Raw genomic sequence first — 57,671 nt, 5'->3', positions numbered from 1 at the left:
TATTTTCCAAATTAGTTTCCTCAATTTCATTTGTTACTCTTTTATTCGTTTTAATTAATTTCTTAATTTTATATAATTCTCCACAATAGAGGTTTTCAATAAATTCAAATTCGTATCCCATCCAGAAGGTTCCTTTATTTGAATATTTTCCCCAATAAGCTTGAGATTCTTTGTTTTTTACGATTATTACTTTCGGTTTTATTATTCTTTCAATAACACGTTGGCTTAAACTTATTTGTTTAGCAATAAATTCAATTCCAACTTTAGTTTTAAGAAATTCATTTTTTAAAGTTGATTGTATTCTTTCTCTATAATATAATATGTCCAAATATGCACTATTTTTTCTTAAATCTATATTTTCATTTAAGAGCATCTTTTTTATGGGATCCCAATAATTGTCATATTTTTCATTAAAAAGTGTCTTTTGAAAATCAAAGCCAAAACCCTTTTTCGGGTCTCCTTCACGAAAAGAAGGATTAATTCCAGTTATTAGAATATCTTTTTGTTTTTCGTTTTCCGCAAATACAAACCCTCTTTCTTTTACAAATTCAGGTAGTTCATTTGAATTATCATTATTCCAGATTTTTTCTAATTCCGATTTAATATTCATTAGCCTCAAATTTGTATTTGGTTGGGTTACTTGCACACAACGTGATTCAAGTAGACAGCTTCTCGGCACATTATGATTAGTTACATAATTTAAGCACCTAATTTAGCAAATAATTACTGAATAGAAAATCCGCTAGGATTTTCGTAAGTAAGCGAGAACTAGCAATTAATTATACACGTTGGAAAATTTTTTATGGTAATGCACTAAAAGTGAACATCACATTTTGGTCATATGCATTACTTTCGCGATGCCATTCATTTTTAGAAGTCAGAATACAATTTACAATAGATCTAATTCCTATTAATTCATTTGATATAGTAATATTCACCTTTTTACCATTATTTAAAACTTCAACACCATTTATGTTTTTCCATTTTAGAGTAAATTCTGAATCTTCAAATGAAGGGTCTGTTGTAATTTCAATACTGAATTTTTCTCCTAAACTAAATTTTTTCATGCTGTTGTCACTCACTCCTAAAATAGTGATATGTTGAACTACAGTTTCTTTTGATAAGATATATTCATTGCCAAGTGAATCGATAGCTTTAATTATAGTTGGTACGTTAAAGGTTTTGTTTTTATTTGTCATTTTGAAGTATTCTTTCACACATTCTATAAAATCATTGCAATAACAAACACATTGTTCAGATTCTCTAATTGATAAGTTATTGGAATGAGATAATTTATTTCTTATTGGAATTAATCTTGATAAAAATGTTCTAACCTCTTCTTTCCCATTTGGATACATAGATATTAAAAAAGGAGAAAAATATTTTTTATACAATTCAGGTTTACATAAAATATATATGATATCATCAAGCAAAAGAGCATCTACTGGTTTTTTGTAACGTAAAGAATCTTTAGATCTTCTTTTTTCAACATTTTCAATCAGTTCTTTTTTAAATAGATTTACTCCATTATTACTATGATAGAAATAGTTAGAACCAATGTTATCAGTCAATATTTCATGAATTACTAAACGAGCCCATTTTTCAAATGATTCTAAATAAGTTTTACAAATTGATCTTAATTCATTTTCACTAAAATTATAATACATAATATTGCTAAAATTTTTTCCAACTCCTTATATACAAAGCTTTTAACCTCTTACAAAGCCATCACGATCGGATATACGAGAGTTTTGTTGATGTATTAATTACCACGCTATCTTTGTATTGAAAAAAGATAAAAATTCTTATCACCTGCAATATAAATAGATTTATTGTAAACTCTTCTGTAAGTATCATAGCAATAGAAGTGCCTAAACTTAACAAATGCACACAAAATAGAAAAGAGTATACGCAGTACTTCTTCTGATCAGTAACACCCAAAACCTCGATTCCCCCCTTATCTAAAAACTTCCCGGATCAGTCAACAGAATATATAGCGTTGGCCTATCGGCACGCCATATACTTAGTTATTATTACCTGTAGTTTTTTTTAACTCACTTATAATTTCTGTACTCACCCAGTATATGTCCTGATTACTTGTGTAAAAGAGATATTTCCCATCTTTAGAAACGAATGGGCAGTATTCATAATGTTCGGTATTGATTTTTTTACCCATATTAACTGCTTTTGACCAAGTTCCATTAGAATCTTTGAAACTTATGTATAAATCACCGCGTCCAAATCCGTTATTGCGGGTTGAACAAAATATAATATAGGATTCGTCTGGTGATACAAAAACATCTGCTTCATAGTTTTCAGTATTTACTGCTTGACTCAGTAACACAGGTTTTTGAAATTCACCTTTCGAGAATTTAGAATAGTAAATATCGTGGTCTGTTCTTGCGGTATCTTTTCGTTGATGACCATTAGAAGCAAAGTACATGGTGCCATCATCTGTAAAAGAAACATAATATTCATCCCCACTTGTATTAATATTCGAACCTGCATTTATCGGTTCTGACCACCCGTCATCAAGCCTATTAACATACCATATGTCAACATCTTTAATTTCTCCTTTTCCATCTAAAGCTCTTTTGGATATGAAATACAATCTATTTTCATCGTTTGAAAGAAATGGGTCATTGTAGCTATATCTTTCGTGCGAAATAATGGTTTTTGGCTTAGTCCATCTACCTTCTTGTATCTTGGAATATCGAATTTCGTTTCTTTTTCCTACATCAACACCAAAATAAAACTCAGTTCCATTTTTGTTAAATACCGAACCGAACTCTTGCTCCTCGGTAGAAATGAAGTTAGGTGCAAATATTTTGGGATTTGTTTCAGGTTTTTCCAACCCCATATATTTTCCTTTCAGATTGAATTTACGAACAAGACTTTCATCTGCGCCACTAGAAATTAGAAATTCAGAAATATCTTTTGTACCTATTCTTTGTGAAATTTCCAAGGCTGTACTACCTCTTTGATTTTTAATGTTTATGTCAATTCCGTTTGTGATTAATTTTTCTGTAAGAGTCTTATTTCTGCTTAGTACTGATAGTTCAAGAAGTGATGCTCCATAGATAGACTGCCAATCAACATCTGTTTGTAATTTAATTAGATAATCAAAGTATTCTAAATTGTTGAATTGAACAGCAACGTGCAATGGTGTTTTTTCTTGATTATCGACTTCATTAATTTTTATCCCTTTTTGTATTAGAAAATCAAATATTTCTTTCTTTTTGCAGGCAACTGCCCAATGCAATAGAGATCTACCACGATTATCTTGTACATCAATTTCAGTATTTTTGAGCAAACTATCCAATCTCATCAAATTTCCTTGACAAACTGTCCTGTGAATATTTTGAGATGATATACTAGGATGAAAGATTATACAAAATATAATTATTAATAATATTCTCATTTTTTCAAAATTGCAGGTAACTCGTTATATGCGGAACTTTTATCCTCTTATACTGCCATTATGATTGGATATACAGAAGTTTTGTTAAATTATTACCACGCTAGCTTTTATTGTAAAAGAATAAAAAATCTTACCACCTGCAATATAGATAGATTTATTGTAAACGCTTCTGTAAGCATCGTAGCAATAGAAGAGTTTAAACTTAACAAATGGACACAAAAGCAAAAAGAGTATACACAGTACTTCTTCTTAAAGTAACACCCAAACCCTCGATTCCCCCTTATCTAAAAACTTCCCGGATCAGTCAACAGAATATATAGCGTTGGCCTATCGGCACGCCATATATTTAGTTATTGCCAGTAGTTTTTATTCAATTAGTTTAGTTAAATCCACACTCGTAATTTCTTCAAATATTTGAGCTGCTAATTCTGTGTCAATTTTTCCCATTCCAAAGCTTACAATTTTTCCAATAAGCATCATTTTCAAATCTTTTTTACTGATTTTTTTGCTTTTCCCTTTTAATTGCTCAATTTCCTCAAATATTATTTCTTGTCCAAAACCAAGTTTCTCAAGCTTTTCCAAAACAGAGTTAATTCGGTCGTGAAGTTCTGTAAGTTCTTTTAGAGAATAGTCAACATCGTCATCTGCTAATTCACTTTCTGGAACTTGGTAGTTGTCAAATATATTTTGTTGACGTTGAATTTCAGAGTTTAGATTCCGAATATTGCTCAATTCTGAACGATTAATTCTCTCTTTTTCCTTTAAAAAACTCAATTCCTGACTTTGTCTCTTTTTGGTTTCATTATCAACAGCTTTTGTCAAATAATCTTGATTTCGAGACAATTCTTTTCGTTTATCAGCTAGCTTTTTTTCAAAGTCAGCAACTTTAGCACTTACACGTATTAACTCTTTTGACTTACTGTCTATTTGTCTTTGATAGCTCTTAACTGTGGAAAGGTTTTTTGATGAAAAAGCTCTTTTAGATAAATCATTGATTTTAGAATTCAAATCAACTTCTTTTTTTCTTTCAACAACCTGCTTTTTCATTAAATCCGCAATTTGAGAATTTAGTTGGCTGACTTTATTTCTATAGCTACTTACTGACATTATTGGTTGGTTTTCAAATTACTGGCAACTTGTTTATATACTTAACTTTTATCACTTTATACAGCTAATATGGCCGGCTATACAGAAGTTTTATTAGCTAATAGCTACGCAAACTTTTACTATAAAAGGATAAAAATTCTTATTACCTGCAATATAGATAGATTTATTGTAAACTCTTCTGTAAGTATCTTAGCAATAGAAGTGCCTAGGCTTAACAAATGGACACAAAAGCGAAAAGATAACACCCAAAACCTCGATTTCCCCCTTATCTAAAAACTTCCCGGATCAGTCAACAGAATATATAGCGTTGGCCTATCGGCACGCCATATACTTAGTTATTGGGTATAGTGCTTTTTTAATTATATGTATATTTCTTTCCATCAATTGGTGGAATTGATTTTTTTGATAAAGTCAGTAAGCTATTTTTACTAAATTCAATCCATTTCTCTTTTTTATACTCACATTTAAATGAACTTGTAAATATTCCATTTCTCTGTTCAATCCGAATCGGATATTTCAAAAGAACATCTAATGTGTTTATAATTTCAGTCTGAGAATCTTTAATCCACTTTTCGTCGACATCATCCGAAGACGGTTTAAACATTATTTCATTATACCAAAAATAACTATCTGGATGCAAATTAGGAATTGCAAGGACCTGAGATATAGTCCATAAAGACTCTACCCAAATTTTAAATTTAAAAGATTTACAATATGGAGATTCAAACTCTAACTCTAACTCATTCAAAGTTGGTATTACATTAAAATCAATTTTTTTAAATCGATTCTGGAGAGTCTTTATAAAATCTTCATTTTTAACCTTCATCTTTTTGAGGGATTATACCCAACTCGTTATATGTGGAACTTTTATCCTCTTAAACAGCCATTACCATTGGATATACGGAAGCTCTGTTGGTTTATTACTACAATAGAATTTATTTTAGAATGATAAAATTCTTACAAAATGCAATATAGATAGATTTATTGTAAACGCTTCTGTAAATATCGTAGCAATAGAAATATCTTAACAAATGAACACAAAATCGAAAAGAGTATACGCAGTACTTCTTCTGATCAGTAACACCCAAAACCTCGATTTCCCCCTTATCTAAAAACTTCCAGAATCAGTCAACAAAATAGATAGCGTTGGCCTATCGGCACACCATATACTTAGTTATTACCTGTAGTGCTTTCATTTTTCCACAATTTTATTCAATTTTGGTTGTAAAACCCAAATTCCGACTATCATATACAAAATCAAGAAAAATTCCTTTGCATAATTACTAAAAGTCAATTCTTTATTTTCCTCTTTTTGTTTTAAAGATTTAGAAGATATTAATACGACTTTTACTATTGAAATAATAGCGATTATTCCGGCAGGAACTGAAATCAGTTTATTCATTTCTCCATAATTTCCAATTTCCATATTGTGGAAGTTAATAACAAATGGAATCATTGATATTATATAAATTACTGACCAAATATTCAGCATTTTTAATATTTCAGCATTTTTTTCATTCAACACTTTTCCGATTGAATACATCCAACCAAAAATTAGTCCGAAATAGATTATAAAAGAAATAATCCAAATATCAGATTTCATAAAAATTTGCATCTGAATACTTCCTAAAATCCAGATTAAAAACATTTTCCAATGTTTCAATTTCAAAAATATTTTCATTAATTGACGATGTTTTTTTGCATTACAGGTAACTTATTTATATACGTAACTTTTATCATTTTATACAGCTAATATCGCTGGCTATAAAAAAGTTTCGTTGGCTTATAGCTATACTAGCTTTTACTGTAAAATGATAAAAACTCTTATCTCCTGCAATATAAATAGATTTATTGTAAACGCTTCTTTAAGTATCGCAGCGATAGAAGTGCTTAAACTTAACAAATGGACACAAAATAGAAAAGAGTATACGCAGTACTTCTTCCCATAAGTATTACCCAAAACCTCGATCTTCCCCTTATCTAAAAACTTCCCGGAGCAGTCAACAAGATATATAGCGTTGGCTTATCGGCACGCCATATACTTAGTTATTAGCTGCTTTACTTTTTTCTATGATAGTATTCTTCAGAGTATTCAGAAGACAATGAATTAATATCTAAATTATGAGCCAATAAAAAGTCATTTATTTTGTCATCAGTCAAATCATTGATTTCATAATTTTTGAATTCCCTGAAAAAACCTTGAAAATTTAGTCTCAATTTTTTTAGCCTATTTTTTCTCATAATTTCAACTGAATGAGTGAAATTAGCATGATAGGGTAAATTCTTGGTAGGTATGATTAATATCCTTTTAACTTTTTTATCTTGGTATGATTCTTCAAACCAACCACAATGGGAATTCATTTGACTGGCTTCATGTTTATTTATTTCAGAACGAGTATCTAAAACTTCACTCTTACATTCAAACATAATATAGTTGTCATTAATACACCATAAATTATCTGGACCCTTTTTGAATTCTTTATCAGGTCTTTGGCTTAATAATCCTAATGCAAGACCAAGTTCTTGAAGAGATGATTCAAATTTTTCTGAAGGCATACCAAAAACTAATTCATCTGTTATATTGTTTACAGAAAGCATTAATTCCTCATATTTTGAATGCTTGTTAACCCATTCTTTTATTCTTGAAATACGATTTTGATTGATAAAACTAAGTTTCTTATAAACGATACCTCCTTTAGGATGTAAAAGTTGATAATTTTTTTTGAAAGCACTTTTTTGAGCTGTTGTCGACTCAATTTTACTTAGAGAGTATAAATACCTTGCTAAAGATTGTAAATACCAACCTTTTTCTGATTCATCCGAACAGTTGTTGTCGATTACTTTTTGAATTATTTGGCTTGCTTTTTCTGAATCTCCATTATAATGATAATTTTCAGCCTCATGCTCTAGTTTAAATAATTCTAATAGATGATTTTCTTTAGCTTCTGGAATTATTTCATCCATTTGTTCTTTATAGTATTCTTTCCAGCCTTCATCTCTAGTTAATGATTGTTTTAACAATGATGTAATAACTTTATATGGTTTATCTTCTTTTTCTAAATCTTCTTTGGCTGCTTCAGCAATTTCTAATCCAATTGCTATTTGTTGTCTTGTTTGAGACGAAAAGTATTTATTAGTAGCAGTGCTTTTTATAAATTTAACTAAGTCTCCTCCAATCAATACAACGGTACTATAGTCTTTTTCTCCTCTAACACTTCTTCCCAATCCTTGCTCAATTTTTTGAGCGATTTTTGTATTTATTACATCACTTGATTTTCTACAATTTTCTTCATATCTATCAGACAAAGACATAAAAAATGGTTTAGAATCAATGATTAATAATCTACAACTGTTATCAGGTAAATCAATTCCATCATATCTATTTACTATAACCACAGTATGTTCATGTTCACCTGATTTTAAGTGTTGTACAACTTCAAAAATATTACTACTATCACTTATTATTGAGCCAGCTTCTTCGTATTCTTTAGATAGCCTAAAACTAGGAACAAGAGAAACAAAACCAACTTTCTTCTTAGATGGAACAGCTAGCTTTTCGATAATAGCATCCCTATGCAGTGATTCATCTATTAATGAAGGAAGTAATAACATTTTTTCACCTGACCATTTTTGATTAGGGTCAATTAAAGGGTTTTTAATTGAATTAATATCAAAACCCAATCCCTTGATGAAAAATGAATCATCTTGAGTAGTTGCTGACATCAAGATTCTTTGTTTGGCATTATTAAAAGTTCCAAAATGATGCATTGGAATGTAATATGGTGTTAATTCTATATGATTTCCAGAAACAATGGCTCTATAATTATTAAGATTATTTTTCATTAATGGCCAAGCGAATTGTATGGATGTATTATCCTCATCACTAGAAAGAAGATTTAAAACTTCAGACTTTTTTTCTACCCAACTCCAATATGGTATTGGTAATATTGATTCATATTTTGCATTTTTTATATCTAAGAAACTTCCTTCACCTTGCTCTGATAAATCTTCGGAAAATAAATTGATAAATTCAGAATATAAGTTTTCCTCTTTTTTAATAGTAATTGTGAATGTAGATTTTAAAGAATCTATGCAAGCATGTGAATCGTCTAGAATTACATGGTCAACATTTATTGATTTGTTGTCTAGACCAAATATTGTTTTTCCATTAAAAACTTTCTGAACATGGGTAATCAATATTTTTTCTCCGTTCAAGAATGATTCTGGAATATCTCGTGACGAATCAAAAGTGCAATAAGGAATTCCGAATTTTTTAGCTTCTAAAATAGTTTGTTTAACAAGATAAATATTTGGACAGATATACAAACATGGTGAATTATTAGAGTTTAGGCGAGAATGAAGCATTAACAAACCTATTAATGTTTTTCCTTGTCCAGTATGTAATTTAATAATTAAGTTATTATCATTTTGCCTGTTTGCATACCATTCTTTTAATATGAATTCTTGAGCAGGTCTTAATGGTCCGGTTTCACTTTTTCTATCTAAAGAGTCGTAAATTTCAAGAGGATTTATCTTTTTTAAGATTACTTTTTTTCCTAATTTTTTTTTAAAATCTACCATTCTTTAATTTCTTTCAATTTTTTGTTTGTATTGTAGCTAACTCGTTATATGCGGAACTTTTATCCTCTTATACAGCCATTACGATTGGATATATATAAGTTTTGTTAATGTATTACTACGCTAGCTTTTATTGTAAAAGGATAAAAATTCTTATCCCCTGCAATATAGATAGATTTATTGTAAACGCTTCTGTAAATATCGTAGCAATAGAGGTGCCTAAATCTTAACAAATGGACACAAAAGCGAAAAGAGTGCACGCAGTACTTCTTCTCAAAGTAACACCCAAAACCTCGATTTCCCCCTTATCTAAAAACTCCCCGGATCAGTCAACAGAATATATAGCGTTGGCCTATCGGCACGCCATATACTTAGTTATTACCTGCTGGCTTTATTTTTTTTCTGGTAATTTCAAAATCGATTCTCCGCCTGTATCTAAAAACTCAATTTTTCTTGCACTTTCTTGAATGGATTTTATCAATTCTGAATTTTGTTCGTATTCAGGTGTTGTGGCTTCTTCCTCTTCAGGTTCGGGAAGTGGTTCAACTCTTATCTCTACGTTAAATCCTTTGTCAATTCTATTTGCAAGTTTGTTCAAAGAAATGGTTAATCCATTTTGCAACTCGTTTTTACGTCCATTGTCTCCATCATAATGTTCGTCCATTACCTCTTTTACTATTGCTTTAATTTCGTCTTTCATCATTCCGTTGGCGTGAGTATCAATAGATTTTGTTTTAGATGCCGGAATACCTTGTTCTTTTAATTGATTTCTTAAAAGTTTAATTTCTAAAATTCCTTTATAAATATTCAAAATTCTTTCTGTTGCATTTGAGAGAACATCTGCAACTTGTAAGGCTATAATTACATAAAGTAAAAAGTCGCTTGAAGAGATTGTTTTTACTTCGTATTCTTGTTTTTCTCCTGTTACAGCTTCTGAAATATTGTTCAGTATGAAATTCAATTCAGAAATTTCATCTTTAAGCTCTGAAAGTTTGTTGTCAACATATTCTCTCGGAATAGTATATCCAAGTTCACATTGTCCAGCTTCTAAATCTTCTTCTTCTATTCCAAGAGCCTTCAATCCAGTTAAAGTGTTTTTAATTGCAGTTTGGAAGGTTTGCAGATTATCAAAGATTTTCTTTATCTCTTCTAATGCATTTGCTGGTGTAATAGAATTTGAAGCAAGAATAGTCTCTATTCGATTTTTTAAAGGTATTCCAAGTTCAATTTCTCCACTTATTTCTGAAATAATTTCTTTCCAACTTGGTGAGTAATCATTGAATTTAGAATTTTCTAATGCTTTATAAAGATTATTTAAACTATTAACCAAATTGGTTTGATGAGTTGGCTGATTTGGTTGATTTACTTGATTTTGCAAATGGTCTCTAATTTGCTGAACAAGTGTAATAATTTTGTCCGTTTTTAAATCTAGGTCAAGGTCTATTAGAATTCTGTGTAATCTTTCTACATTCATTTTTTATTGGTTATTGTGTGTTCAGCTTGCAGGTAACTCGTTATATGCGGAACTTTTACCCTATTATACAGCCATCACAATCGACTATACAAAAGTTTTGTTGATGTATTACCACGCCAGCTTTTACTGTAAAAAGATAAAAATTCCTACCACCTGCAATAGAGATAGATTTATTGTAAACCCTTCTGTAATTGTTGTACCAATATAAGTGCCTAAACTTAACAAATGCACACAAAATCGAAAAGATAACACGCAGTACTTCTTCTCAAAGTAACACCCAAAACCTCGATTTCCCCCTTATCTAAAAACTTCCAGGAGCAGTCAACAGAATAGATAGCGTTGGCCTATCGGCACGCCATATACTTAGTTATTGTAAGCAGTTTTTATTTTAGAGTACTTTCATCAATCCAAGTTATACCAAACCTTTCACAAATTGCATTAAACATTTCTTTATCTAATGGTTTTGTTTTTCTTAAGGTTGAACTACCTATTTTCGCAATTCCTTTTCCAGAAAAAACAATTGGGTTTGAATATTTATGTTGCTCTAAATAATAAACGCATTTCGCATAAAAAAATAATACATCTTGTATTTTATAATCTTTACTAATGATTGAATTGTAATCTTCAATAATTCCAGAAGCTTCTTTTTTCATTAATTGTCCATCTGTAACAAATACAATATATAAGACTTTACCCAGACAAATATAAATTGAGCTGGATTGTAATATGTGTATGAAATTAAAAGATTGTTCCTCCTCAAATTCAAATTTGAAAACTGAACCAAAAGGGTCAGGATAGCAAGAGAATTCTCCAGTTATACAATGCAGATAATGCCTACTTTGTTCCAATGCATCATTTAATTCATAAATGTCTGATATCTTTTTTCCAGGGTTTTTTCTGTCAGCTTCTAAAAATGTGTCTTTTAGTCTTAATCCAAAATGCAGTTTATTAGCCCATCTCCAAATATCTTTTTCATCTGCTTTGTTGGATTTTATTTTCTGCTCTAATTGCCCATAAGTAACGTTATTACATTTTTTACAAGCAGGAATAATAAGTTGCCTATATTTTACATTCGTTTGATTGGATACTGTAATATCTTGATCCCAAAGATTAAATTTATTTTGAAGCCATTTTGGAAAAAGATGTTCAACTGTATCAGCTGGTTTTCCACAAACAAAGCAGTTTTCTTTTGTTAAATCAAATTCAATAAGTTCAGATTTTATTCCACCCACAGTTTATTATTATAAATTAATGCTAAATCTAATCCAAATCCAATTTAGAAAGACTATTAGAATAGTAGTTATTAAAACCCAAAACAGGTATTTTCCCCATAATGTATAAACATTGTGTTTTCGTTTATAATCTCCTTTTATATAGTGAGATATTAGTTCGAAAATGAATATTGGCCAAACGAATATTCTTAATAGAATCATTAGAGCAATTCTCCATCTTTGTTTTCCAAAACAGAGCATTATAAAAGAACTTGAACTAAATCCACCACAAATTTTCTTATATGAAAAATTAAAAGTGCTTAAGAAAAGAAATCCAATAAATAAGTAACTTTTATACCATTCCAATAATTCAAGGTCAAATAGTTTATCAATTGGAAATGTAATTGGAAAAAGAAAAAAATCTCTTATTTTTTTTACTAATTCCAGTCCAAATTTTATGAAATCAGCCCATTTAACCATAGCTGGAAATATATCGTCTCCAAAGTTTATTAGTCCGATAGCAGTCATTAAGACATTGAAAGGAAATAGAATTTTGTTAAGTGTTTTTTTCAATGTTTTTCGGTTTTCTCAAATTGCTTACAACTCGTTATATGTGGAACTTTTATCCTCTTATACAGCCATTACCATTGGATATACGGAAGTTTTATTAGCTTATAGCTACACTAACTTTTATTGTAAAAGTATAAAAAAACTTACCATCTGCAATATAGATAGATTTATTGTAAACGCTTCTTTAAGTATCGCAGCGATAGAAGTGCTTAAACTTAACAAATGGACACAAAATAGAAAAGAGTATACGCAGTACTTCTTCCCATAAGTATTACCCAAAACCTCGATTTCCCCCTTATCTAAAAACTTCCCGGATCAGTCAACAGAATATATAGCGTTGGCCTATCGGCACGCCATATACTTAGTTATTGCCACCAGTTTTTTTGTCAGAATGGTAAATCATCGAATAAACTTTCGTTTGTATCTTCAAAATAACTTGTTCTTGGTGACCATTTGGGCTTTTCGTTTCTAAATTGAATTCCAATAGTTTTATCTTCTTGGTTTAAAAAGTAATCTTGATTAAAAGAATAAATATCTATAGAATTATCAAGAATGACGTGTAAATGATTTTCATAATTCATAGACCTTGGGTAAACTCTCCATCGAGTAATTGGTCCTGGAATCGTAATAACTTGATTGTCACTTAATATAACAATTAGTGCATTTTCACATTCAACTATATTTCCAAAGTAAGCACTTCCTCCATTTGTGACTTTACCTTTCCAAGCTTGCAGATTAAAGGAAGTTAATTTTTCAAATTTCTCTTCTCCTTTTTCTTTGTCAGCATAGTTGTTATATTTAATTATTTCAAAACCACCATTTCTAGCTTTATATATTTTGTCTGCAATTCCCCAACTCACGAAATGTTGTTTTGATTTTGTATTAAATATTGTTTTATCTGTGAGCTTTGATTCAAAATTTCGTGCAATATCTAATTTACCAATTATTGGTTCTATATTATCCCATTTAAATGTTGCTAAAAATGACCCTTTTACAAGTGATGTATTATAAATGTTCAGATATGAATAATTTGAAAAAGAGGAATGCTCATTACTTATTTGATAAATTGGTTTTTTACTCTCTACTTTCTTTAAGTTTTTTGGTTGGGCTCTTGATGTATTTAATTCAAATAATCCTTCATCTCCACCAGATAAAGCAAGTTGAGGATATTTATTAGCTTTTATCGAAAGTAAATTACAATCCCAAAGTTTAGTTGGTCTTGAACTTACAGGATATTTTTCTGATTTCGCTCGATGAGCAGAACCTGAAAAAAGTCCTTTTTCGTGTATGAAATATAATTGATTACTGTAAATTTCAGTATCAGTAGGTAAAATTCCAGTTGGTGTTTCTTGTTCTCCAATAAGAAATTTCGCTAATTTTTTTTCTGTTATTTCATAAGTTTTACTTTCTACACGTTTGAACTTTTTTAACAATAAACGCTTAAAATCAATATCTTTAAATAACTCAATTAGTGAAGTCTTATAAAGATAATTACCATCTAAAAAACTAAAAGTTAAAGCTATCTTGTCTGTTTCTTTTTTTATTAAGCTTTGAACAATAGCAGACCAATCGTAAACTTTAAGTCCTCCATTAAAATCCCATAGGTATAATCTGCCACGATACATTTGGCAGTCATAATAATCTCCTTTTATACTTATTTTTAAAGGCTGCATATTTGTCCTCTTCTTATTTTATTCATTTTAGCTTTAGTTAAGTATCCTTGGTCTACCCAACTTTTAAGTACAAATGTTGGTGGTCTATCCTGTGACCTTCTTAAATAATCGGCTGGATAACCGTGCCATTTATCATTTTTATTTCCATCAACGAATTTCGCTAATTTAAGTGTTTCATTTTCAAAATTATGACCAATGTACTGTATAATTGAATCTATTACTTTTATTCCCCAACCATAGTTATCTTGAATCCATTCTGAAGTTTTTGATATTTTAAAACATTCAACTTCATCATTAAAGTCTATTGTCCAAACTGTTTTGTTCGGATTTCCAGTTGCTCTATGTTGTGAAGAAATAATATAAGTGGAAGTCAATTCCTCTTTTAATTCAATTTCAATTTCTGTATCTGTTGTATATGGCATTCTTAATGTTTCTTCAAATTGGTGGCAACTCGTTATATGTGGAACTTTTATCCTCTTATACAGCCATTACCATTGGATATACGGAAGCTCTGTTGATTTATTACTACAATAGAATTTATTTTAGAATGATAAAATTCTTACAAAATGCAATATAGATAGATTTATTATAAACTCTTATATCAGTGCCGTATCAATAGAAGTATCTAAAATTTCAAAGTGTTTGGACTAAAACAGAAGTCAGGATCTAAAGAAGTCAGGATCTAAAGAAGTCAGGATCTAAAAAAATTATTCAAACATTTCGTCTTTCCACTCATGTTTGAAATTAAAAAGCTCCGAAGGATGAACTTTAAGTCCACCAGATAGCTCAATAATTGTCCCAAATTGTATATTAATTTTACCCATTTCTACCTTACTAATGTAACTATTATCTAAATCACACTCTTTTGCTAAATCTCTTAAACTTAATTTTCTCTGTAAACGTAATTCTTTAAGACGCTTTCCAAATAGAATTAAAATTTTTTGCTTATATATTTTTTTCATATGCTCAAACGAGTAATGAAGTTGCTATAAATATTTTAAAAAATTGCGGTGTTTTGTTACCGCATTTAAATATTTATTCTATATTTGTATTTCATTACATATATTTGCGATTCTTCGTATAGAAAATATTTGAAGCTTTCGCTTTGATTCTCTCACTAGAAAACTGGTAATTTTTGCACTTGAGATGATAAGTAGATAGGCTCACGTACCCGGGCGTGGGCTCTCTTATCGGTGCATGGTATACCAGTACCTCTAGTGTGATAAGTTGAGTTCCGCGCCTTTTTGTATCCATACATTTTGGCTTTAATGAGGTGTTCGTCTCATTTTCTAAAGCAACTTCAACTAGGTAGAACATGCTAAACAGCTAAGCGAGGTATACTCCAAAACCAGCTATACACCATTTTTAAGGAAAAGAAAACGTCTAAAAACCCATTTGCCTATGGTAAAACCCTTATAAAAAAACCTCCTAACCAACTTTTGCAGGGTCATTAGTAGGCAAATTCCAATCAAACAACTTATTGTTCAACCTAACTCAAAATTATGAAAAATAATGCAATGTGTACAGGTAAGAATCTCTTATGCTGTATTTTTTATGGATTTCTTTCCCTTTTTTTTACAAATACATTCGCAAATACTGCCAATTTGCACCATACAACTGATACGCTTTTTAAAATCCAACAAACGGAGATCAAAGGCGTGATTACAGATACTCATGGAGTGCCCATCGTAGGAGCCAGCATTCAAATTAAAAACACCCACAAAGGCAGTATTTCCGATTTTGAGGGTCGCTATAGTATCCTTGCGAAGTCTACAGATATTCTGGTGTTTTCCGCACTTGGCTATGCAACACAAACCATTCCGGTTCACCAACGTACAACCATACACATGCAACTTCAAGAAAATGTTACGCTATTAGATGAAGTCATCTTAAATGCAGGCTATTATAAAGTAACCGAAAAAGAACGTACAGGAAGTATTGCAAAGGTGACACAAGCTGTGATGGAGCAACAACCGCTTTCCAATCCTTTGGGAGCATTGCAAGGGCGAGTAGCAGGGGTTGAAATTACCCAAACCTCTGGCATTCCAGGAGCAGGTTTTGACATCAAAATTAGAGGTCAAAATAGCATCCGAAGTACAGGAAATGACCCTTTGTATGTTGTAGATGGTGTGCCCTTTTCGTCCACAACTTTAGGCAATGTTCAAGTGTCGGGTACAATCATCCCAGGATTAGGAGTGAGTCCATTAAATAATATTCATCCCTCAGACATTCGTAGTATAGAAATTTTAAAAGATGCCGATGCCACTGCTATTTATGGATCTCGTGGTGCCAATGGCGTGGTACTCATTACTACTAAAAAAGGAAAAGCTGGGGACACAACCTTTCGCTTGAATGTATCGAGTGGATTCGGCAAAGTGACCCATACAATCCCACTTCTAAGTACCTCAGAACATATAGCATTGCGAAAAGAAGCCTATGCAAATGATGGTATTACCACGATACCTTCCAATGCCTACGACATTAATGGTACTTGGGACACCTCTAAAGAAACCGATTGGCAAAAAGAATTGATTGGAAACGTAGCACTTTTCACAAATATCCAAGGAGCTTTGTCTGGTGGAAATGACCAAACCACCTTTTTAGTAAGTGGAAACTACCAAAAACAAACGACTGTTTTTCCCGGAGACTTTCACAACAATACTGCCTCCTTTTTAACAAACTTCAACCATCGTTCAAAAAACGAGAAGTTACAGGTACAGTTATCGCTAAACTATGCTGTAGGAAACAACAACCTTGTAAGCTCAGACTTTATAAGGGAGGTTTATAAACTGACGCCCAACGCCCCTGAGCTTTATACCGATGATGGAACGTTGAATTGGGAAAATGGAACCTGGAATAATCCTTTAAGACAGCGGGAAGGCAAATACTTGTCCCATACCAAAAACTTAATAGGAAACCTTCTTGTTGGTTACAACTTGACGGAGAATCTGAAGTTTTCTACGAGTTTAGGCTATACACAAACCTACCAAAATGAAAAGAAAACAACTCCTTCTACGATATTTAATCCAGCCTATGGCAGAGGAAGTGAGTTTTCATCCATACGCCACAACGATACGCACAGAACCTCATGGATTGCGGAACCTCAATTACAATGGAATCTAAAACTAAAAGACACAGAGCTAAAAGCTTTGGTGGGGATTACCTTTCGAGAAGATCAAAGCAATCAATTGGTGCAATATGCCAGAGGATTTACGAGCAATAGCCTCATTGAAAACATCGCTGCTGCCAATACGGTTACTATTTTAAATAACTCTTTGAGTGATTATAAGTACCATGCTTTGTTTGCAAGAGTCCATATCAACCATAAAAGAAAATATTTAGTAAACCTAACAGGAAGGCGTGATGGTTCAAGCCGTTTTGGCCCTCATAAAAGATTCGCAAATTTTGGTGCTATAGGAGCGGCATGGATTTTTTCTAAAGAAAAATATATAAAAGACCATTTTCCAATACTAAGTTTTGGAAAACTAAGAGGGAGTTATGGAACTACGGGAAATGACCAAATTGGAGATTATGGCTATTTAAATACGTATACGATAAACCCTTCTACCTATCAAAATACCAATGGTTTGGAACCCAGTAGGCTTTTCAATCCTGATTTTAGTTGGGAAGTCAATAAAAAATTTGAAATAGCGCTAGAACTGGGGCTATTCAATGACCGTATATTTATAACTTCAAGTTATTATTCCAATCGATCGTCCAATCAACTCGTGGGTATACCGCTTCCTGGCACTACTGGCTTTAGTTCTTTAAATGCAAATCTGAAGGCTACTGTTGAAAACAAAGGGTGGGAGATCGTACTGAGCACCGTTAATTTTGATACGAATGCTTTAAAATGGACGAGCTCGGTAAATCTTTCAATTCCTAAAAATACCTTACTGGCGTTTCCTGATCTAGAAGGCTCTACCTATGCCAATAGATTGGTCATCGGTGAGCCACTAAATATCCAAAAATTATATCAATTGGAAGGGGTAGATTCACAAACAGGGCTCTATACGTTTAAAGATGTGAATGGGGATGGTATTATTTCTTCTCCAAATGACAATCATGTCGTTAGAAATCTAAATCCAGCATTCTTTGGGGGATTGCAAAATACTATTTCCTATAAAGGATTTGATGTCAATTTTTTGTTTCAATTTAAAAAACAATTAGGAAAAAGCTATGTGGTTACTGGGTTACCAGGAAGCCTAACCAGTCTGCCCACATCCTATCTGAATCGATGGCAAAAGCCAGGGGATGCCACACAAATTCAACGGTTGACCACAGGAGGAAATTCAGCAGCTTTAAATGCCTATGTAAATTATTTAAGCAGTACAGCCTCCATAAGTGACGCTTCCTTTATCCGATTAAAAACGATGGCGCTGTCTTATCAATTAGACAAAAGATGGCTCAAAGGCTTGAATTGCAAAATATACCTACAAGGACAAAATTTGTTCACGATTACTGGATACGATGGACTAGACCCTGAAACACAATCTTCCAGAACGATTCCCCCTCTAAAAATTTTTACACTTGGTACAACACTCACATTTTAAAAACACGATGATGAAATTTTTAAAAAAATGGCACTTTTATACAAAGGTATTTTTCTATATACTACTGCTATCTTCCTGTGAAGCATTTGTAGAGATTGATGCGCCCAATGACCAACTAACAGGAGATGAAATCTATCAAGAGGCTGGGACGGTTACTGCTGCGCTCACCAATATCTATGCACATCTTAGAGATGATGGCATCACCAACGGACGGCTGAATGGCATGAATAACTTGCTAGGTTTGTATGCGGATGAGTTGGATTTGCACAGTACATCTCTTCCACAAATTCAGTCTTTTTATTTGAGCAGTCTAGAAGCCTCCAATACGAATGTTTCCAATCTTTGGAAAAATAGTTACAATCTTATCTACGCCGCAAATGCAATTATTGAAGGACTTGAAAAAACTTCTGAATTAAAAGCACAAGAAAAAAAGCAATTTTTAGGAGAAGCTTATTTTGTTCGAGGCTTTTTACATTTTTATCTGGTCAATCTATTTGGGGATATCCCTTATATAGACACAACAGATTATAAAACGAACAGTAAGGTTTCCCGAATGCCCTTCGAGGAGGTTTATACAAACATCATAGCAGATTTGGTGCAATCCAAATCATTGCTGACTGAAAAGTATACGAGTAGCGAAAAAGTACGCCCTAATAAATGGGCTGCCTCAGCACTTTTGGCACGTGTCTATTTGTATCATAAAGATTGGCAAAAGGCTTTGGAGGAATCTACCGCTATTATAAACAGCGGAAGTTATCAATTAGAGCCAAATATCAATAAAGTTTTTTTAAAAACAAGCCCTGAAACGCTTTGGCAGTTTTCTACTGCTGCAAATGGATACAATACTTATGAAGGCTTTACCTTTATTTTTAACAGTGGGCCTCCAAGAACTGTAGCACTAAGCAACCGTTTAATTCAAAGTTTTAACTTTACAGATGGAAGGCTAGCCAATTGGACAAAAGCCATCTCAAAAGGATCCAACTCTTGGTATCATCCCTATAAATACAAAGAGCAAAAGCCAACTTCGACATCAAAAGAATATTCCATCATGTTTCGTTTGGCAGAACAATTTTTAATTCGTGCAGAGGCCAGAGTAAAACTAGGGGATGTATCTGGAGCTGTTCAAGATCTCAATACCATCAGAATTCGAGCAGGTTTAATAGCGACTACCGCTACCGATCAAGAAGCTGTGTTTAATGCAATATTACAGGAAAGAAGACATGAACTGTTTACAGAATTAGGGCATCGATGGTTTGACCTAAAGAGAACAGGGAAAGCAAGTAGTTATTTGCCATTGATAAAATCCAATTGGAAATCGACCGCTATTTTATTACCCATTCCAACATCGGAACTAATTCTTAACCCGAATTTAAATCCTCAAAACAATGGCTATTAAACTCCATCATACCTTTTTTCCATGTAGGAAAATAGTGCTCCATTTTATAGCTACGTGTAAACTTTTGCTTGCAATTGTTTTGTTAATCGCCTGCACTGAAATGGGGCAGGCTTACAATCATCTTTCAAAACATACAGTTGAAAATATTGAAAGATTCTATGATTCACAGGTTTCTGATGATTTTATAAAAGCGCATTTACAGGAGGAAAATATTTATTTTGAAATCAATAAAAAATTGCTAAACAAAGCCATGCTCTTTGTAAGGCACGGTGCAGGATACAAACAAGTTATATGGACTAAATATGAAAATCAACTTCTTTTACAAATCCCAAGGATAGCATCTTTGGCAGGTACAATCATCCCTGTGAATAATAACCCAAAGATTCTCGCAAATACCATCGGCATATTTCCAATAATCAAAGAGAAAAGCAATTCCAATACTTTTTATATTGAGGTCACGGACTTATTTCTAAAAAATACCGTAGCTTGGCAGCAGGGTTTTAAGGAAACGGTCATTTCAAATCTGACAGGTATACATTCTGTCAATTGTTTAGAAAATGAAATTATAATTCAAACGGATAGAGGTATTTCTAAAAAGAATATAAATCAAATCCTGTCTGTAGATTTTAGTTTTTTTCTACTGCCAACACCGATGAAGCCCCGTTTGTTTGATTATCGGATAGGATATACTGTAGAAGATGAATTCAGTGCGATAAATCGGCATCCTAAAAATGCAAAAGCCAGTATTTCAAGATGGCGTTTGGAAAAAAAAGATCAAAGCAAAAAGATTAGTGCCCCTATTAAACCCATGACTTTTTATCTGGATTCTAGCATTCCAAAAAAGTGGAAACCGTATGTTACCACAGGCATTTTAAAATGGTTGCCCGCTTTTGAGGCAGCAGGCTTTAAAAATGCAATTCAAATAAAAGAAGTGCCTGCCAATGATAAAAATTGGGCTGTAAATAGTGTCAATCATTCTATCGTTCGATGGGTCTCTAAAGAAAATATAAGAGGTGCTGAAAAAGGAGCTGGATCTACCGTTTCAAAAATTGTGGATTTTAGGTCTGGAGAAATTCTAAAATCAGATATCATCATTGGAACATCGTACGAATATCTTTCAGACAATTATTTTGTCAGATGTAGTCCAATGGATAAACGGGCACAACAATACCCTTTTCCAGATGATTTAATGGGCGAATTGATCCAATGTGTGGTCTCACATGAAGCAGGGCATGCTTTTGGAATAAAGGATGCTAACTTTGGGGAATATGCATATCCATTTGCTAAAATGAGAGATATGCATTGGCTTACAAAGATGGGGCATACGCCTAGTATCATGAACTATACAAGGCACAATTATATAGCACAGCCAGAAGATCAGATCCCGCCTTCTTTATTGATTCAAAAAGTGGGTCCCACTGACATCTATAACATCATTTGGGGCTACAAACCATTTTCAAATAGTGATGATCCAATGGAAGAGCTTCCTTATTTAGAAAAAATCATAAGACAACAAGATACGGTGCGCTGGTTTCGATATACCATCAGCAACCGTGAAAAGATAGGCCCCGCATTCAGCAATCAGGTCGCAGATAACAACAATCCCATACAAAGTACCACTTTGGGTTTAAAAAACTTACGGCGTGTCATGGACTTATTACCAAAGGTGACCAAAACTGAAAAGGATCCTCGTTTACTAGAGCGTTTATACAATCAAACACTGGAATTGTGGTTCAATGAAATGAGTCATGTGCTGATGCTTGTAGGCGGCTATACCGTGTATTATAAATCTGCGGATCAAAAAGGAAATACGTACACCAAGATTCCAAAGGCTATTCAAAAAGAAGCGCTGGATTTTTTAGTAAACAATGCTTTTGACAGACCTGATTGGTTGACAAATCCAAAGATTACCGATAGATTTCAATATACCGTATCTTTTGATAAAATTACCTTTTACCAACTAAAACTATTATCTGATTTATTGAATGCGGCAAGACTGAAAAGGCTCGAAAGAATGGCGTATGCTCCAGCATACTCTAAAATTATGGAAACTCTTTTTGCCAGCCTAAGAAAAGGGCTTTGGAAAGAACTAGATAAGGATACTGTTGAAATAGAAGCTTACAGACAAGAATTGCAAAATTTTTATATAGCGACTCTACGAAAGGGAATTACCAAACCAAAAAAATATATGGCGATCAGTCAAAATGATAAATTCTATAAACATACTGATTATACAAGAAGTAGTTTTATGTCGGAATTACGAATGCTAAAAAAGAAGATTACAGAAAACAGCAGTAAGGCGAAAGATGCTACGACGTATGGTCATTTAAAATTATGTTTACGGCAAATGGATAGCGTTTTAAATACTGAAAAATAAGGTTTTTTTAAAAATAAAAAAGAAAGGAGCTTTTTTTGAAAAACTCCTTTCTTCCCAACAATATAGGTTTATTGTTGTTTGTAAACTACTCGTTGACAAGACGTATCAAAAGGACTGTCCTTTCCATACACCTGTACACCTAAGTAAGTACACTCATCTAATGAGACAATTGTACTACACTGGATCGGGTTCTCACAATTCTCTGCATCTATATAACCATCAATGGCTGTAAAAGCATCTCGAGTATTGTGAATACCAGCAAAAGCCGTCACGATAGCAAAGGCAATTGCAAAAAACGGAATAAAAACTTTTTTTCTCATTTTTTCTAAGATTTAAATGAAACAATTTGATCTACTTTTTCCACAGGTTTCGATCTCATTTCCTGAAACTAGCTAGTATAGGGTTGTTTGGATTGATGTTGGGCATTGAACTTTGATCCTTTTTTTGGAAAAAACTAGGTTTTAATTGATAGATGAGTGCCGTATTACCATTGATCGAGATCAGGTAGTTTCCGTTGATCGCAAAGTCTTTTACTTTTTTTTTTTGAGCATCTTGCAGGTAGAAACTGAATTCATAACTGTTTTTATAGAGGTTGTAAACATCAATAATGGATGCCTGCTGCAGCATTGTGGTAGGTTCAAATTTTCCTAAACGATTGGATTGAATATAGAGATACTCTTTATAGACAAAACTTCTCTGATTGACATATATAGGAGGTTTTGCTAACTTTTGTTCATGAGTACGATGATTCATGACCACCTTTAATTGTGCTTTACGAATGGTGTCTATGGTTTTACCATAGGTTTCATTTAAAAAGTTCGTATCTACCATCAGGTATTGATTTCTATAGAGATAGACATAGATTAATTTGTTTAAATATGCGTTATAATGCAATGTCCCTGAAGTACAAAAAACACCATCGATTTGTTTTTTTAAAAGGGTTTTGTTCAGGCTGACATGGAATGTGGTATCTTTTTGAAGTACCCCTAAAATATTTCTTAAAAGCTTACTATCAATAGTTTTAAATGCCAACATAGTAGCATCTATAGGTGTTGATTCTGTAAAATACACTTGATCTTTCATCCAGAGACTTGCTTCCCAAGTTTTGATGTTTCCTCGAAAAACACATGGAACGGTTCCATCCATCACAAAGAAATAAGGTGGGATGATTTTTGTTTTTACGGAACGAAAAGGAAAATCTTTTCGCTCCAACTTAAGTTTTATATGTTGGGTATCCTTTGTTTTTAAGTTTACTTTTAATAAATGTAGTGGGGCGGTACTGCTGCTTAAATAAAAATGTTTTGTATCCCATCCAGAAATATAATACGAATTGTATTTTAATGGAAGTTTAAAAAGTTTGGTCATTGGTCGAGGAATGTATCTTCGCGTAAACCCATTATTGAGATGCACCTGATTTTCAGACAACAGGAACAACACCACAACAAAAGAAATACTCAATAGTCCAATGATGGATAATTTATATATGATTTTTTTATTTTTCATGACTCTACTGATTTGTTGGGGATTTGTTGATGCTCCAAAAAATAAATGGCAATAACAGCCATTGCGACAAAGACACCATTAAACACGATATGTTCTGTCCAACCTAATTGTTCCAAAACACCCCCACAAGAGCAAGGGATGTAATCACTAAAATTTAGCATGATAAGGATATAGGTGGTAAACATGGTCATTAAAGCAAAACTGCTGTAAAAAGCCAATAGCATCCATCTTTGAAAAAGAAATAAGGTGGCAATCACAAGTTCAAGTAAAGGAATTCCCCAAGCGATCCAAGCTGCGTACGCCGTAATTATAGGAGATTGACCTAGCTGAATTTTGAATTGCTGGAAATCAAGAAATTTACTAACAGCTGCATATACAAACAATATAATATATAGCACGCTTGAAACTCTTATGGTATTTTGTACAAGTATTTTGGAACGTATCATACCTTTTTTTTTCATATGATAAAGTTAGTCAGTTCCATTTATATCTGGCGGATAAACCCTTGTACATAAGGGATTTATTTTTAATAAACACGGTATTATAAAATGATTATTCTTCTTTTAGGTGATTTTTTCGTAACAAACTCGGTGCATATCCATATTGCTTTTTAAACGCTTTCGAAAAATGAGGACTGCTTTTAAAACCAACCATATGCGCAATAGATTTTAGTGATAAATTGGTATATTGAATGAGCGTTTTGGATTTACGAAGTCGTTCTCGAACTAAAAAGCGAAATACACTAATGCCATATAGTTCTTTAAATCCATATTTTAATTTAAACTCATTGGTTCCCAATTGCAGCGCGAAATCTTTTAAAGAAGGCAGCTCTTTTTCTAAATGATTCACGATCATATCATGCCCCTTCCTGATTTTTTCTATATCTTTTTCACTTAACCTGATTGTATGTTTTTTGGGTTTATAGATGGCTTTTTTTAAACGTACCTCCTGTTTGCTTATAAATTGGACAATACTTTCTTTAACATCGCTTTCTAATTTATCTTGCGTATTATAATAATGAATAACGGTAACCAAAACGGTCTCTTTATCACTAAAGTCAGTGACATGACAATAGGATGGGACTAATAATTTTTGCTGTGCTTTAAATGTCAATTCTAAAGAAGTATCAGTAAAGTCTTTTTGTTGTATAATTTTCCAAGTCTTTTGCCATCTAGCTTTGGATTCGTCAGTTAATAAATTTTCAAATCTTTTGTTGATAATAGGAGCATTTAAAGTAGCTAGTATGGCAGCGGTTTTTTGATTGATCATTTGGATAATACCATGATGATCCAGAATAAAATTCATTTGAACCATATGCTTAATTTTTCCTTTTGAATTGATGTATCCTTGATGTATCAAGAGTTGTTGCATTTCTTCTGCTAGCATATTGATGATAACAACCAACCCTTCAATAGAATTGTCTTTGCCAGTGCGTTTCAATCTATAAAAAGGATTACCGCTCGCTAACTCCAATAGCATTTCATTAATTTCAGAGATTCTATTTTTTTTATATTTTGCACACATTTTAAATGCTCTAATTTATAATATTGAAGTTCAATACATCTCTTATGCTATAATTTTAAAAAATTTTTCAAACGTAATGCCGTGAATATTTAAACTTTTTAGAAGTAAGACTATAGTTGAATTCCCTTTTTAACTCTTTGACAGTTGAATTACGACTTTTTACGTTTTGTATACCTTTAATTTGTCATTTAAAATAAATGATAAAAAATATAACACAGGTTTAAAAATTACAAAAATTTAATTTTATTTGATAGAGATATTAAATTTTTAAGGTCTATTAATCCTTTAATGACAAGTATTAATCCTTTAGGATTAACAAAAAAATAAAGAGATATCGTATTGTTCTCATCATAAATAAATATTTATGGTTTAATTTTTGTATCAAAATAGAGTAAAAAAAGACCCCAAATCATGTTATTTCATTTTGAAAACGAATATGTTAAGTATTGCCTAAAAAATGGTATCCTTGAAATTGAATACAAAGAAGAGGTTTATATTGATTTAAAAGCGGGAGTTCAAATTGTGAAAGATAGATTAGAATTGCATAAAGGGCAGACTCTACCTGTTTTATGCGATATGCGTGGAATTAGAGAAATTAATAAATCTGCAAGAGATTATCTAGCAATAGAAGGTTCTGTTTTGATAAAAGCAGTCGCATTTATTCATGAATCTTATGTATCCAAAATGATATCTGGATTCTATTTACGAACCAATACTCCTTCAGTACCAACGAAAACCTTTGATAATGTTTCCGACGGTTTGGTTTTTTTAAATAAATTTTTATAGTCAACTTACAATTATCCTTACAAAGGACAAGGGCGTGAGTAAGGAAAAAAAAGTGTCGCTATGTATCGTTTGCTTTTACGCTCTATTTAATAAATATGAACGTTTTGTATTGAGAAGTAATCGAATGGAAATACGATGAGTCCTACCACGATTGAAAGACAGAATTTTACAATAAAAAAGAATAGCCAACTATTAATAGATTATTTAAGAGTTGAAAATTATGATGATATAAAATTAAATTATTCAAATTAAACTTAATGATGAATACAAAGGATGTATTTTTAACTATATTTTCGTTTTTTACAGGAAATTCAAAAGAGGTAGTACCTTCAGATCCTAAAACCAAATACACATCAAAAGTTGTATTCGCGTTACTTTTTAACCCTTTCAACAAAGGACTTTTACCACTATCTAACAGTATTTTTACGGCTTTTCTTGTCAAGATTTTGCCGCAAATAGTTCTAAACAGCCACCAGTGGCATTTATCATCTGTACATTTTACAAATTTTGTAAAAACTCGAACCGATGGCTCGTTACATTTTGGGCAGGGGAGTAGTTGGGGTGGAATTTTTTTTATTTTAGTAGCTAATAGTTCCTTGGTAATTTGTTCAGTATACAATTCAATGCCTTTTATAAAAGTTTTAGTGCTCAAATCTCCTTTTTCTATCTCTTTTAATTTCTTTTCCCACAATCCTGTCATTGCCACATCGGCAATATGTTTGCCTTTTACAATTTTATAGACTTGTAACCCCTTTTTTGTGGGAATCAATGATTTTCTTTGTCGTAGTATATAATCATGTCGGAACAAGTTTTCGATGATGCTTGCCCTTGTAGCAGGAGTTCCTAATCCAACTTCTTTGATGGCCAATCGTTCTGCTTTATCCTCGATGGTTTTACCTATGTTTTCCATTGCGGACAATAATGTAGCTTCTGTGAATAATGGCTTGGTTTGTGTTTGCTTTTCTAACAATGAAATGCTTCTAATTTTCAGCACTTCACCTTGTTCAATCTCTGGTAGCTCTTGATGATTTCTCTGCTGAAAATGTCCTATGATTGCTCGCCATCCTTCTGAAATAATGGTAGTACCATTCGCTGTAAACAATTGTTCTTTTACTTTACAGGTGAACTGTGTCAGTTCTTTAAGACAAGGTGCTGAAACCGATGCTAATAAACGAGATGCGATAAGCTGATATATGACACTTTTTTCTTTACATAAATTTTTAGGGTGAATTTCAGTAATAAGCAGGGCATGGTGGTCGGTTACTTTATCGTCGTTGACAATCCGTTTTTGTAATTTTCGCAATCGCAATGCTTTTGCATGGTCTTTTAATCTTTCATTTTTTTCTAACAATGAAATCAACTTAGGAATTTCTTGCCACATATCGCAGGAGATATATTGACTCCCTGTTCGTGGATAAGTAATTAGTTTTTGTTCATATAAAGATTGAGCAATCGCTAAAGTTTGTGAAGCTGAAAAATTGAATGTTGTATGTGCTTCTTTTTGTAATCCTGTAATATTATATAGTAAAGGTGGTTGCTCTCTTTGTTCTTTTTGTTGTACCTTAATTATGGTTACCTGTTTTAAAATTTCTATAGATTTTAAATGGGATTCCGCTGTAGTTTTTTGAGTAAAAGAGGTTTCAGAATGCGTGTAAAAAGTAATGCCTTTATAAGTATGTTGTAGCTGAAGTTTCCAAAACGTTTCGGGTATAAAATGAATATGTTCTCTATAACGTTTACACACCATTGCCAAAACAGGTGTTTGCACGCTACCCAAAGAATACAACCCATTTTTTGCTTGAACACTCAACGCCTGGGTAGCGTTGATACCAATGAGCCAATCGGCTTGACTACGCGCCAGTGCCGATTGGTATAAATTATCAAAATGATGCCCTTTTTGTAAATTTTTAAAACCTTGTGTAATGGCTTTATCGGTTAAGGAACTGATCCATAAACGCTCAAAAGGCTTTTTACATTGCAAGTAATGATATATATATCTAAAAATTAATTCCCCTTCTTGTCCTGCATCCGTGGCAACAATAATATGATCGCAACGGTTAAAAATTTCTTTGATAATCTCTAATTGTTCCAAAGCACGCTTGTCCGTTTGATAGCCGATTTTTATTTTAATTTGCCTTGGTATTAATAAAATTTTTTTAGGTATTATAGGTAAGTTCTCTCTTTGAAAGCTTTTCATTCCGTAAGATTCCGGCATTGCCAACCCTACGAGGTGTCCAAGTGCCCAGGTAATCGCATAACCGTTTCCCAACCAATACCCATTTTTTCGCTGGGTAACTCTTAAATGTACCGCAATCTCATTGGCTACACTAGGTTTTTCTGTAAGTATGGCGATCATTTTATTTTCAACTTATCTTTTTATACCTTTTGATTTTTTGGGTGTTTCTTCAGCTTTTTGGGATTTCTTTTTGCTAGTTTCTTGCCCTACCTTATCTTCTTGTGTATTGGGGTTTTTGAACGAAAAATCAACCTTACCATTATTTGAATTGTAGTTTAGATAGCCAGTATAGGATTTTCCTTCTTTACTTAAAAAGCCATCTATGTAAATAGTTTTTCCATTTTTTAGATTTTCACGCTCGGGGTCGGTTAATGCTTTACCTCTAATAACCTTTGGTATTTCTCCTAAAGTTTCCCGTTGTTTTTGTACCTTTTTTTGAGCAGGTGTATCAAAAATGAATTCTACATATCTTTTATCCGCATTGAATTGTAGTGTCGCGTTAAATACTGTTCCTTTTGTAGAAATCATTTTTTCTAAATGCAACGATTTGCCCTCTAGCAAACACTGTTTCTGTTTCTCACTTAAGGCAACTCCTTTGATCTCGTCAGGGATTTTAATGTATTCCGCTTTTAAAGCAACCAGTTCATTGGTTAGTTTATCTACACTAATAATAGAAGGAATCATTTCACCTGTTTTTGTGTTTTCTAAATCGACCACACGTCCCATATTCCCTGTTTGTAACAAATTTTTCTTATCAGCGTCGCTAAATTCGTGTCCGAAAAATGGATAATTCAACATCGGTTTTCTACGGATCCCGTGAATAGCCATCGTGACTTTTCCTTCCTCATTTTTTTGTAGGGATAAACGAGCATCCAATCGGCTAAAAGCAGTACCTAGATTCAAACTAACGGGTACCAACTCATTGGTTTTATAGCCTTTTAGTAAGCCCTGTAATAAATTACGCTTTTCCAATTTCTCTTTGGTAATTCCAAAGTTGGATAAGGTCGTCCAATCAATATCTTTTTCCTGATAACGATAGTCACTTTGTTCATTGGTGTTTTTAGTTTTTTTACTTTCTTTTTGTTGTGGCCTTACTTCTTCGTATTCCACGTCTTGTTGTTTTGCTTTTGTGGTCATTTTTTCTTCTTTTTTTAGGTTAAACTTTGTGGTATCTATTTCGTATTTTTGTAACATTCCACTCATGGGTTTTGTTGGTTTTTTTAAATACTCGTTAAAAGCTTTAGTGAGCTGTGCCAGTTGCTTTATGGAAACTTTAAAAAACCGGAAGCGGGTAGGGTCTTTGGCTTGACGGAAATAATTGGATAAAAAATTAGACAATAGGTCTCCGTGCTTATCAATTTTTAGAAATTCATTTTGATGGGCTCTTTTAGCTTCGGTGGTTTCTAAATTTCCGTCTTTATCCAATCCTTTTACAGCACGGATTTCTTTCTTTTTTTGATCTAAAGTCAATAAAATATCCGAAAACTGCTCTGGTAATTCTTGATTTGTTTCGCTCATGGTTTTGGTGATTTATAATGATGATTCATCGAAAGTATTATAGGGACATCTTTAAAAAAATAGGACTCATGAATTGACTGTATTTGACCTTGAGAAAATACTATTTGGCTTTTTAAGGTTGTACAGGGTGTTTAAAAAGTGCTCTAATAAAATGGTTGACATCCGAAAGGCGATAATAAATTTTACCGCTGATCATATAGTAGGGTAGCTTCCCTGATGAACGGTAACGTTGTAAAGTTCTGCTACTGATTTTTAAAATGGTCAACACATCTTGATTGTCTAATAATTCTTCTCCCGCTATGACCTTTTTTTGACGTTGTAAGCGTTCTATTTTTTCATCCAACAAATCGAATCGATCTTGAATCTTATCCATCCACACATAAAAATCGCGTCTATCTAAATTCATGGTTCATTGTTTAAATGATGTTTGGCGCTTGCAACCAAATTTTTTCTATAATTTTTTTTGAGCGTAGCATACGACTACTCAACAATGACCGAAGTGTTCCTATGAAATGGAAAGATTGTCGTTTGTTTTCTGAATCAATAAGCTCTCTTACCTTACGTATTTGAGTTAAAGTAGATGAACCCATAGGTAGATAGGTACAGATTTTGTGCTGGTTGAACCATCCGTTTTTGTAGGTTTCTTTTTTTGCTTCCTTACAATGATTATGGAGCGTTTCTATTTGATGTTGAAGTTGTTTCCATACTTCGGATTCTAACGTGATGAGTTCCATCGCTTATAAACTTTTAATGATGGGACAAAGGTGAAGTTGTTTTTAAAGTTTTATTGCCAAGTTCTTGCCAATGGGTACTGATTTATTTTAAGATTTGTAGGATGTAACAAAAAGAATAAAATTATAAATCACCTGTTTGAATATGATTTTCTAAAGTCATTTTGAGTTCATCTAAAAATAAAGTTCTGCTTTTGGTTCTGTATTTCATTCTGTGAAACGCATGGTGGATATCACCCAAACGAATATTAAAAACAAGTTCAAAAATAGTGGCTATCTGTCGAAGAGTTGCTTGTGAAATAGATTGGGAAGTATACAGAGAATAAATCAATTCAATCATTGCATTTTTGGAGGCCACCCATTGTAAAGGTTTGAAAGGTTTTGATGTGGAACTCACTGTTGCTGTTTTATTAAAAATATAATGACACAATTTTTCTTCACTAATCATAAGTGCTAATAAGCAGTCATATAATGTCGTAAATTTAGAATCAATTTCAAAAAAGAATGTTTTTGCGCTATAAATGACATCCTTATTTCCTCGTGTAAAAAATAATTGATCTTTATCCTCTCTTTTGGCTCGAACATACTGATAAAAAAAACAGGTATTATATTGTGTTGCATTATTTTTTAGAATCTTTTTAAGTTCTTTTTTATAGTATATTTTTAATGCTAGAGGATCTCCTATTGGGCGGGAAGATTCTATATGGAAAACATAGTTATAAAAAAAGAGCCTCCCCATTATATAGGGCTTCACTTCTTTAAAAAAGGTTATTTCTTCTTTTTTATCTACAAACTCATTGTGAAGAATCTCTTTTTTCAATTCTAGTATTATTTCTTTCAAAAACACTACTAGTTGATGTGATTCTTGTACGGTTAATTCGTATAGTTCAGCTGTGAGTTCTTTTGCATTTACTCTATCAAGTGCATCTCTAAAAAAATCTCTCATAACATAATTATTTAGAATTACTCTTCCAAATTATTATAATTTCTTAAATAATTACTTAACTGAAAAGGATTAAAACTTGTATGTAAGGGATTAAAAATCATAAACTTTATTCCTAAAGTAGTTTATTATCAGTATCATATAGGAATATTAGGATGAAATAATCAATTATTTTTTGTATAAATAGGGTGGAAAGTTTTGACTATTTATTTATAAAAGTCAATCGTTTATATAAAAAGAATCTAGTGCAATATAAATGTCAAAAATTATGGATGGAGCTACTAAATATCAAACATATAATTACTTTTTGAAGATATAATATTATACTAATTATTAGAATATCGAGGAGTTGTAATGACAGATTTTGCTTATTTGCTTGTAACAAAAGCTCTACATTAAAAATTTCTGAAACTTGCAAAATTATTATTCAGATACTAATGATATTGCATTACTATGGGTAGATAATAATTAACTAATTCGAAATCTATCTGATATCTGCCCATTTCTTCCATCATACCTGATTGGAGAAATGGGAAATCCTAAAGTTAAGTTTAAAATGAATTAGGAACACTCATATATCAACTCATAGTTTAAAATAGAATACTTTTCCTTTATTAAAGAGTTAAGAATAGAAAATAAGTATAATTTATTGAAAAACAACGCCTAACACTTGTTTGTGTCATTGATTATCAGTGTCTTAATAGTCAATTTCAACAAGATTATTTTGGATACAAATAGCAACAACAAGGATTACAAGTTAGTGAAAATATATGATTATTTCTGTGAAAAATTTGAAAAACACTTACAATTTGAATGCGAGCGTTTCAGTAATAATAATAAACCAAAGCTTACAGATCAAGGAGTGATAACCATTTACCTATTTGTGATGGATCATCAAAGAATTTTTAAAATGAATAAAATACACCAATTTGCAAGTGAATATTTATTGAGTTGGTTTCCTGATTCAGGCAGCTATCAGTCTTTTAATCAGAGAATAAATAGACTTTCTAATGTTATGAATACTTTTGTGGGTATGCTGTTAACAGAATTTTCCCCAAAGGAATGTTTCAAAAATTTAGTGTATTAGATTAAATGCCTATTATCCTTGCTCAGGAAAATGTTCAGGTAAAGTTGCATCCGAAATTACAGACAAAGGATATTGTTCTACAAAGCGTATGTATTATTATGGAATGAAACTTCATACTTTAGGGTTTTATAATCCAAACAAATTACCACATCCAGAGCAAATTATTTTTACACAAGCTTCTGTAAATGATTTTACAGTATTTAAAGAAGCTTGGTCAGAAAAAGAAAATAGAACATTTTTTGGTGATAAAATGTATAATGGACGTGATTTTCTTACTGATATTGATAACAAGTTTAATTCAGAAATGCTAACACCTGTAAAGGCTGTAAAAGGAATTCCTGATATTTTAAAAAAGTTTGATAGAGCAGCAAACGACTTGTATTCAAGAGCTGCACCTAAAATTAGACAACCTATTGAAGCCTTGTTCAGCTGGATTATTGAAAAATCTGATATACAAAAAGCTAGTAAAGTAAGATCTACATTTGGATTAAATCTTCATATTTATGGAAGATTAGCGGTGGCATTTATAACCTTAATATTTAACTCTTGATTCGCATTATTAATTATTATTCAGTTTTTCAGAACTCATAAAAGATAATATAGAATTGTAATCTTCGATAAAAAAGTTTGACATTTCTCCCCGTTGGGCTCTAATCTAATTATAACTCCTTATACACTTTGATAAATCTTGTTAATTCGAGTGAATTTTACGTGCCAAAGTTTCGGACGAAATGAGTGAAATTTGTATCGAGAATAAGAATTCGTGTTTCTATACTATTTCTCGATACTTTTTTTAAGAAATCATTCCTTAATTAATATTATATAATTAAAATTATAAGATATCTTGAGTGGCTGAAAATATTGAAAGCAACTCAATATATAAGCTTTTTCGTAGAATTAATTTGATTCATAGGTATTTAACATTTTATTTTTGGTTTTATTTAGTATATTTGTTTTTTATGAAACCAGATTATTTAAAAGTATATATAAGTTATATTTTTATCACTATTTTTCTTTCTTTGAAAGTAGCTGGTTTACATGTGTTTACCCACGATCAAGATGGTGTTGAGCATTGTGAAGTTTGTGAATTTGTAATCACAACTAATCTTAATCCATTTATTGGCAATGGTCAACAAGAATATCTAAAAACTAATCCAGAACTATTTATTGCTAAAGAAATCATCAAAATTTATGATTTTGTTTATGACAATACACTATATACTAATGCCTTATTTTCTAGACCTCCTCCTTCTTTAGTATAATCTTTTTCTTTATTTCATTTTAACAAAGTATTTTTTGCCATACTTGCATATTGAGGTCCTACTTTAGGCTATTTGTATAGTCAGCATATTATTGTTTCAAAAAAACGCTTTTAATCTAGAAGTTTTTCCATCCACAATTAATGATTTTTGGATAGTAAATTTTCTGAAGTTATATGACTATAGCATAAAAGACCCTATAAGTATTCATTGTATATACTGATTAAACTCTGTATATCACTTCAGTGTATTCACTAGGTAGTTATTCTAATAGCCCAGCACATATTTTTACTAAAAACAATTAAGAATGGAAGCCTAAAGCTTTTAAAGCTGCACAATCACATAAGCAGATTAAAAGTACTGGACACATTCTAAAGAAAACAATACCATGCGTGTATTTATAAACCTTTTAAAAAAATCAGGAAATTTTTTCATTGCAATATTCTTTTGGGCATTATCCATATCAAGTTTTGCACAAGAAACCTCTCTATCAGGAAAAGTAGTCGATATAGACGGCACGCCTTTATCAGGAGCACACATTAGCATCATAGCACTACAAAAAAGTACTGTTACGGGAACCTCCGGAAATTTTAAAATGACAAAGGTTCCCGTTGGCAATCATTCTGTGAAAATTTCCTTTTTGGGATACAAGTCCCTAGACAAAAAAATTGTATTGGAAAAGGGACAACCTTTGAAACTAACCTTTACAATGGAAGAAGAAACGGAAACGTTAGATGATGTTACTATAATAGGAAAATCCAAAAGTCAAAAACTCAGAGAAAGTGTTGCCAGTGTAGCTGTATTAAATACTAAAGAGCTGTACACCCAAAATAACAATACGAGTGATGTTATTAAACAGATATCTGGTGTGAATGTAAGGCAAACAGGAGGTTTTGGAAGTAGTGCCGAGGTTTTTATCAATGGAATGTCTGGTAAACAGGTTAAATTTTTCCTAGATGGCATCCCATTGTCATATTATGGTTCTGGGTTGGGACTTAACGTAATCCCCGTAAATCTTATGGAGCAAATAGAAGTGTACAAAGGTGTTGTTCCTGTTGATTTAGGAGCAGATGCTTTGGGCGGCGGCATCAACATCATTCTTAGGAAAAGTTATTCGGATTATTTAGATGTTTCCTATTCGTTGGGTTCTTTTAATACCCATAAGGCAAATGTTAACGGACAGTATGTGAATTCTAAAAATCACACATTATTGGGCATCAATTCATTTTACAATCATTCAGACAATAATTACAAGGTAGATGTAGAAATACCTGATGAATTTGGCAATCCAAACCCTGCTACTGTAAAACGGTTTCACGATAAGTTTTCCAATTACATGTTCAACCTGTATGCTGGGGTTTATGATAAACCGTATGCAGATAGGCTCATAGTTAATACTAGATATTCAGGGTTGGATGACGAAGTTCAACACAACGCCATTATGGCGCAACCTTATGGAGAAGTTACCTATGATGAAAATACTTTAGGGGTTTCGGTAACCTATGAAAAAAAGGAAATTTTATCAAATACTGGAATAAAATGGTATGGTGGTGTAAATAAAATCGAAGGACATTTTAAGGATTTAAGCTTAAATGCCTATACCTGGGATGGAAAAGTATATGATACCAGACCTTCGGGTGGTGAGATATCTTCTTCCAGAAATTCATTAGACCTTACTTCTAAAAATGCAGTAAGTAGGTTAAATGTAAAATATAATCCTTGGGAAAAAGGGAAATTTACCTTCAATATTTTTACCGCTTGGTTTCATAGAGTAGGTAAAGACCCTATTGCTGCTGCATTTTATGGCGAAGATTATTATGCCAATCCCACCAAACTGTTTAAGAATGCCATAGGTTTGGCATACGAGCATACCTTTAAAGAGAAAATTACCAGCTATACGGCAATAAAGCATTTTATGTTAGACGCTGATGGATATGCTATTGAGAACCTCAACTTTTTGCCCAATAAACAATCTGCTTCTAATTTTGGTGTCTCACAATCTTTTAAATATCAGATAGCATCCAACATATTGGCAAAAGCATCTTACGAGTATGCCACCCGTTTACCCGATGAATTTGAGCTGTTTGGTGATTTTACCTTGGTTAGACCCAATCCGTTTTTAAAACCTGAACAAAGCCACAATGCCAATATTGGAATGCAATGGAATACTTCAAAAATAAAATTAGGATTACATACCTTTTATAGACTGACAGATAATGTCATTTGGTTACGCACATCTCAATTTTTTGCACAGTACCAAAACCTGTTAAAATCTCTGACCAAAGGAGTTGAAGCAGAATTGGCATATCAACTCTATGATTTTTTAAGGCTAAAAATCAATGCTACCTATCAGGATTTACGAAACCGTTCTCCAAAAAATGTAACGGGTACAATAGACGACCGATATTTCAATGCCCGTTTGCCTAACATTCCCTATCTGTTCGGAAATGGGGAAATCCGTTATCAAAAAGATAATTTTTTAGGGAGTAAAAACAAATTTTCAACGTGGTGGACTGCTAATTATGTGAACGAATATTTCCTGTTTTGGGATGTGGATGGTAATAAGGATTTTAAAAATGTCATTCCGTCACAATTCATACAGAATGTGGGTGTTTCATATGCATTTCCCCAAAATAGATTTTCGGTAAGTCTAGAAGCAGCCAATGTTTTTGATAAAAAAGCATTCGACAATTTTAATGTACAACGCCCAGGAAGGGCATTTTATATAACTCTCAGAACTTTTTTTAAATAAATTATAACCAATAAATATAGATTAAAAATGAAAAACAACGTAAAAACATCCGTATCAAAAACCTTTAAGAGCTTATGTCTGGTTTTATTAATCGTAGGCATTACAGTAAGTTGTAGTAGCAATGATTCTCTTAGCGACAATCCAGCTCCAACAGAAATTAAAATAAACTATGGTATGGCTATGGTAAGTGGTGCATGGCCTAATACGACAACCTATTTACAAGGATTTGAAAAGCTCGATTTTACAACTATTGGAAACGGCAAAGCCAAAGAATTAACAGGTACGGCTAGTGTTGTTTCAGAGGGGGAATACCTATATGCGAAGCCCTTTGGTGCACCAGCAAATCTTGTTAAATACAAGTATGATGAAAATGGGCTTGTTCAGGAAGATAACAAAATTATTGTACCAGGGGCTAATGTTTTTAGTTCTATACATTTTAAAAGTGAAACTATAGCATATGCTACTGTGGCTGGAGGAATTTCCAAACTCATTGTATTTGATCCATCCACAATGCGTATTGAAGATGAGATTTCCCTTAGCGACATTACTGATAAGTTTCCTGAAGCTACCAGAACCTACTATCAAGATATGATAGAGCGTGATAATAAATTGTTTATGAGCGTTTATTACGAGAAAAATTTTAAACCGGTAAACGATTATGCATATGTAGTCGTCATTGATCTTGCAACTAATAAAGTAGAGAAAATTATTGAAGACCAACGAACAGGGATGCTTTTTGGAGGACCTACCTCTAATGCAGGAATGATTAAAACCACAAATGGGGACATTTATATACAGGCAAAAGGAACATCTGACAATGGAGGTCTTTCTCCTAGCGGGGTTTTACGCATTAAAAATGGCACTACTGAGTTTGATACCGATTACTTTTTCAACCTGAGCACGGCAACTGATAACATCTGTTATGGTATTTATCAAGTAAATGGGAAAATCTTTACCACAAAGGTTGAGGATGAAACCGATTTTTGGGAATATAAGACTGATAAACCTCAATTTAAATACTATGAAGTCAATCTAGAAAGCAAAACAAGTTTGGGAGCAATTCCTGGATTACCTACAACTTATGGTAAGAGAAATATGAGTATTACAGCATTAAATGAAAATGAAGTAGCGTTGACCATCGCTACCAATGATGAAAATGCCCTTTACAAATTGAGTACTAACTCCAACACCCCAACAAAAATGTTCACATCAACAGGAGGTTATATCTCGGGATTCAAAAAATTGAAATAAAATGTTAAAAGCAAATGGTTTAACCAAAAAATACGGAGCGTTCACAGCATTGAACGCTCTTGATTTAGAGATTGGCGAAGGCGATATTTTTTGCCTTTTAGGAGCCAATGGAGCAGGAAAATCTACCACGATAAACCTGTTCCTAAACTTCATAGAACCCACAAATGGTAATGCTACCATAAATGATATGGACGTTAGTAAGCACCCGTTAGAAACAAAGCAAATTCTATCCTATATCCCAGAAAACTTGATGCTCTATCCAAATTTAACTGGATTGGAGAATCTAGATTTTTTCTGTGGATTAGGCGGGAAAAATTATTCCAAAGATGAATTGGACACATTGCTCCAACAATCGGGTTTACAAACCCATTTTATAAACAAACGGGTACAAAATTACTCCAAGGGAATGCGGCAAAAAGTGGGTATTGCCTTGGCAAGGGCACGTGAAGCAAAAGTATTACTTTTAGACGAACCCACTTCGGGGCTAGACCCAAAAGCAAGCAATGAATTTTCCGAACTTTTGCTAGAAATGAAAGATAAGGGAGTAACAACCCTAATGGCAACCCACGACCTTTTTAGGGCAAAGGATACCGGTACTCACATCGGTATTATGAAAGAAGGTGTACTGGTTGAAAAGTTTGAATCTAAAGATGTTAGTTTTCAAGATTTGGAAAAATTATATCTAAAACATATGCATAATTAATAGGTGTATATGGATGTTTCCACAGAACCTTAAAATTTTTACGAACAAATGAAAACTAGCATTCGAATAGCAAAAAAAGAAATAAAGATTGCACTTAGGGAAAAATTGGTACTGACACTTTCTTGTATCATATTAGTGCTGTTGGGCATATCATTATATACAGGTGTAATCGCATATCAGCAACAGCAAAAAACCATCACAAATGCTCAGGAAGAAAAGCGAGAAGAATGGCTTGGACAGGGAGATAAGCATCCACATATAGCGGCACATTTCGGCACCTTTATTTTTAAACCTAAAACGGTATTGAGTTTATTCGATTTTGGGCTGGATACCTATACTGGTACTTCTGTTTATTTAGAAGCGCATTATCAACACCAATTTATGTTCAGACCCGCACAAGACCACAGCAGTATGATTCGGTTTGGTGAGTTAAGTTCAGCTCTGGTACTTCAAATTCTAATGCCATTGCTCATTATCTTTTTAGCCTATGCATCTTTCACCAAGGAAAAAGAAAGAGGCACATTACGATTATTAAGTAGTCAAGGAGTAACATTGACCAGTATTGCGTGGGGCAAAATTTTGGCATATTTTATAATACTACTCGTCATTTTAGTGCCATTTGCACTGGGTCTTTTGCTGCTATCGTATTGGCTAAAAACTCCAGATACCGTTGCAGATTTGGGAATACGGATTGTATTGCTTGGCAGCACCTATATGGCCTATATTTTTATATTCGTTGTACTGTCTGTATTGGTATCCTTAAAATCATCCATAAGTAGAAATGCCTTATTGACCTTGCTTACCTGTTGGATACTTTTTACCATCATCATCCCCAAAACCATTGCCAATTTAGGAGAAAGCTTGTATCCATTGCCTTCAATGAAAATCTACAAAGAAGCCATTTTAAAGGATAAGGCAGACGGATTGGACGGAAAAACACCAAGAGCTGAACGAATGACGAAACTGGAAAAAGAACTCCTGACGAAGCATAAGGTAGATTCCGTACAACAGCTCCCTTTTAATTATGAAGGCGTAAGAATGCAGGCAGGAGAAGAATATGGAGACAAAGTGTACGATGTACATTGGGGCAGGCTTTTAAACATATTTAATAAGCAGAACAAATTGGGAAGTTATGTGAGTGTAGTGAACCCATACATTGCATTACGAAATATATCTATGGGGCTTAGTGCTACTGATTTGAATGCTTCGATAGATTTTCAGAAAAAAGTAGAAAACTACCGTAGAATCTTTATAAAAAAAATGAACGATGATATGGCGGAAAATTCTGAATATGGAAAATTTTATGAATATAGTGTTGGACTGGATATGTGGAAATCGGTAGAAGATTTCACATACAAAACACCATCAATCTACACCACATTAAAAAAGTACGCGTTGGAGTTAGCTTCGCTCTTTTGCTGGACAATAGCACTCATTCTATTCTTGAATTACATAACCCGTAAAACAAAACCCACCAATGGATAAAGTAACCAAAACAATCATACGCTACGAATGGACCTCTTTTGTACGCAACAAATTTCAGTTATTACTATTGGTCATCATTTTCCTTTTTGGAATGTATGCCGTCTATTATGGCACATCTGTGGTTAATGCACAGCTAAAAACCATTACTGATGTTCAAAAAATAGAAGAGGACGAGTTTCATCAATATCAAGTAAGTTTTGATGAAGAATTAAACTCCGCAGATGCAAAAAGAAGAAAAGACATTGCTTCAGACCCTTCTTATGCGTGGTTCAGACACGGATATCACGCAGTGCTTCCCCTTCATACATATGCCGCACTTGCCATAGGGCAACGCGATTTACATCCATACTACCATCGTTTAACAGGAATGAGCCTCTACTATCAACTTTTTGAAAATGAAATTGCCAATCCTGTTAAACTTTACGTGGGTAATTTTGACCTGTCGTTTGTCATTATCTATCTTTTTCCACTGCTTATCATTGCCTTTACTTTTGGGCTCTATTCCATAGAGAAGGAAAGCGGTGTATTGGCACTCCTACGAATTCAATCCATAAGCATCCGAAAAATAATGGTTACAAGATTACTATTCTATTTTATGCTGATTACAGGTTTGGCACTTCTCATTTCTTTAATAGGACTGTTTGTTTCGGGCAATATGTTTACTAATGAAAACCTGTTGGCTGCCTTGGTTTGGTTAACAGGAGTCATTTTATATAGTGCCTTTTGGTTTAGCTTGATGTTTTTAATCATTAGTTTTTTTAAAAGTTCAGCGTTCAATGCCATATGTGCCGCAGGGTGTTGGCTTGTCTTTTTATTGGTGGTGCCAGCTGTACTGAACGTATGGATGACGACCAAATTTCCTATAGATACTACCCATTTAGCTGAACTCACCCGAAGAACGGGGTTAGAAAATGAAAATGATAAAAAGGAACGTGCTGAAATACTTTCCGAATTTTTAAAATACAACCCACAATATAAAGCTAGTGATAGCCTGTTGCACAATAACGGGAATGCCAAAGTATATGCAGCTTTCACTGCTTTAAAAGATAGTCACAGCAAAAAAGATGTTGATGCATATAGTCTGCAAATCGAGAAAAGGAATCAATGGGTCAACCAATTTCTTTGGATTAACCCAGCAGTAAATATGCAAGATACTTTTTCATTGATTTCAAAGACTGATTTAAATACCTTTTTGAATTATCAATCGGCATTGACCGCATTCCATAAAAAGATTACCTCTTTCTATTATGACAGGCTTTTTTGGGACAAACCTATTACGCAAGAAGACTATTCCCTGCGTCCTATTTTTAAAATGAAAGAGAACGATGAACGATGGAATATGGTACTATATAGTTTTCTTAAAATCACTCTTATATCCTTACTCTTTGGAATAACGGGTTTTATGAAGATGAAAAAAATAACGAACTAAATAATTATTGACTCAATGAAAACTAAATACTTTATATATAGGAATATTCAGCTTTCCAATGTGCATACCATATGCTAAGAGGCAAAGACCAATAATTTTCCGCCGCCTGAGAATCCCCAAGAAATACAAGCAACAAAAGCAACGGGAACAATAACTATTGATGGCAAATGGAATGGATTGGAAAAACGTCCCAATTGTATCTGAATTTTTAAAATTGAACCTGTACTAGCGTAAAACTATCGATATAAAACTGCAGTAAGGCTACTCTATGATGATAAAAACCTATATGTGGGGGCTTTTTGTAAAGGTTCATTAGGAGTAAAAGGAATTCGTGTGCAAGATTTTAGCCGTGGTTTTTCTTTTGGTAAAAACGATACTTTTGCCATTCAGATTGATTTACAAACAATAAGCAATATGCCGTTTCTTTTAAGACCACTTCTTATGGAAATTAACGGGATTTCCAAAGTTTTAATGATAGTTTTTAAGGATAATAATTGGAATACGCTATGAACGGTAAGAACAAACCGAACAAGGATATTACGCCGAATTAACCATTCCATTTAAATCCTTGCGATACGACAAACCAAAAAACGGAGCACCTGTAAATTGGGGTATTACTTTTTTTAGGCTGGCAAGTAGTAATTTATAAACAGACCGAGTTTCCAAAAATACCACAAGCATTTTCTCCATATCGAATGACATGTGCTATAAAACTTATGGGATTGCAAGTGCTACATCATTCCGCAAATATTTGTATAGAGCCTTATGCTTTATATCACTTTGATGAATCTAAAAGAGCAAATACTTAAAATAATTTATTAGTAACTGATGTTACGCAGTAAAATAGATAGAAATTAAATTTAATGGTAATAACCATTTAAGTTACTGGAAACAAGATTTTTGCATGAGTTTGAAATTTATATTGTTTAAAATAATTCCATTTATATTAATTTCATTAGGATCAAATCGCTTCAAGAACGGTTAAAAGTGATAGGAAAATATAGTTATTAACCTGTTGTGCATTTTGATAAATTCTGTCAATTCGAGTGAATTTCACGATTGAAATAAGTGAAATTTGTATCGAGAATAAGAATTTTCATTTCTAAACTAGTTCTCGATACGATTTTTTTTATCAAAAATCACTCGAACTGACATTTTGGAATACATTTAACTCAAAATGCACAACGGGTAGTTATTAACAGTTTTTTAGTAAAAATTACCAAAATCATATAAATCTCTGCCTAACATCAGTTAGTAATCTGCAGTTCACTTTAGAGCAACTCAAATATGAAATAGAAGATCAAATCTTAATATTTGAACTTTAGTATTTTTATTTCTTACTGAATAGCTTCATTTTACCACTGTCTGCACATTATAACAAAGAATATTATATACTTTTTAACTATATATGAAATAGAATAAAAGTAATGACTAAACAGTAAATAAGATTCATACTGAAGCACAACAAGCAGTCAGCATATTTGCACTTTTTTAGTTCACACTCCAATTTGGGAAAAATTTTCATTCAAAAAAAATCTTTTACACAAGTCCAAAGTTTGGAATCTTAATTTCTGCCGAAAAATGTAGGTACTTTATTTTCGATCTTAAAATTGGTGCTCAAGTAGGCGACAAATAAGAGTTTAGTTAAATTACAATTTCAGACAGAAAATGAAATTTATATATCTAATAGACAAACTTAAAATCAATACTGATATTCAAAAATAGCTTTAAACTCATTATAAATGGGATGCGCTGTAGTAAACTCTTTAATAACTAAGGAATGATTTGCCTTTGAAGTAAATGCATCTAACTTTAAGTTTGCAGATCCTGTAATAGAGATATATTCTGAATGTTGACTAAAAGCAAAAATTATATCTTTTGAATGGGTTTTAACACCTGTTGCCTTTATGTTATCTACAACATCATTATTTTGATGCCTTATTTTTGCATTTGTACCAATAAACTCATCTTTTAATCTTTGTATACCATTTCCATAATCATCTTTCGTATATCTGCATGTTTCTAGTATTAACGTGTTATTAAATTTATTGTCATCTGAATTACTATTTAAGCTAACTAAAAACTTAAAACTTGTGGTGTGTGCTGTATTTCTATTGTCATATTCATCCTTCAACTTGTCTCTAAAAGCTTTGGTAAAATTGTCCCATTTCATGTGATATATGTTTCCTTTTATATAGCGTCCTCCGTTTCTCGAATTTGCTAAATAATTTGCATATTTAGCAAAAGGATTAAACTGTGTATCCCAACCAGAAGCATTTGATGGATTCCATACTTCTATGCTAGGATTGTAATTTCCATTAGGAGATAAAGGAATTGGAAAAAAATATGCACTAAAATCAGTATCATGATAGTTTAGAGTATTAGATGCATGTGCTGTTCGTACTGCACTAGCAAAAGAAGTATGAGAAGTAGAATTATTTTTGATAATAGAAAAATAATTATTGTGTGCTTCATAAAGTCCTGAATTGCCATTTATTAAAACTCCAGAATGCACCCAATCTTTTTTATAAGGAATAGCACCATCATGATCATCAACATTACTCGTAGCAACATACACTGAATTGAATTTTCCGTTAGCGCCATCGTCATAATGACTAATGATCATAAATTTACAATGCATCTGTTCTCGAGCTGAATTCTGCCAATCCATTCTCGTAACAGAAAGATAATTACTTACCAATTCTCTAGTTCCTGATACATCTACATCTGTATAATCTGTAGCTTCAATTCTACTCATTAAATAATTCCAGATATTGTCGCTTCTATCTGCCTTACAGGCATTGGTATTGTCTAAAATATCTCTGTGGTAAATAAAATCTATATGTACCTTTCTTCGAGCAGCTTTTACCAACGAGAAAATTAATTTTTCTGATGCAGCTCCTGCTTCATCATTACCATATACGCCTCCATACTTACTATGATTTGGATCGAATACGACAAAAGATTTATCTCCAATTTTATAAATGGCAAACTTTATACGAACATCTGTATCAGGGTTGCTTTCTTTATAACTGATTGCTCTATTAATTAAATCTCCATATTTAAATACTACATGATTTTCAGTATCTCCTATATTTCTAGAGTAGATTTTTACTTGGCTGCTTCCAACATTTTTGCTACTTGAAACTTTACTAGCAACATTCGTTTTATTTTCTGTAAATTTCTTAAAGTCAATTATTTTTGAATTGGCTTCATCTATGTCTGTAGATTTAGAATTCTTATTTTCAATGTTAGATTTTCCCTTTGAATCGAAATTTTCATTTTCACAAGCAACAGTTAATAATAGTACAATAATACATGATAATAATATGGAGTGTGTTCTTTTAAAATAATTAGTGATTGTTGTATTCATTTTTGTCATTTTAAGAGTTAATAAGTAAGGTTAAAAGTTTTAGTTTCTCTAATAGTTGCATCTTTTTTCTTGATAGTTTCCATAAAAACATATTCAGCTTGGACAGTATTTTGATTAAAATGCATAATGGTAAAACCATGATTATTTAAATCGGCAAACTTTATATGTGGATTGTATTTTGGGTTGACCAATTTTTTAGAATAGTTGTTTACAATACTATCTGGATACGCATCATAATTTTTAGAGGAAACACTTGGCACCATAATTTCCCATGCCAATGGTTTTGTATTGTGTTCAGAAATGTATTTAGGTTTACAAGAATCTAGATGATCGTCATGAAGTGCCATTACAAAAGAGCAATGATGGTCTCCTGTTAAAATTATGGGTTTATTTGTTGCTTTTTTAAATGCTGATATAACTTGGTTTCTGTCATTAGGATACCCTAACCACCAATCTTTATATTTTAAAGAAAATAATGAATCTACTTTACTGTAGCCTGTAAAAGCCACTTGATTCGCAATGACAGTCCAGACTTTATTACTGTTTTCAATAGTATTGACTAATGTATTCATTTGTTTTTTACCCAAAAGTGTATGTTCTAAAACATCTTTTTCGTTGAGTTCACAAGGATTTATTTGTTTGGTTCGTGCACTTGCTCTTTCTTCTAACAATAGCAAATCGATTAATTGACCAATCTGAATTTGGTGTGGGGGATTTTTCTCAGGTGATTTATAAATAGGCATCCATTCCATATACGCTTTAATTGCATTTGCTTGTCTGTCTTTCCAAACACCTTCTTCTTCACTATGATTTTTTGCTCCTTTTGCATAAGCATCATTCGCAAATTCATGGTCATCCCAAATAAAAAGGAAAGGAAATTTAGCATGTAAATTCTGAAATTCTATCTCCGATCGGTATTGAGAGTAGCGTGTTCTATAATCATTGAGCGTCACAATTTCGTGAGATGGTTTGTGAAGACGATTTACAAGAGTCGTATCTGCATATCTTCCTGCCTCATATTCATAAATATAATCGCCTAGATGAATTACCAAATCCACATCATCTCTTTTGCTTAAAGCTTCAAAAGCATTAAAATAACCATCCTGAAAATTATTACAGTTTACCAAGGCAATGCTGAAATTTTCAGGCATCTCATTTATAGCTGGTAGTGTTTTTGTTCTGCCTAATGTTGATAGAGATTTTTTATCTATAAAAAAGCGATAATAGTAAAAAGTAGAAGGACTTAATCCATCCACTTTAATTTTAATCGTAAAATCGTTTTCTTCTTTTGCTATTTTAAAACCTTCTTTATGTATCCTTGTAAAAAGACTATCGGTACTAATCTGCCAATGTACTTTTTGTTCTATATACTCTAAAGTTGTTTTAGTCCAAAGTAACACACTGTTGGATGCTGAGTTGCCTGAGGCTACTCCATAAGGAAAGCATTCTGTTTTTTGATTGCTTTTTTTAGCATCACAGCCTATTTGACATGTGATTATTGACAAACAAATTACCGTAAAGAAAAATGATTTAATTTTCATGAGATTTAAAATTAATAGGATTCAAAATTTAAAAACTATAACTCACTCCTAGACGTGCTCTAAAAGAAAAGAATTCCGTTTGTTCTGGTCTTTCAGGTTTCCCTCTGTAATACAATAGTTTTTGATTTGTTAAATTATTCATCTGTGTAAAAATGGTAATTCGGTTATTAGGAAATGTGTAAGATGCATTTAAATCTAGCTGAAAGTCTTTCCCTTGATAACGGTCTTGCTCTTTTGAGTCTCGAAGTTGCCAAAGAAAAGCATCTCTATAGTTCCCTGCCAGCCTAAATGAAAAACCGTACTTTTCATAAAACAAAGACGCATTTAAAATATTAGGAGATTGATTTACCAGTGGTGTTTTTTCTCCTCGCGCCTCCAAAGAAGTTTCCGATTTTGTATAGGTATAATTTATAGAATATCCGAAACCGTTTAATGCACCTGGAAGAAAATCTAATTCTTGAGCCCAAGTAAATTCTGCTCCCATAAGATAAGCTGTTTCAGAATTTTCAAATGCTCTAACTCTAAATGTTTCTGGCGTTCCGTTTAATAAAATTTGCTCTTGTGAAGCTTTTACAAAAACAATGTCCTGAATATCTTTATAAAAAAGACCTGCGGATAAGTAATTAGTTTTACCAAAATATTTTGAGGCGATAAGATCGTAATTTGTTGCAAACGTTGGATTAAGATTAGGGTTTCCTCGTGTGATTGAAAGATTGTCTTCATTCACATCTTCAAAAGGTGCTATTTGGTTAAAGGCTTGTCTTGCAAAAGTGCGTGTAAATGCTGCTCGAATGTCAAAATCATTAGAAGGTTTAAAATTTACATGCACCATAGGCAATATAGCTGGATAGTCTTTTTTTGAGTTCGTATTTCCTACTTCTTTGGTTGTTCTATTGTACGAATATCCTTTAATATCATTATTGGTGTGCTCATAACGTATTCCTGGAATTATTGTCCATTTAGAATTTAACTTCCAAGTTCCCATAAAATAACCAGCTATATGATTTTCGGTTGCGTCATAGCTATTTGTTGCACGGATGGAATTTGTTTTGTCTTGATAATTTAATACAATAGAATTACCTGCAACAGGATTTCCATAAGGGTCTTTTATGGCATCTTCCGTAGGAATATCCCATAAAAAAACGGGTTGTGAATATGGCGATCCTATTTCTGAAAGGAAGTTACTTTTATTCGGGAATTTTTCTCTTTCAAAATCTGTAAAAAAAGCATCTGCACTTGGTGTAAAGGTTGCGTAAGCTCTATCATAAGAACTTTGTTTTCTTCTTAATTTTGTTCCGAACTTGAATTCTAATTTTGAAGAGGGTGTATAGGTAAAGTTTGCTTGCCCAACAAGATCCATATCTTCAACATTTCGTATAGAAATTACATAACGTTGCAGTTTAAAAAGGTCTGGATTTAAATCTCCATTAACAAAATTCGGCTGTATGTTATCAAACCTATCACCATTATTTGGGTTTGGGCCATCACCATTTAAAAATTTTAACTGTTGAACATTTCCATCGCTATCAATCACATCTTCAAATCCACCAAATTCAACAGTCTGTCTAAAATTTGCATAATAATACCCAGATAATGAATCGTTAACAGTTTTGGGGCCATCATAACCTGCAAAAGCTTTGTAGGCAGATAGCTTAAAATCTGCTTTTAATTTATCTGAAATTTTTGTTTCAACACCTAATTCTCCTCCATAGGTTTTAAAAAGATAATCTACCATATTCCAACGCATCTGCGCATTGTTAGATGCTTTATCAAAAAAGTACTCTACTTTACGGTTGCGCTCATTGTCTTCCATTCGATTGTAAAGACCACGTGCAAAAAGCGTTGTGTATTCTCCTAATCTATAATCCATACCAATATTAAAACCGTCAGTTGTTCGAATACCATCATAATGTCTAATATCTACCTCTCTAATATTATTGAATTCATTTCCATAAACTACTTCGTAATTATCTGTACCATATGGACGACGATTTCTCGTTGCCATTGCCATAAAACCAAATTTATTATCAAAAAGTCTATTTCCATAAACCGCTGTAGCTGCATATCCTGATTTTTGAGATTTATCATTATAAGCACCAGAAAGATTTAAGTTTAATGTTTCTTTTTCAGGCGATGTTCTAGTGATAAAATTAATGGTTCCACCAATAGCATCTCCTTCATAATCTGGTGTAATAGCTTTTACTACTTGGACATATTGTATAAAATCTGAAGGAAATACATCTAATGGGACCGTACGGTTTCCCAAAAGATCTCCAGAAGTTTTCGCAGATGGTAATCTGTCTCCATTAAGTGTATTTGAACTCCATTGTGTAGGTGTTCCTCTTACGGTTACATAACGTCCTTCTCCTTGGTCTCTTTCTATACTAACTCCTGGCAAACGTTGTACTGCTTCAGCAGCATTAAAATCTGGCAACTTTCCTATTAAGTTGCTACTCGCTACTTCCATAATTGAGAGTGCTGATTTTCGCATATTAACTGCTCTTTGTTGCCCGTGTTTGATTGAAGATTTCAAAACTACTTCTTCTAAGCCTTGACTTAAGGGAGTCAATATTATTTTCCCTAAATCTGTAATTTCATTTTCTTTTACATTTACTTTTAATTCTTGAGTTTGATAACCCAAAAATGAAACAACCACAGTATGGTTTCCTGTTGGGGCATTTAAGATTTCAAAACTTCCTTTTAAATTAGTTGTACTACCAACCCTTTTATTATTTTTTAAATGAAGTGTAGCGAAAGGTAAAATATCATAAGAATCGTGAATAACCCCTTTGATTGTGCCTGTTTGTGCGTAGATGGAATTGATAATGACCATCAAAAAAAATGAGAGAAATACTTTTGTTTTCATTGTGTTATTACTTGTTTTAATGTATTAGATGAAATTTTTCGATTGAAATATAGAATGCTAAAAAGTGTAAAAATGATGATGAGTATTGCCGATGTAAAATTGAGTGAGATAAAAAAGCTAGTCCATGTACCCTTGTAATCCATGAATTCTTTTAAGAAAAGCACAGCAACACTTCCCAAATAACCCAATGCATCTGCCGTGTAGAAAAGGAAACCAATATTGCCCGTATATTTTAGTAAAGCGATTAAGCGCTCAAAAAGAAGACAATGAAACAATATGTAAGGAAGATAAATGCCTATTCCTGTGCTTACAATCCAAATAATTGGAGAGATTAGTGTTTTCTCAAATAAAAATGTGGCTATAAGCATGGTAATAGCACTACCTAGTGTGAGCCACATGCCATAATTAAAAGCGCGTATGTTTTTACGAATAAGTATCCCCAAAGCAGCTACAACAAGTACGATTATTGCTACAGGTATTTCAGTAAGTGTAATAAGTTCAGGTGCTCCTGAATATCCTAATTCAGACCAAAACTCAACTATAAAATTATCTCTAAAGTCCCTAACGATGGTTAAGAAAATATAAATTAAAACAAGGCCCACATAGCCTAAACCATGTTTTCTTAAGAAATCTTTTCTTTTTTCAGCATTCATTGGGGTACGTTCTGTACGCTCTACAACATCTAATGCATCAGGGTTTTTCGAACGATTTAATATCCAAACAGACAAAATGAAAACAGGAAAAAAAAGTAGTCCTGTTGCAAAAGGCATAGCATATTCACCAATGCCATAATCCTGCATCAAAATAATACCAACAGTTTTCACTAAACCTGTAGAAAAAATAAAAGTAGCGCTCAACGCCGCTGCAAGAAGTTCTGTATTTCTTCTACCTTCTAAATAAGAAAGCACGATGCCAAAGACCATTCCCAATGGCAAACCATTTAAGAATAATGCTATTATTTTAAGTTTTGGAGGCAGTATGGCAAAGACTAATAACATGAATAATCCAAAAGAGACTAATGCTAAAATCCATTTGGTTCTTGCATTACGATTCATTTCGGAAATCATTTTAATACCAATAAATTTAGAGAGCATATAGCCTAAAACTTGACTAATCACGAGAACCGTTTTAGGGTCTGCATTAAAACCGATGTCCAAATCGATATATTGACCCGCAAGAAATGACTTTCTTACGGCATACATTCCTGTATAGCATAAAAAAGCAGCAAACATTAGCCAGAAACTCTGACTCCATTTTTTATTAATTATTGAAGGAATTTCAAATTTCATTATTTTTCTTAATTAGAAAATTATACGATGCAAATATAGAAGCGTGTTTTTCTTATTTTATTAAGTTAATGTAAAATAATGGTTAATATATTTCTAATAAGTAAATTTATTTTCCTTTAAAGAAAAATTGTAATATTATTTTTTTTCTTCAAAAGAAAATTTATATTTGTAAAAAATTTATTTTTTATGAATGATGGTAAATATGTAGTAGCTTGGATAGGAGCTAAAATTAGAGAATTGAGAGGACTAAAAGGCTGGAAGTTAGGAGAACTATCAGAAAAATCAAAAGTGAGTATCGCCATGTTATCAAAAATTGAAAATGGCCGTGTATTTCCCACATTTCCAACGTTGCTTCATATATTGAAGCCCCTTGATGTTGATCTCAATGATTTTTTTGAAGACATTGGACAAAGTCAAGATTTTCCTGGATACATATTTAATAAACGAGAAGACTATTTAGAAACTACAAAAGAAGATGCTGTAGGGTTTAAATACGAAACCGTTTTAACGCAAAATCTAAAGGGTGTTTCTTTAGAAATATCGATGCTTACTTTATCTAAAAATGCCAAAAGAGAGACGGTAACAACTGATGGATACGAATATATTTTCTTATTGAAAGGAGATATTGAATATCAATTAGATGATAAAACCTTTCATTTAAAAGAAGGTGACTCCTTATATTTTGATGGGCGCTTACCTCATGTACCCAAAAATAATTTAGACACAGAATCCATTTTATTGGTTATTTATTTTATAACGGAATTATAATATTTATTACATGTCAAACAGTAAGGCAACAGCAATGGTTTTTGAAAAAGTAGGACAACCTTTTTCTTTAACATCCTTTGATTTTCCTAAATTAAATACAGGAGAAATTCTGGTTAGAGTAGTGTACGCAACAATATGTACTAGTGATTTGCATACCTTTTACGGTAGACGATGTTCACATACGCATAGCATATTGGGTCATGAAATAATAGGTAGTATTATAGAGATTCCTAAAAATGGTATTAACGATTTTTATGGAGATGCATTAAAAGTAGGTGATAAAATAACATGGTCTGTGTATGCACACAATTGTAATGATGAATTAGCAAAAAGAGGCATGCCTCAAAAATCGAAAGACTTATTTAAATATGGTCATGAAAAAATAAATGAAACATATAAACTTAATGGCGGTTTTGCAACACACTGCCATTTAAAGAGGGGTTCTACCATTTTTAAAATCCCTAAAAACCTTACGCCCAAAGAGGCAACGCCTCTTAATTGTACGCATGCAACAATTGCTGGAGCCATAAGATTGGCTGGAGATTTAAAAGGTAAAAATGTATTAGTAAGTGGCGTTGGTATGTTGGGGCTTTCGGCTTGTGCCATGGCCAAGGAATCTGGAGCAAATGTGGTATTTGCAATGGATGTTGAAGAGAAACGGCTTCAACAAAGTAAACGATTTGGAGCGGATTTGAGTCTAAATGCAAAGGAGCATTTAGAGGTATCTTTAAAGATTGCAAAAGAGTTTGGAGGTATCGATGTAATTATCGAAACCAGTGGTGTGCCGTCTGCTGTAGAGAATGGTATTAAAATGCTCAATATAGGAGGTATTTGTGTGTTAATAGGCTCTGTTTATTCACAACGAGATATATCGATAAATGCCGAAACTATTGTAAGAAACCTACTAACTATAAAAGGTTTACACAATTATATCCATGAAGACCTAGCAAAAGCAATTGTTTTTCTTTCAAAAAATAACACAAAATATCCTTTTGAGGATTTGGTGGGTAAAGAGTTTCCTATCGAGCAGCTAGATATAGCTTTCGATTTTGCAGACAAGCAATCTTGTTACCGAGTTGGTGTGCAACCTAATAACATAATTTCTTAACATATTTATATTGAATAAGATGATTAAAAAAATAGATTTAGTAGTATTTGACATGGCAGGAACTACTGTAAATGAAGATAATGTTGTTTATAAAACACTTCAAAAGTCGATACATGAATCAGGTTATAACGTCTCTTTATATTTTGTACTAAAACATGGTGCTGGAAAAGAAAAGCATCAGGCAATTAAAGATATTTTAGCTGAACTACCAAAAAGTGAGAACCAACAACATACTTCTGAGGCTATATTCAAAAAGTTTAAAATTTATTTAGATAAAGCGTACACCGATTTAAATGTGACGCCTTGTATTGGAGTTGCATCTCTTTTTCCAATTCTGAAAGAGGCTGGGATAAAAATTGCTTTAAATACTGGATATAATAGCAATTTAGCCAATATGTTATTAGATAAATTAGAGTGGAAATTAGGAATACATTACGATGCTTTAATTACAGCTTCTGATGTGGTTCATGGAAGGCCCAATCCAGACATGATTTACAAAGCTATGAAGGAATTAAATGTAACTAATTCTGAAAAGGTCTTGAAAGCAGGAGATTCAATTATTGATATTGAAGAGGGTAAAAATGCCTCATGTGGTATTACGGTTGGCGTTACTACTGGTGCTCATTCTAGAGCACAACTTAAATCTGCAAACCCAACGTATGTTTTAGATTCATTGTTGGAGTTAACAGATATTCTGATTTGATTTTGTTTATAGGTTAAAATTATTCTTTTTACAGACAACCTAACAAAATAAGACAGCCCTACTTACAAAGTAGCTAATAATTTGTTGGTTTCATTTAACTTTCTTGCTTTTAAGTTTATATGTGTAAATTTATTTATAAAATGGACAGCAGTTTGTATCAACTTTTGCAAATAATTTTAGCTATTTATTTTAAACATAGGGACTACAATTTTCTATATTTATAGTCCAAAATATATTTTTATAAGCAGATTTTTAAATGACTGAAAACTAATTTCATGTATAAGTTATAACTCACAAAATTTAGAATCAGTTTAATTAATAACATCAATACGATAATTAATAATGAGTAAATAATTATGAATATGTATCTTTATACCTTATTACTAAGCTATTGAGAGCAAAAATAACATCTTTTATCTTCCTATTAATTCTTATAGTACCTATTATAAGTACCTTCTCTTGGCTCACCTATCAAAAGTCTGTAATTCGTCATCAGGTCAAAAGGATGATCATAAAAGGAATAGACAAGGAGAAGCTTGTGCTTTTAAAATTTTCAGAAGAAGAAGTTATACAAGAATTGAAATGGAAGCATTCTAAAGAATTTGAGTACAAAGGAGAAATGTATGATATTGTTGAGACTAAGGAAGTTGATCATATTATTTACTATTGGTGTTGGTGGGATCATAAAGAAACTCAATTGAACCAACAGTTAACAGAATTAGTAAAAAACATTTTTAACCAAAATCCACAGAAAACTCAAAAAGAGAATCAACTTATTTCATTTTATAATTTATTATTTATTAGTAATTATAGTGCTTTTAGTTCTTCAATGCAATTAGTGAAAACTGCTCATTTTTTTTATTATTTGGCACCTTATTATTCAATTACTTTAAAACCATTATTTCCACCTCCTAGAAGTTAATTAAGCATATGATCATTTTTAAACCTCAGCTATTTAGTTGGGGTATTGTGCCTTGTTATTGGGTACTAATTTTAATTAACTTAATATTTCTACAATGAAAAAAATAATATTTTTGTGGTTGTGTTTTGGTGTGATGAGTATATCCCATTCCCAAACTTTAACAATCAAAGATCAGAAAACCAATATCCCTTTAGAATTGGTAACACTGATAAGTAAAACACCTAACTCATTTGCAATTACAAACGCAAACGGACAAGCCAATATTTTAGCTTTTAAAGGAGCTGAAATGATTGAAATAAGAACGCTCGGATATAAAACTGTAGTTACAAATTATGCAGAACTTCAATCGAGTAATTTTGAAATCCTAATGGAATCCTTTAATCTAAACTTAAATGAAGTTGTGGTTTCTGGAACACGCTGGAATCAAATATCTGATAATGTACCATCAAAGATAACATCGATTTCTTCCAAGGAGATAGCATTTCAAAATCCACAGACTGCTGCAGATTTATTAGAAGTTTCTGGCAGAGTATATATTCAAAAAAGTCAACAGGGAGGAGGAAGCCCAATGATTAGAGGATTTGCGACAAATAGACTTTTATACACTTTAGACGGTGTTCGAATGAATACTGCAATTTTTAGAGGAGGAAATCTCCAGAATGTAATTAATATGGATCCTTTTGCCATAGAAAATACAGAAATTCTTTTTGGACCAGGTTCTGTAATATATGGTAGTGATGCCATTGGAGGTGTAATGAGTTTTAAAACTTTAACCCCACAATTATCTCTTTCAGAACAACCATTAGTTTCTGGAAAAGGTATTACTCGTTATTCGTCTAGTAATAACGAAAAAACAGGGCATTTTGATGTGAACGTAGGTTGGAAAAAATGGGCCTTTGTGACTAGTTTTAGTACTTGGGATTTTGATCATCTAAAACAGGGTAGTCATGGACCTGTAGATTATATAAAAAATTACTATGTACAGCAACAGAACAATGCAGATCAAGTTGTTACACAAGAGGATCCTTTGCTACAAATCCCTTCAGCTTATTCACAAATGAATATCATGCAGAAGTTGCGGTATGTTCCCAATGAAAGCTGGGATTTTCAATATGGTTTTCATTATTCTGAAACATCTCCTTATGGAAGGTATGATAGGCACAATCGTATAAGAAATGGAACAGCAAGATATGCGGAATGGAGTTATGGTCCCCAAAAATGGACAATGAATCATTTCAGTTTAAACCATAAAGGAGAAAATAAACTATATGACCAAGCAACTTTCCGTTTAGCATATCAAAAGTTTGGAGAAAGTAGAATAGATCGCTCGTTAAATAAGACAAAAAGAAGAAACAATATGGAAGAGGTACAAGCTTATTCCGTAAATCTCGACTTTATAAAAACTATCAGTCTTAAAAATACACTATTTTATGGTTTTGAATATGTTTTAAACGATGTTGATTCTGAAGGGATGCAGACCGATATTTCTACAAATATTTCTACAAAAGGAGCCTCTAGATATCCCAATGCTCAATGGAGCTCGTTAGCAGTCTATTTAAACGATACTTTTGAAGTTTCTGAACAATTTACTTTACAGGCAGGATTACGTTACAATCATTTTACTTTAGACGCAGATTTTGCAAATAATCTAGATTTCTACCCTTTCCCTTTCAAGACTGCTAGTCTAAGCAATGGAGCATTAACTGGTAGTTTAGGCGGTGTGTTTAGACCTGCTGAAGACTGGGTATTAAACGCCAATTTTGGGACAGCATTTCGTTCACCTAATGTAGATGACATCGGAAAAGTATTTGATTCTGAACCAGGATCTGTTACCGTTCCAAATCCTAATTTGGAGGCAGAATATGCTTACAATTGGGATTTAGGGATAGCAAAAGTTTTTAGCGACGCGGTAAAATTAGATATCACTGCTTATTATACATTGTTGAAAAATGCTCTGGTACGAAGAGATTTTAAACTTAATGGTCAAGTTGAGATTATGTACGATGGTCAGTTAAGCAAAGTGCAAGCGATGCAAAATGCGGCAAAGGCAAAAGTCTATGGAGTTCAGTTAGGGCTGGCAGTAAAATTGCCATCAGGATTTAGTTTTTCTTCTGATGTTAATTATCAAAAAGGCGAAGAAGAGCTAGATGATGGTATAACAAGTTCTTCACGCCATGCAGCACCTTTCTTTGGTGTGTCTAGACTTACTTTTAAGGCACAAAAAATAAAGTTGCAATTCTATAGCACCTATCAAGGAGAACGTAAATTTGAGGATTTGGCGGTTTCTGAACAATCAAAAGATGAAATTTACGCTAAGGATTTAAATGGTAATAATTATTCACCTTCATGGTACACACTCAATCTAAAAGCATTATACAATCTATCAGAAACATTTGTGATCAATGCAGGAATAGAAAATATGACAGATCAAAGATATCGTCCCTATAGTTCAGGGATTTCAGCTTCTGGACGAAATTTTATCATGTCTTTACAAGCTAATTTCTAATATTTAATAACCAATAGTTCAACTGTCATCTTTTTTTGACAGTTGAATTTTTATAAAAACTAGTATTCATGAACAGAAAAGAACATGCTTTTTTAATAAGGGGTGTAAGAAAAATACATAGAACTCTGGGAGCTACTTTATGCTTATTTTTTTTAGTCGTTTCATTGAGCGGTCTACTTCTTGGATGGAAAAAAAACAGCAACGGACTTATTTTGCCAAAATCTCACTATGGGATTTCTAGAAATTTGAAAGATTGGCTACCTTTTGATAGCTTACATACTATTGCATGCAGTGCTTTACATTTTTCTGTAAATAAAAATTTATCAATAGAATTAGAGCGCATGGATGCACGTCCTCAAAAAGGAATGGTCAAATTTGTGTTTAAAGATCATTATTGGGGAGTTCAGGTTGATGGTGCTACAGGGAAAGTATTACATATAGAACGCAGAAGATCTGATATTATAGAAAATATTCACGATGGCTCTATTTTAGATTATTTTTTCAAAACAGAAGGAGAAATTTTAAAATTGATATATACTTCTGTTATGGGGCTTTCCCTACTTATTTTTATTATTACTGGGTTTTGGCTATGGTTTGGACCAAAGGTAATGCGTCGAATCAGCAAAAGAAATAGATTATGAAGAAGCGAAATAAATTTTTAGTTTGGTTGAAATCAAATAGAACTCTTAAAGAATTAGATCATTTTTACAAAGATATTGTTTGCCAGTTATCCAAAGAAGAGAGGAAAGTTTATTGTGAAAACTTAATAGGTAGATTGCAGGAAGATCTTAAAGTAGCAACTACTAAAGTAGAGCTCAATAAGATTAAGAAATATATAGACGCTACAAAAAAAGAGTTGAAGGTTCTGAAGAAATAGTACCAATTAACAAAAAGTAAATCGTTAAAAAACTGACACAAAAAAATGAGGTCGTCTAAAAAGTAATTTTTAGACGATTTTCTTTTTACTCATTTTTCAGTTTATTTTTTTGATTTTCAATACTTGCTTAAAAAGTTGAATTTTAAAAAAG

General features: G+C 32.5%; 44 protein-coding genes (1 of these 44 running past the window's edge). 20 read left to right on the top strand and 24 right to left on the bottom strand.

The features are described from left to right. The 9 genes from Q0998_RS16960 to Q0998_RS16920 form a co-directional block, all read right to left on the bottom strand. Positions 1-610, bottom strand: partial view of a hypothetical protein gene (locus Q0998_RS16960; RefSeq protein WP_299672000.1) — the 5' portion only. The gene continues 113 nt to the left of window position 1, outside the view; only the first 610 of its 723 coding nucleotides appear in the window; its start codon is at positions 608-610; its stop codon lies beyond the left edge, outside the window. Between the two features lie 190 nt (positions 611-800). Further along, the gene (locus tag Q0998_RS16955) at positions 801-1,667 is read right to left on the bottom strand and encodes a hypothetical protein (protein WP_299671998.1); all 867 of its coding nucleotides are present in this window, start codon (positions 1,665-1,667) and stop codon (positions 801-803) included. Between the two features lie 356 nt (positions 1,668-2,023). Further along, positions 2,024-3,421, bottom strand: a complete 1,398-nt coding sequence (locus Q0998_RS16950; protein ID WP_366943671.1) for an ankyrin repeat domain-containing protein — start codon at positions 3,419-3,421, stop codon at positions 2,024-2,026. 366 nt (positions 3,422-3,787) lie between these two features. Beyond that, positions 3,788-4,528 carry a hypothetical protein gene (locus Q0998_RS16945; RefSeq protein WP_299671996.1) on the bottom strand — a complete coding sequence of 247 codons (741 nt, stop codon included), beginning with the start codon at positions 4,526-4,528 and terminating at the stop codon, positions 3,788-3,790. 355 nt (positions 4,529-4,883) lie between these two features. Next, positions 4,884-5,354, bottom strand: a complete 471-nt coding sequence (locus Q0998_RS16940; RefSeq protein WP_299671995.1) for a hypothetical protein — start codon at positions 5,352-5,354, stop codon at positions 4,884-4,886. A gap of 366 nt (positions 5,355-5,720) precedes the next feature. Further along, positions 5,721-6,191 carry a hypothetical protein gene (locus tag Q0998_RS16935; protein ID WP_299671993.1) on the bottom strand — a complete coding sequence of 157 codons (471 nt, stop codon included), beginning with the start codon at positions 6,189-6,191 and terminating at the stop codon, positions 5,721-5,723. A gap of 395 nt (positions 6,192-6,586) precedes the next feature. Beyond that, positions 6,587-9,109 (bottom strand): DEAD/DEAH box helicase family protein, encoded by a 2,523-nt coding sequence (locus Q0998_RS16930; RefSeq protein WP_299671991.1) that lies wholly within the window; start codon positions 9,107-9,109, stop codon positions 6,587-6,589. A 388-nt stretch (positions 9,110-9,497) separates the two neighbouring features. Further along, the gene (locus Q0998_RS16925) at positions 9,498-10,580 is read right to left on the bottom strand and encodes a hypothetical protein (RefSeq protein WP_299671989.1); all 1,083 of its coding nucleotides are present in this window, start codon (positions 10,578-10,580) and stop codon (positions 9,498-9,500) included. 383 nt (positions 10,581-10,963) lie between these two features. Further along, positions 10,964-11,812 (bottom strand): hypothetical protein, encoded by an 849-nt coding sequence (locus Q0998_RS16920; protein WP_299671987.1) that lies wholly within the window; start codon positions 11,810-11,812, stop codon positions 10,964-10,966. 436 nt (positions 11,813-12,248) lie between these two features. Between Q0998_RS16920 and Q0998_RS16915 the strand changes: the two genes are divergently transcribed. Next, a complete protein-coding gene (locus tag Q0998_RS16915; protein WP_299671985.1) occupies positions 12,249-12,629 on the top strand; it encodes a hypothetical protein in 381 nt (126 codons plus the stop codon). A gap of 118 nt (positions 12,630-12,747) precedes the next feature. Here the strand turns inward: Q0998_RS16915 and Q0998_RS16910 are convergent, their stop codons facing one another. The 3 genes from Q0998_RS16910 to Q0998_RS16900 form a co-directional block, all read right to left on the bottom strand. Further along, a complete protein-coding gene (locus Q0998_RS16910; protein WP_299671982.1) occupies positions 12,748-14,034 on the bottom strand; it encodes a hypothetical protein in 1,287 nt (428 codons plus the stop codon). Next, a complete protein-coding gene (locus Q0998_RS16905) occupies positions 14,022-14,456 on the bottom strand; it encodes a hypothetical protein (protein ID WP_299671981.1) in 435 nt (144 codons plus the stop codon). Before Q0998_RS16905 ends, Q0998_RS16910 begins: the two co-directional genes overlap by 13 nt. Before the next feature lie 285 nt (positions 14,457-14,741). Beyond that, the gene (locus tag Q0998_RS16900) at positions 14,742-14,996 is read right to left on the bottom strand and encodes a helix-turn-helix transcriptional regulator (protein ID WP_299671980.1); all 255 of its coding nucleotides are present in this window, start codon (positions 14,994-14,996) and stop codon (positions 14,742-14,744) included. Between the two features lie 540 nt (positions 14,997-15,536). Here Q0998_RS16900 and Q0998_RS16895 point away from each other — a divergent pair. From Q0998_RS16895 to Q0998_RS16885, 3 genes are all read left to right on the top strand, one after another. Next, positions 15,537-18,587 carry a SusC/RagA family TonB-linked outer membrane protein gene (locus Q0998_RS16895; protein ID WP_299671979.1) on the top strand — a complete coding sequence of 1,017 codons (3,051 nt, stop codon included), beginning with the start codon at positions 15,537-15,539 and terminating at the stop codon, positions 18,585-18,587. Positions 18,588-18,597: 10 nt separating this feature from the next. Then, complete coding sequence (locus Q0998_RS16890; protein WP_299671978.1) at positions 18,598-19,983, top strand: RagB/SusD family nutrient uptake outer membrane protein; 1,386 nt, start codon at positions 18,598-18,600, stop codon at positions 19,981-19,983. Between the two features lie 100 nt (positions 19,984-20,083). Continuing rightward, a complete protein-coding gene (locus Q0998_RS16885; RefSeq protein WP_299671977.1) occupies positions 20,084-22,360 on the top strand; it encodes a zinc-dependent metalloprotease in 2,277 nt (758 codons plus the stop codon). 68 nt (positions 22,361-22,428) lie between these two features. Here Q0998_RS16885 and Q0998_RS16880 read toward each other — a convergent pair whose 3' ends face one another. The 4 genes from Q0998_RS16880 to Q0998_RS16865 all read right to left on the bottom strand — a co-directional run bounded on the left by Q0998_RS16880 (position 22,429) and on the right by Q0998_RS16865 (position 25,387). Further along, the gene (locus Q0998_RS16880) at positions 22,429-22,680 is read right to left on the bottom strand and encodes a DUF6520 family protein (RefSeq protein ID WP_299671976.1); all 252 of its coding nucleotides are present in this window, start codon (positions 22,678-22,680) and stop codon (positions 22,429-22,431) included. Between the two features lie 55 nt (positions 22,681-22,735). After that, the gene (locus tag Q0998_RS16875; protein ID WP_299671975.1) at positions 22,736-23,863 is read right to left on the bottom strand and encodes a hypothetical protein; all 1,128 of its coding nucleotides are present in this window, start codon (positions 23,861-23,863) and stop codon (positions 22,736-22,738) included. After that, entirely contained in the window at positions 23,860-24,324 is a 465-nt protein-coding gene (locus tag Q0998_RS16870; protein ID WP_299671974.1) for a MauE/DoxX family redox-associated membrane protein, read from the bottom strand. Before Q0998_RS16870 ends, Q0998_RS16875 begins: the two co-directional genes overlap by 4 nt. Before the next feature lie 91 nt (positions 24,325-24,415). Further along, positions 24,416-25,387, bottom strand: coding sequence for an AraC family transcriptional regulator (locus Q0998_RS16865; protein WP_299671973.1), 972 nt, complete (start codon positions 25,385-25,387; stop codon positions 24,416-24,418). 411 nt (positions 25,388-25,798) lie between these two features. On the opposite strand from Q0998_RS16865, the gene Q0998_RS16860 reads away from it, so the two are divergent. Continuing rightward, the gene (locus tag Q0998_RS16860) at positions 25,799-26,173 is read left to right on the top strand and encodes a hypothetical protein (RefSeq protein WP_299671972.1); all 375 of its coding nucleotides are present in this window, start codon (positions 25,799-25,801) and stop codon (positions 26,171-26,173) included. A gap of 166 nt (positions 26,174-26,339) precedes the next feature. On the opposite strand, the gene Q0998_RS16855 is transcribed toward Q0998_RS16860, so the two are convergent. From Q0998_RS16855 to Q0998_RS16840, 4 genes are all read right to left on the bottom strand, one after another. Next, the gene (locus Q0998_RS16855) at positions 26,340-28,529 is read right to left on the bottom strand and encodes a type IA DNA topoisomerase (RefSeq protein WP_299671971.1); all 2,190 of its coding nucleotides are present in this window, start codon (positions 28,527-28,529) and stop codon (positions 26,340-26,342) included. A 12-nt stretch (positions 28,530-28,541) separates the two neighbouring features. Then, positions 28,542-29,927: a DUF4099 domain-containing protein gene (locus tag Q0998_RS16850; protein WP_299671970.1), complete on the bottom strand. Its 1,386-nt coding sequence runs from the start codon at positions 29,925-29,927 to the stop codon at positions 28,542-28,544. Between the two features lie 112 nt (positions 29,928-30,039). After that, complete coding sequence (locus tag Q0998_RS16845; protein ID WP_299671968.1) at positions 30,040-30,333, bottom strand: helix-turn-helix domain-containing protein; 294 nt, start codon at positions 30,331-30,333, stop codon at positions 30,040-30,042. Positions 30,334-30,782: 449 nt separating this feature from the next. Further along, positions 30,783-31,604, bottom strand: coding sequence for an RteC domain-containing protein (locus tag Q0998_RS16840; protein ID WP_299671966.1), 822 nt, complete (start codon positions 31,602-31,604; stop codon positions 30,783-30,785). 1,187 nt (positions 31,605-32,791) lie between these two features. On the opposite strand from Q0998_RS16840, the gene Q0998_RS16835 reads away from it, so the two are divergent. The 8 genes from Q0998_RS16835 (at position 32,792) to Q0998_RS16800 (ending at position 42,077) form a co-directional block, all read left to right on the top strand. Continuing rightward, positions 32,792-33,238 (top strand): hypothetical protein, encoded by a 447-nt coding sequence (locus tag Q0998_RS16835; protein ID WP_299671964.1) that lies wholly within the window; start codon positions 32,792-32,794, stop codon positions 33,236-33,238. Between the two features lie 409 nt (positions 33,239-33,647). Further along, entirely contained in the window at positions 33,648-33,950 is a 303-nt protein-coding gene (locus tag Q0998_RS16830; protein WP_299671962.1) for a hypothetical protein, read from the top strand. Between the two features lie 385 nt (positions 33,951-34,335). Next, positions 34,336-36,699, top strand: coding sequence for a TonB-dependent receptor (locus Q0998_RS16825; protein WP_299671960.1), 2,364 nt, complete (start codon positions 34,336-34,338; stop codon positions 36,697-36,699). Between the two features lie 27 nt (positions 36,700-36,726). Next, positions 36,727-37,950: a DUF4374 domain-containing protein gene (locus Q0998_RS16820; protein ID WP_299671958.1), complete on the top strand. Its 1,224-nt coding sequence runs from the start codon at positions 36,727-36,729 to the stop codon at positions 37,948-37,950. A gap of 1 nt (position 37,951) precedes the next feature. Then, positions 37,952-38,653 (top strand): ABC transporter ATP-binding protein, encoded by a 702-nt coding sequence (locus Q0998_RS16815; protein WP_299671956.1) that lies wholly within the window; start codon positions 37,952-37,954, stop codon positions 38,651-38,653. 48 nt (positions 38,654-38,701) lie between these two features. Beyond that, the gene (locus Q0998_RS16810; RefSeq protein ID WP_299671954.1) at positions 38,702-40,138 is read left to right on the top strand and encodes a DUF3526 domain-containing protein; all 1,437 of its coding nucleotides are present in this window, start codon (positions 38,702-38,704) and stop codon (positions 40,136-40,138) included. Further along, positions 40,131-41,567 carry a DUF3526 domain-containing protein gene (locus Q0998_RS16805; RefSeq protein WP_299671952.1) on the top strand — a complete coding sequence of 479 codons (1,437 nt, stop codon included), beginning with the start codon at positions 40,131-40,133 and terminating at the stop codon, positions 41,565-41,567. The genes Q0998_RS16810 and Q0998_RS16805 overlap by 8 nt, the downstream gene beginning before the upstream one ends. A 288-nt stretch (positions 41,568-41,855) precedes the next feature. Continuing rightward, the gene (locus Q0998_RS16800) at positions 41,856-42,077 is read left to right on the top strand and encodes a hypothetical protein (protein WP_299671950.1); all 222 of its coding nucleotides are present in this window, start codon (positions 41,856-41,858) and stop codon (positions 42,075-42,077) included. Between the two features lie 1,192 nt (positions 42,078-43,269). Here Q0998_RS16800 and Q0998_RS16795 read toward each other — a convergent pair. From Q0998_RS16795 to Q0998_RS16780, 4 genes are read right to left on the bottom strand one after another with little or no spacing between them, the layout of a single operon-like run. Beyond that, positions 43,270-44,940, bottom strand: coding sequence for a hypothetical protein (locus Q0998_RS16795; RefSeq protein ID WP_299671948.1), 1,671 nt, complete (start codon positions 44,938-44,940; stop codon positions 43,270-43,272). A gap of 17 nt (positions 44,941-44,957) precedes the next feature. Further along, the gene (locus tag Q0998_RS16790; RefSeq protein ID WP_299671946.1) at positions 44,958-46,481 is read right to left on the bottom strand and encodes an alkaline phosphatase D family protein; all 1,524 of its coding nucleotides are present in this window, start codon (positions 46,479-46,481) and stop codon (positions 44,958-44,960) included. A 28-nt stretch (positions 46,482-46,509) separates the two neighbouring features. Next, positions 46,510-49,347 carry a TonB-dependent receptor gene (locus Q0998_RS16785; RefSeq protein ID WP_299671944.1) on the bottom strand — a complete coding sequence of 946 codons (2,838 nt, stop codon included), beginning with the start codon at positions 49,345-49,347 and terminating at the stop codon, positions 46,510-46,512. Further along, on the bottom strand, positions 49,344-50,636 hold the full coding sequence (locus tag Q0998_RS16780) for a DUF5690 family protein (protein WP_299671942.1): 1,293 nt from the start codon (positions 50,634-50,636) through the stop codon (positions 49,344-49,346). The genes Q0998_RS16785 and Q0998_RS16780 overlap by 4 nt, the downstream gene beginning before the upstream one ends. Before the next feature lie 186 nt (positions 50,637-50,822). Here Q0998_RS16780 and Q0998_RS16775 point away from each other — a divergent pair, with 186 nt between their 5' ends. The 7 genes from Q0998_RS16775 to Q0998_RS16745 all read left to right on the top strand — a co-directional run bounded on the left by Q0998_RS16775 (position 50,823) and on the right by Q0998_RS16745 (position 57,520). Further along, positions 50,823-51,404 carry an XRE family transcriptional regulator gene (locus tag Q0998_RS16775; protein WP_299671940.1) on the top strand — a complete coding sequence of 194 codons (582 nt, stop codon included), beginning with the start codon at positions 50,823-50,825 and terminating at the stop codon, positions 51,402-51,404. 10 nt (positions 51,405-51,414) lie between these two features. Then, on the top strand, positions 51,415-52,512 hold the full coding sequence (locus Q0998_RS16770) for a zinc-binding dehydrogenase (protein WP_299671938.1): 1,098 nt from the start codon (positions 51,415-51,417) through the stop codon (positions 52,510-52,512). A 19-nt stretch (positions 52,513-52,531) separates the two neighbouring features. Beyond that, positions 52,532-53,215, top strand: coding sequence for a phosphonatase-like hydrolase (locus Q0998_RS16765; RefSeq protein ID WP_299671936.1), 684 nt, complete (start codon positions 52,532-52,534; stop codon positions 53,213-53,215). Between the two features lie 505 nt (positions 53,216-53,720). Next, the gene (locus tag Q0998_RS16760) at positions 53,721-54,137 is read left to right on the top strand and encodes a hypothetical protein (RefSeq protein ID WP_299671934.1); all 417 of its coding nucleotides are present in this window, start codon (positions 53,721-53,723) and stop codon (positions 54,135-54,137) included. A 94-nt stretch (positions 54,138-54,231) separates the two neighbouring features. Beyond that, the gene (locus Q0998_RS16755) at positions 54,232-56,643 is read left to right on the top strand and encodes a TonB-dependent receptor (protein WP_299671932.1); all 2,412 of its coding nucleotides are present in this window, start codon (positions 54,232-54,234) and stop codon (positions 56,641-56,643) included. A 68-nt stretch (positions 56,644-56,711) separates the two neighbouring features. Further along, positions 56,712-57,284 (top strand): PepSY domain-containing protein, encoded by a 573-nt coding sequence (locus Q0998_RS16750; protein WP_299671930.1) that lies wholly within the window; start codon positions 56,712-56,714, stop codon positions 57,282-57,284. After that, a complete protein-coding gene (locus Q0998_RS16745; protein ID WP_299671928.1) occupies positions 57,281-57,520 on the top strand; it encodes a hypothetical protein in 240 nt (79 codons plus the stop codon). The genes Q0998_RS16750 and Q0998_RS16745 overlap by 4 nt, the downstream gene beginning before the upstream one ends. The last annotated feature ends 151 nt before the right edge of the window (positions 57,521-57,671 follow it).

The organism is uncultured Polaribacter sp. (genome assembly GCF_947501385.1).
Lineage (GTDB): Bacteria > Bacteroidota > Bacteroidia > Flavobacteriales > Flavobacteriaceae > Polaribacter.
Note: the sequence above shows the minus strand (reverse complement) of the source record. Positions and strands in the feature narration are given on the sequence as shown.

Excerpts from the sequence above, each read along its gene's own strand:
- Q0998_RS16770 (WP_299671938.1), top strand. The coding sequence starts at position 51,415 with ATGTCAAACAGTAAGGCAACAGCAATGGTTTTTGAAAAAGTAGGACAA.
- Q0998_RS16810 (WP_299671954.1), top strand. The coding sequence starts at position 38,702 with ATGAAAACTAGCATTCGAATAGCAAAAAAAGAAATAAAGATTGCACTT.
- Q0998_RS16775 (WP_299671940.1), top strand. The coding sequence starts at position 50,823 with ATGAATGATGGTAAATATGTAGTAGCTTGGATAGGAGCTAAAATTAGA.
- Q0998_RS16915 (WP_299671985.1), top strand. The coding sequence starts at position 12,249 with ATGAAATCAGCCCATTTAACCATAGCTGGAAATATATCGTCTCCAAAG.
- Q0998_RS16785 (WP_299671944.1), bottom strand. The coding sequence starts at position 49,347 with ATGAAAACAAAAGTATTTCTCTCATTTTTTTTGATGGTCATTATCAAT.
- Q0998_RS16885 (WP_299671977.1), top strand. The coding sequence starts at position 20,084 with ATGGGGCAGGCTTACAATCATCTTTCAAAACATACAGTTGAAAATATT.
- Q0998_RS16745 (WP_299671928.1), top strand. The coding sequence starts at position 57,281 with ATGAAGAAGCGAAATAAATTTTTAGTTTGGTTGAAATCAAATAGAACT.
- Q0998_RS16755 (WP_299671932.1), top strand. The coding sequence starts at position 54,232 with ATGAAAAAAATAATATTTTTGTGGTTGTGTTTTGGTGTGATGAGTATA.
- Q0998_RS16925 (WP_299671989.1), bottom strand. The coding sequence starts at position 10,580 with ATGAATGTAGAAAGATTACACAGAATTCTAATAGACCTTGACCTAGAT.
- Q0998_RS16880 (WP_299671976.1), bottom strand. The coding sequence starts at position 22,680 with ATGAGAAAAAAAGTTTTTATTCCGTTTTTTGCAATTGCCTTTGCTATC.
- Q0998_RS16805 (WP_299671952.1), top strand. The coding sequence starts at position 40,131 with ATGGATAAAGTAACCAAAACAATCATACGCTACGAATGGACCTCTTTT.
- Q0998_RS16950 (WP_366943671.1), bottom strand. The coding sequence starts at position 3,421 with ATGAGAATATTATTAATAATTATATTTTGTATAATCTTTCATCCTAGT.
- Q0998_RS16900 (WP_299671980.1), bottom strand. The coding sequence starts at position 14,996 with ATGAAAAAAATATATAAGCAAAAAATTTTAATTCTATTTGGAAAGCGT.
- Q0998_RS16750 (WP_299671930.1), top strand. The coding sequence starts at position 56,712 with ATGAACAGAAAAGAACATGCTTTTTTAATAAGGGGTGTAAGAAAAATA.
- Q0998_RS16825 (WP_299671960.1), top strand. The coding sequence starts at position 34,336 with ATGCGTGTATTTATAAACCTTTTAAAAAAATCAGGAAATTTTTTCATT.
- Q0998_RS16790 (WP_299671946.1), bottom strand. The coding sequence starts at position 46,481 with ATGAAAATTAAATCATTTTTCTTTACGGTAATTTGTTTGTCAATAATC.
- Q0998_RS16930 (WP_299671991.1), bottom strand. The coding sequence starts at position 9,109 with ATGGTAGATTTTAAAAAAAAATTAGGAAAAAAAGTAATCTTAAAAAAG.
- Q0998_RS16865 (WP_299671973.1), bottom strand. The coding sequence starts at position 25,387 with ATGTGTGCAAAATATAAAAAAAATAGAATCTCTGAAATTAATGAAATG.
- Q0998_RS16875 (WP_299671975.1), bottom strand. The coding sequence starts at position 23,863 with ATGAAAAATAAAAAAATCATATATAAATTATCCATCATTGGACTATTG.
- Q0998_RS16835 (WP_299671964.1), top strand. The coding sequence starts at position 32,792 with ATGAAACTTCATACTTTAGGGTTTTATAATCCAAACAAATTACCACAT.
- Q0998_RS16890 (WP_299671978.1), top strand. The coding sequence starts at position 18,598 with ATGAAATTTTTAAAAAAATGGCACTTTTATACAAAGGTATTTTTCTAT.
- Q0998_RS16850 (WP_299671970.1), bottom strand. The coding sequence starts at position 29,927 with ATGAGCGAAACAAATCAAGAATTACCAGAGCAGTTTTCGGATATTTTA.
- Q0998_RS16955 (WP_299671998.1), bottom strand. The coding sequence starts at position 1,667 with ATGTATTATAATTTTAGTGAAAATGAATTAAGATCAATTTGTAAAACT.
- Q0998_RS16840 (WP_299671966.1), bottom strand. The coding sequence starts at position 31,604 with ATGAGAGATTTTTTTAGAGATGCACTTGATAGAGTAAATGCAAAAGAA.
- Q0998_RS16760 (WP_299671934.1), top strand. The coding sequence starts at position 53,721 with ATGATCATAAAAGGAATAGACAAGGAGAAGCTTGTGCTTTTAAAATTT.
- Q0998_RS16870 (WP_299671974.1), bottom strand. The coding sequence starts at position 24,324 with ATGAAAAAAAAAGGTATGATACGTTCCAAAATACTTGTACAAAATACC.
- Q0998_RS16780 (WP_299671942.1), bottom strand. The coding sequence starts at position 50,636 with ATGAAATTTGAAATTCCTTCAATAATTAATAAAAAATGGAGTCAGAGT.
- Q0998_RS16830 (WP_299671962.1), top strand. The coding sequence starts at position 33,648 with ATGAAACCAGATTATTTAAAAGTATATATAAGTTATATTTTTATCACT.
- Q0998_RS16795 (WP_299671948.1), bottom strand. The coding sequence starts at position 44,940 with ATGAATACAACAATCACTAATTATTTTAAAAGAACACACTCCATATTA.
- Q0998_RS16855 (WP_299671971.1), bottom strand. The coding sequence starts at position 28,529 with ATGATCGCCATACTTACAGAAAAACCTAGTGTAGCCAATGAGATTGCG.
- Q0998_RS16815 (WP_299671956.1), top strand. The coding sequence starts at position 37,952 with ATGTTAAAAGCAAATGGTTTAACCAAAAAATACGGAGCGTTCACAGCA.
- Q0998_RS16905 (WP_299671981.1), bottom strand. The coding sequence starts at position 14,456 with ATGCCATATACAACAGATACAGAAATTGAAATTGAATTAAAAGAGGAA.
- Q0998_RS16820 (WP_299671958.1), top strand. The coding sequence starts at position 36,727 with ATGAAAAACAACGTAAAAACATCCGTATCAAAAACCTTTAAGAGCTTA.
- Q0998_RS16860 (WP_299671972.1), top strand. The coding sequence starts at position 25,799 with ATGTTATTTCATTTTGAAAACGAATATGTTAAGTATTGCCTAAAAAAT.
- Q0998_RS16765 (WP_299671936.1), top strand. The coding sequence starts at position 52,532 with ATGATTAAAAAAATAGATTTAGTAGTATTTGACATGGCAGGAACTACT.
- Q0998_RS16895 (WP_299671979.1), top strand. The coding sequence starts at position 15,537 with ATGAAAAATAATGCAATGTGTACAGGTAAGAATCTCTTATGCTGTATT.
- Q0998_RS16845 (WP_299671968.1), bottom strand. The coding sequence starts at position 30,333 with ATGAATTTAGATAGACGCGATTTTTATGTGTGGATGGATAAGATTCAA.
- Q0998_RS16910 (WP_299671982.1), bottom strand. The coding sequence starts at position 14,034 with ATGCAGCCTTTAAAAATAAGTATAAAAGGAGATTATTATGACTGCCAA.
- Q0998_RS16940 (WP_299671995.1), bottom strand. The coding sequence starts at position 5,354 with ATGAAGGTTAAAAATGAAGATTTTATAAAGACTCTCCAGAATCGATTT.
- Q0998_RS16945 (WP_299671996.1), bottom strand. The coding sequence starts at position 4,528 with ATGTCAGTAAGTAGCTATAGAAATAAAGTCAGCCAACTAAATTCTCAA.